Below are 48028 nucleotides of genomic sequence, written 5' to 3'. Positions count from 1 at the left end.
GGGGGGGGCCCCCCGCACCCCCCTCAACCCCGGTAGGGGGCGGCCCCCCGGCGGGGGGGACGGCCCGGCCGCGGTCCCCGGGGTTGGGCCCCCCACACCCGGGGGGGGGGCCCGACGCTCGGCGGCATGACGAGCGAGATCACCGGACAGCACCCCGAACCCGCCGACGGCACGGGCGAGTTCAACCGCAAGGTCACCGTCGAGGTCGGCGACGAGCGCTACCCGGCCGTGGCCGCCGCGGTCGACCCGGCCGAGCACGACGCGCTCTGGGCCCGGCAGGTCGCCGTCCAGCCCCAGTTCGGGGGCTACCGCACCGCCGCCCGGACCGTCCCGCTGGTGGCGCTCACCCGGGTCTGAACGACGCGACGGCCCCGGACTCCGTCGGGAGTCCGGGACCGTCGCGTACGGGTGTCCGTCAGATGTGCACGGCCGGGCCCGCGTCGGTGCTGCCGCGGCGGGCGAGCAGGCCGAGCACGGCGGCGCCGAACGCCACCACGGCGGCCACCGCGAAGGCGAGCGACATGCCGCTGACGAAGGACTGGTGCACGGCGCCGGCCATCGCGTCCACCGCCTGCTGCGGGGTGCCGGGCGGGGCCGGCGGGGCGATGCCGAGCTGGGCGGCCTGCTTGAGGCCCTCGGCCTGCGGGCCCTCGACCGGCGGCAGGCCGGCCTTGGCCCAGTTGCCGGGCAGTACGTCGCCGACCTTGGCGGCCATCAGCGCGCCCAGCACGGCGGTGCCGAGGCTGCCGCCGACCTGCATCGCGGACTGCTGCAGGCCGCCGGCCACGCCGGACAGCTCCAGCGGGGCGTTGCCGACGATGACCTCGGTGGCGCCGACCATGACCGGGCTGATGCCGAGGCCCATCAGGACGAACCAGAGCGACATCACGCCGGTGCCGGAGCCGGTGTCCAGGGTGGACATGCCGCACATCGCGGCGGTGGTGATCAGCATGCCCGCCACGATCGGGATCCGCGGGCCGAGCTTGCCGATCGCCAGGCCGGCCAGTGGCGATCCGATGATCATCATGCCGGTCATCGGCAGCAGGTGGACGCCGGCCTCTACAGGTTTTTGCTGGTGCACGTTCTGCAGGTAGAAGGTCACGAAGAAGATCGCGCCGAAGAACGCGAAGGCCATCAGCACCATCAGCAGCACGCCCGCCGACAGCGGCACCGAGCGGAACAGGCCGAGCGGGATCAGCGGTTCCTTCGCCCGGCCCTGCCAGAACGCGAAGAGCGCCATCAGCAGCACCGCGCCGCCCAGGAACAGCAGCGTCCTGGCGTCGCCCCAGCCCCACACGGGGGCCTTGATGATGCCGAAGACCAGCGCGAACATCCCGGCGGAGAGCAGCGCGATGCCGGGCACGTCGAAGGACTTGACGGCGTTCTCGGCCCGGACGTCCTTGAGGATCCACAGGCCCAGGCACAGCGTGATCAGGCCGACCGGGATGTTGATGAAGAAGACCGACTCCCAGCTGACGTGCTCGACCAGCAGGCCGCCGACGATCGGGCCGGCCGCGCTGGAGGCGCCGATCACTCCGCCCCAGATGCCGATCGCCATGTTGAGCTTCTCGGCCGGGAAGGCCCCGCGCAGCAGGCCGAGCGCGGCCGGCTGGAGCAGCGCGCCGAACAGGCCCTGCAGGACGCGGAAAGCGATCACGGTCTGGATGTTGCCGGCGAAGCCGATCGCGGCCGAGGTGGCGGCGAAGCCGACCCCGCCGACCAGGAACGTGGTCTTGTGGCCGAACCGGTCGCCGATCTTGCCGGCGGTGATCAGGAAGACCGCGAGCGCCAGCAGGTAGCCGCTGGTGACCCACTGGATCTCGGACGGCGCCGCGTTCAGCTTCTCCTGGATCACCGGGTTGGCGATCGCGACGATCGTGCCGTCCAGGGCAACCATCATCACGCCGACCGCGACGGTCAGCAGGGTCAGCCAGGGGTGCCCCTTGAGCCCTCCCCCGGTCGGCGGATTCGGCGGCGGTGCGTCCGCCTTGGAGTTCTTGACGACGGACTGGCTCATCTGGGCCCTCCGGGGGCGTGCCGAGATTCGGAACGTGGGAGTGGCGCCGCGACGACCCACCCGTCCCCACGAGTGCCCGGCCGACGAGCGCCATTGTCGGCAGATTATGACAGTCTCTGACATTCGGCAAACAATGACTTCTGACCTGCACTGACATTTGTCAGGAGGCTAAGGTTGTACTCCCACCCGCCACACCAGCGCCCCGGAAGGCCCCCGCCATGGCCGCTCACACCCCCCGCACCCTCGGCACCCCGGAGGGCCTCGGCCGGACGCCCGGACTGCGGGAGCGCAAGAAGCGGCAGACCCGGGACGCCCTGGTGCAGGCCGCCCACGTGCTCTTCCTCAGCCAGGGCTTCGCCCGCACCACCGTCGACGAGATCGCCTCCGCCGTGGACGTCTCCCAGCGCACCTTCTTCCGCTACTTCGCCAACAAGGACGAGGTCGCCCTCGCCGTGATGGCCGACGCCGAGGACTACTTCATCGAGTGCCTGCGCCACCGCCCGGCCGAGGAGACCCCGCTCCAGGCGCTGCGAGCCTCGATCGTCAAGGCCTGGCGCGACCTCGGGAAAGCCCAGACCCCCGGGCCCGGCTCGATCCGCAGCGCCCTGGAGCTGCTGCGGATCATCGAGGACACGCCCGCGCTGCTCGCCGCCCACCTGCGCCGGGTCACCGACCAGGAGCGGCTGGTGGCCCAGGTGCTCGCCGAGCGCGAAGGGCTGGACCCGGCCGAGGACCTGCGGCCGGTCGTGCTCGCCGCCGTCTTCGGCGGCCTGCTGCGCGCCGCCCACCTGTCCTGGACCGCCGAGCAGGAACCGGCCGAACCCGAGGGCATGGTCACGGTGATCGAACGCCACTTCGACCAGCTCGGTCCGGCCCTGGCCGGCCACTGGCGCCCCTGAGCGCTCGCGTCATACCCGAGTGCTACCCCGGATCCCGGACCCAGGTCGGACGCCGAGCGGCCACCGCGCCCCTAGTCTGGCCGGATGATCAACTCGTCCACCGGGTCCGGCCCCCGCGGCGCGGTGCGGGCCATGCTCACCACGCTCCTGCGACCGTCCGCCGACCACACCCCGCTGCTTGCCCGGTCCCCCCGGCCGTGGATCCGCCACCTCCCGTACGTCCTCGTCGTGGCCTCGATCGCCTCGCTGCTGCCCAGCGGGATCAATGTGATGGCCAATGACTACGGGCTCAACGGGGGGCTCGCCGGCGCCCTCGCGGTCGCGCAGACCGCCCCCCTGCTGCTCGCGGTGAGCCGACCGCTGGCCGCCTGGTGGATGATCGGCAGCACCGATCTGCTGGCCGCCCTGCTGGTCCTGACCACCGGGAGCGGGACCGGCGGCCCCTGGCCCTGGATCCCCACCAGCCTGGTCGGCTACCTGTTCCTGATGGTCCCGCTCTCCCTCCGCGAGCCGCGGCGCACCCTGGTCGCGGTCTGGCTGGTCACCGCCGGCGCCGGGACCGCCCTGTCGGTCGCCGGGATCGGCTCCCGCTACACCGGGGACAACACCGTCCTCGCGGTCGCCCTGACCGGCGCCGTCCTGGTGCTCGGCGGAGCCCTCCGGGAAAGCGCCGAGGCGCGCCGACTGCTCAAGCAACAGGAGCAGATCAGCGAGGTGGAACGCGAGCGGCGCACCCTGCTGGAGGAACGCGCCCGGATCGCCCGGGAGTTGCACGATGTGGTGGCCCACCACATGTCGGTGATCGCCGTCCAGGCCGCCAGCGCGCCGTACCGGATCGAGGGCGTACCGGCCGACGCCGCCGAGGAGTTCGGCACGATCGCCGACGCCGCCCGGGAGTCGCTGGCCGAGATGCGGCGACTGCTCGGCGTGCTGCGCAGCGAGGAGTCCACTGCGGAGAAGACCCCGCAGCCAGGGGTGGGCCAACTCGCCCAGCTGGTCGAGACGGTGGGGCGGGCCGGGGTGCCCGCCGAACTGACCGTGGACGAGGGGCTGGCCGAGCGGGTGCCGCAGGCCGTCGGCCTGTCCGTCTACCGGATCGTGCAGGAGGCACTGGCCAACGTGGTCCGGCACGCCCCCGGCGCGCGGACCTGGGTGTCGCTCTCGGCGGACGGCCCGGAACTGCGGCTGACCGTGGTCAACGCGCCCCCGCCGCAGCGCACCGAGTCGCTGGAGGCCTCGGTCGAGGGCACCGGGCAGGGTCTGGTCGGAATGCGCGAACGCGTCCGGCTGGTCGATGGCAGGCTGGACACCGGCCCGCTGCCGGACGGCGGCTTCAAGGTGGCCGCCGTCCTGCCGCTCGACCTTCCTCTGGAGACAACCGCATGACCATCCGCGTGATCATCGTCGACGACCAGGCCATGGTGCGGGCCGGCTTCGCCGCCCTGCTCAACGCCCAGAGCGACATCGACGTGGTGGGGGACGCGGCGGACGGCTCCCAGGCCCTGGAGGTCACCGGACGCACCCACCCCGACGTGGTGCTGATGGACGTCCGCATGCCCGTCATGGACGGCCTGGAGGCGGCCCGGCGGCTGCTCGACCCGGCCACCGGTAGTCGGGGAGGCGGCGGCGCGCACCGGCCCAAGGTGCTGATGCTGACCACCTTCGACGTGGACGACTACGTGTACGAGGCGCTGCGCGCCGGGGCCAGCGGCTTCCTGCTCAAGGACGCCCCGCCCGCCGACCTGATCGCCGCGGTCCGGGTGGTCGCGGCCGGCGAGGCGCTGCTCGCCCCCTCGGTGACCCGCCGGCTGATCGAGGACTTCGCCCACAGTCGCCCCGCCAAGCGCCGCGACCCCAAGCTGCGGCTCAACGGCCTGACCCCGCGCGAGACCGAGGTGCTGGAACTGATCGCCCGCGGCCTGTCCAACCAGGAGATCGCCGGGCAGCTGGTGCTCGCCGAACAGACCGTCAAGACCCACATCGGCCGCATCCTCGCCAAGCTCGACCTGCGCGACCGTGCCCAGGCCGTGGTGCTGGCCTACGAATCAGGTCTTGTGACACCTGGTCAGTAGCTGTTACTCGCCCGCTCGCCTCCGGGGCGCTCTGATCCGGTGCCGACGGTCGGCGCCCCCTCGCTCCTCCGTCGCTCCCTCGCTTCTCCCTTTCGACACCGGCGCGCCCCTTCGGCTCGGGGCGGTGCCACCCCTGATACCCGGGTAGCACCCCAGGGTTGGCCCCGCGGTATGACGCCCGCGGGGCCGTCGCATTCCTACCTTCCTCCCCGTCGACAGCCGAACCGGCTCGACGACCGGACCGGCTCGGCAGCCGAACGGACAAGGGAGAACAGGGACATGCGCACATTTCGGGCCAGGCGGGCGATCGCCGCCACCGCGGTGGCGCTGGCGGCGCTGCTCGGCGCGGGCGGCTGGGCCGCCGACACCCAGACCGCCGTGACCGGCCCGCCACCCGGCAGCGCCGCCTGGACCGCCGACACCGCGTCCGGCCTCCGGCCGCCCGACCCGGCCACCGCCACGCCCGTCCAAGTCGCCGCCTTCTTCGCCGGGTTGACCCCGGCGCAGCAGGACGCCCTGGCCGCCCGGCACCCGCTGGTGGTCGGCAACCTGGACGGCGCCCCGGTCCGACTCCGCTACCGGGCCAACACCCTGGCCCTCACCGCCGAGCGCGACCGGGAACTCGTCCGGGCCACCGACCCGGCACTCACCCCGCAGGACCACCAGGCCGCCCGCACCCGCGCCGAGCGCTACCGCACCCTGCTGGACGGCGGCCGGCAGATCCTCGCCTTCGACCCGCGCGGCCGCGGCCAGGTCGCCGAGGTGTACGGCGACCTCGCCGCCGCCCGCCGCTCCGCCGTGATCGTCCCCGGGTCGGACATCGACCTGCTGAGCTTCGACCGCGCCGGCGACCCGTACGGCAGCCCCGCCGGAATGGCCCGCGCCCTGTACGGCGCCACCGACGGGCAGAGCGCCGTGATCGCCTGGGCCGGCTACACCACCCCGGTCGGCCTCGGCCCGGACGCCGCCACCGAGGACCTCGCCCGGGCCGGCGCCACCCGGCTGACCCGGCTGCTGGACGGACTCGCCGTCAGCACCCGGCCGCAGGCCCCGCCCACGGTGTTCTGCCACAGCTACGGCTCGGTGGTCTGCGGCCTGGCCCGCCCGAACGCGGCCCAGGCCTCCGGTCTGGTGGTGCTGGGCTCGCCCGGCATGGGCGTCGACTCGGCCGCCGACCTCGACCCGCGCGTCCCGCTCTGGGCCACCACCCGCAACGGCTCGGACTGGATCGGCGACGTGCCCAACGTCCGGCTGTTCGGCCTCGGCCACGGCGCCGACCCGACCGGCCCCGGCTTCGGCGCCCGCCCGCTGCCCGCCACCGGATCCCACGGCCACTCCGGCTACTTCGCCCCCGGCACCGCCTCGCTCACCGCCTACGCCGCCATCGCCCTCGGGCGCGGCTGACCCCTCCGAGCCCAGCACTGGAAGGAGCACCGCCATGGCCCACCCGCTCACCGCCCTGCGCCGCGCCGCCGAGAAGGTCGACGCCCGGACGCCCGAGACCCGCGACCGCGCCCTGGACGGGCTGCGCGCCCTCGCCCTGCTCGCCGTGCCGATCGGGCACTGGATGCTCGGCGGCCTCACCCTCTCCCCCGACGGCGCCCTGCACAACGCCAGCCCGCTCTCCTCGCTCGGCTTCTTCGCCCCGGTCAGCTGGGTGCTGCAGATGCTCGGGGTGTTCTTCCTGGTCGGCGGCCACTCCTCGGTCCGCTCACTGGAGCGCGCCCGGGAGAAGGGCCTGACGTACGGAAGTTGGCTGCGGAGCCGAACGGTCCGGCTGTTGCGCCCGGTGCTGGGGGTGACGGCCGTCTGGGCGGTGCTGATCCCGCTGCTGCCCCGGCTCGGCGTCCCGGCGGACACCCTGCGCACCGGTGCCACGCTGGTGGTGCAGCCGCTCTGGTACATCGGGGTCTACCTGGGGCTGACCGCGCTCACCCCGCTCTGCGTGGCCGTCGCGCGGCGGCTGGGCGGCTGGTCGGCGGGCCTGCCGGCGGTCACGGTCGCTGCGGTCGACCTGCTGCGGTACGGGCCGTGGGCCGAGGCGGTGCCGTCCTGGGTCGGGCTGCTGAACATCCTGCCGGGCTGGCTGTTCGGCTACCAGCTCGGCGTGCTGTGGGCGCGGGGCCGGCTCGGCAGGCCGGCCGCCCGGGTGCTGCTGCTCGGCGGCGGAGCGCTGTTCGCCGCACTGCTGCTGGTGTTCCACTACCCGGCGAGCATGGTCGGCGTGCCCGGTGTCGAGCGCACCAACTCGCACCCGCCGTCCCTGCTGGTGCTCGCCCTGGCGGCGGTGCAGTGCGGCGCCGCGGTGCTGCTGCGGGACCGGCTGGGCCGGCTGCTGACCCGCCGTCCGCTGCTCTGGCTGCCGGTGGTGGTGGTCAACCTGTCGGCGATGACGATCTTCTGCTGGCACCAGAGCGCGATGCTCGCGGTGGCGGTGCCCGGCGCGGCCGGCCTGGGCGCCGTCCCGGGGCTGACCACCACGCCGGACTCGCTCGGCTGGCTGGCCGCCCGGCTGGCGCTGCTGCCGCTGTTCGGAGCCGCGCTGGTGGCGATCGGGTGGTTCACCCGGCGCTTCGACGGGCCCTGGACGGCGTTCTCCCGGGTCGGCAAGGCGGCGGCCGGGGCCGCGGCGGCGCTCTTCGCCGCGTACGCGCTGGGCGTGGTGTGATCCCGCCGTACCGGCGGTGACCTGCGCCGGAGGGCAGGGCATGGAGGGGGCATGGACCGACCGGTCCGCGCCCCTTCGGCCGTTCCGGTACACCCGGGGAACGGGACCGCCCCAAGGAGTGCATCCGCATACGAACCACCACGCACTGTGATGTTCTGTGACTGTCGGCGACCGCCGCTGGATCGCCCGCCCACGGCCCGTCCGCCCGTATTCGCCGCACCCCCGAACGCCCCGTCCCCGAAAGTCCCTTCCTGAGGAGACCCATGTCCCCGTCCCCACCCCGCCCGCAGCCCCGGCCCCGGGCCCGCCGTCGGCTGCCGGCCACCGCCGTGGTCCTCGCGGTCACCGCCGGCACCCTGCTGAGCGCCGTCGCGCCGGCCGTCGCCCACGGCGGGGACGACCTCGCCCCGCACGTCGACTCCCACCGGGTGGCCGAGGAGCTGCGACAGGACGAGGTCGCCACCCTCGGCCAGGAGCACGCCGAGGAGCACGCCCGGATGCGCGCGGCGGTGCGCGGCATCGGCGACTACCCGCCGACCACCCGCACCAACCGGTACAACGCCCTGACGGCGTCCCAGGCCGACCACAACAAGGCCTTCGCCCCGGACACCTGGGGGGCGTTCAAGGAGTACTTCCCCTCCCCGGACTTCGGCGACCACGTCGCCCTGCTGCCGACCGGCAAGGTGCTGCTGTTCTCCTTCGAACGGATCGAGACCAACCCGGAGAAGGAGCCCGCCCCCACCCAGACCACCGGCAAGGAGAACGCCGGCCGGGCCTTCCTCTGGGACCCCGCCAAGGGCACCGGGACGAGCGCGTTCAAGCAGGTCAACCCGCCGGTCTTCGACATGCCGGACGGCCTGGGCGAGCCCCGCCCGGTGCCGTTCTTCTGCTCCGGCCACTCCTTCCTGCCCAACGGCATGCTCGGCGTCTTCGGCGGCAACCTGGGCGGCAACGGCGGCACCGGCGCCAAACTCTCACTGCTCTTCGACCCGTGGACCGAGACCTGGACCCGCAACCCCGACATGTCGGTGGGCCGCTGGTACCCCTCGGTGGTGACCGGCGCCGACGGACGGCAGCTGATCATGTCCGGCCAGTCCGAACTGGGCTACGGCACCCCCACCCCGGTGGTCGAGCGCTTCCCCGCCAAGGCCTTCGCGGTGCCGCTGAAGAAGACCGACGTCCCCGAGGACACCCCGGTCGAGCGGTTCAAGGTGGACGCCCCGTTCACCACCGACTACCCGCACCTGTTCTCGCTCAACGACGGCAACGTCTACGGCTTCGGGCGCCAGGCCGCCGAGCAGTGGAAGTTCGACCCGGTCGCCGAGACCCGCGCCGACCTGACCGCCCGCCCGGACGGCCGCAAGCGCAACTACGGCTCCGCCGTGATGCTGCCCGCAGGCGCCAACGGCCCGGACTCCGCGCTGGTCCTCGGCGGCGACCGGGACAACCCGGGCACCCTGCGCTTCTCCAACGGCAGTTGGACCGCCGAGAAGTCGCGCGCCTTCGGCCGCACCCAGGACGACACCGTCCTGCTGCCCAACGGCCGGCTGATGACGGTCAACGGCGCCTACGACATCCGCGGGAGAGCGACGAGATCCAGGGCGACATCCTCGCCGGCTTCAAGAAGGACAACGTCAGCGTCCTCTTCCTCAAGTTCGAGGACGCCGCCCGGGCCCGCGACTGGCTGCGCAGACTGACCCCGCAGATCTCCACCACCCGTGAAGTCGCCGCGTTCAACGAGAGGTTCAGCGAGGCCAAGCAGGCCGCCGGTGGCGACGACCCCAAGTCGCTGACCGCCACCTGGCTGGGCGTGAGCTTCACGTACGAGGGCCTGCGGATGCTCTCCACCGCCGAGCCGCTCGCGACGCTCCCCTCGGGCGACAACGGCCTGAAGGCGTTCAAGGAGGGCTCGGCCAAGCGGGCCGGCGCGCTCGGCGACACCGGCGACAACTCCCCGGAGAACTGGCTGTTCGGCAACGGGAAGAACCAGCCGGTCCACGCCGTGCTGAAGATCTCCGCGGACACCGAGCGGGACCTTCAGTCGGCGATCGAGGCGCAGCGGATCGCCGCCGCCGAGTGCCGGGTCCTGATCGTCTACCAGCAGAACGCCCAGACCCTGCTGGGCAGCCGGCGCGGCAAGGAGCACTTCGGCTTCAAGGACGGCATCAGCGAGCCCGGTGTCCGGGGCTTCGACAAGCCCGACCCGACCAGGCCGGACGAGGTGGACGGCCACCCGGGCACCCGGCTGATCCCGGCCGGCGAGTTCGTCTGCGGCCTCGACAACGACCCGTTCAGCTTCGCCAAGGACCAGTACCCGGTCTGGACGCAGAACGGCTCCTTCCAGGTGATCCGCCGGCTCGCCCAGGACGTCCCCGGCTGGTGGTCGCAGGTCGCGGTCGAGTTGGGGGAGCTCAGGAGGGCCAAGGCCGTCCCGGACCACGCCACCACCGAGTGGCTGGCCGCCCGGATGGTCGGCCGCTGGCGCTCCGGCGCCCCGGTCTGCAAGCACCCGGACCGGGACGTGCCGAACAACCCGACCGCCGCCAAGGACAACGACTTCGCCTTCCGGGACGACCCGGAGGGCCTGACCACCCCGCTCTGGTCACACCTGCGCAAGACCGAACCGCCACGCGCCCCCGGTGCGCCACCACGCGCGCCGGGGGCGCGCCGTCGGTGCCCTGCTCTACCCTGCCGCCATGGTGACGTTCGACGAGTTCCGCGCGATGGCCCTGGCCCTGCCGGAGTCCGCCCAGGAGCCGACCTGGGACATCGAGACCCTGCGGGTCCGGCACAAGATCTTCGCGATGGGCGCGCCGGAGAGCGGGAGCGTCACCGTCAAGGCCTCCCCCGAGGACCAGGCCGAGCTGCTCGCCGCCGAGCCCACGGTGTTCTCCTTCGCCCCGTACGTCGGCCGGCACGGCTGGGTGCGGGTCCGGCTGGACCTGGTCGACCCGGAGGAGCTGGACGACCTGGTCACCGAGGCCTGGCGGCGGACGGCGCCCAAGCGGCTGGTGCGCGAATTCGACGCCCGGCACGCCGGTTAGCGGCGTCGGAACGGCCACATAGGGACGTCAGGAGGACACCCCCGGTTCATGTGATCCATCCCACAGTTTGGGCGTGTCCGTCACCCTCCTGTGACCTCTACGCTTGCGCAGGGAAGTCAGCAAATCCAATCGCACCCTCCGGGCACCGCCCGAGAAACGGTGACGGGCCCAAGGGAGTTGGTGCGGTGCGCAACCGTCGACGCTGGAAGCGCGTACTGATCGGGGCGTTCGCGGGTTGTGCCGTGCTCGCCGACGCCGGCGCCTCCGCAGCCGCGGCCGCAGTCTCCTCCGAGCAGCTGGCGATCTCCACGCCCCCGGCCGGCAGCGCCGCCTGGATCCAGGACCACACCTTCGGCCGCACCCTGCCCGACCCGGCCACCACCAGCCCGGCCGACGCCGCCGCCTTCTTCGCCTCGCTCGCCCCCACCGAGCTGGACCGGCTGATCAAGGACTACCCGCTGGTCGTCGGCAACTACGATGGCGCCCCGCTGGACCTGCGCTACCGCGCCAACCGGATCGCGCTGGCGAACGAGCGCGACGCCGCCCGGGTCCGCGCCCAGGACAAGAAGCTGGACGCCGACACCCGCGCGCTGGCCGTCTCCCGCGCCAACGACGTCGAGCACCTGCTCAGCCCCGGCCGGCAGATCCTGGCCTTCGACCCGCGCGGCCGCGGCCTGGTCACCGAGGTGTGGGGCGACCTCGCCGACGCCGAGCGGATCTCCGTGATCGTCCCCGGCTCGGACGCCGACCTCGGCCACTTCGACCAGAGCGCCGAACCGCTGCGCTCCCCGGCCGGCATGGCCCGCGCCCTGTACGGCGAGGAACAGCGCCAGGCCCCGGGCACCCGTACCGCCGTGATCGCCTGGACCGGTTACGTCACCCCCTCCGGCCTCGGCCCGGACGCCGCCACCTCCCGGCTCGCCGACGTCGGCGCGCCCCGGCTGGAGCGACTGCTGGCCGGCCTCAAGGAGACCACCCGCCCGGACGCGCCCCCGGCACTGCTCTGCCACTCGTACGGCTCGGTGGTCTGCGGCACCGCCGGCCCGAAGATCCCGCGCGCGGCCGCCTCGCCGTCCGACACCTCGGGCATCACCGACATGATGGTGTTCGGCAGCCCCGGCATGGGCGTGCAGGGCGCCGCCGAGCTGGGCACCGGCGTGCACGTGTGGGCCACCCGCAACCCCAGCGACTGGATCGGCAAGGTCCCGTTCCTGGAGGTCGGCAAGCTCGGCCACGGCGCCGACCCGACCGGCGACGGCTTCGGCGCGGAGCAGATCTCCTCGGCCCGGGCGTCCGGCCACAACGGCTACTTCAGCGACGGCACCGACAGCCTGCACAACTTCGCGGCGATCTCGCTCGGCGACTACCCGGACGTCGTCCGGACCACGCCCAACTCCTGAGCCGGCCGGGGCCCACGAGCCAGGGCCCGGGAGCCGGACCCTAGTCCTGGTACAGCCGCAAGGCCTCCGCCGCCGACCTGGCCAACTCGCGCCGGGCGGTCGGCGGGGCCAGCACCTCGACGTCCGCACCGAAGGCCAGCAGCGAGCGGACGGCCGCCGGGGACGAGAAGGCCATCGCCAGCTCGACCCACTCCTCGGCCGGCCCGGTCCCCGCCTCCGGGGGCAGCTCCGCGATCCGGCTGCCGTGGATGCGCAGGAACATGTCCAGCCGCCCGCGCCGGACCCGCACCCGCACCGGCAGCTCCTTGGGCACCCGCTCCACCTGCTCGCGCAGGACCGCCCATACCTCGCCGAGCCCCACCCCCGTGCGCCGCCGCACCGTCTCCTCGGTGGTCTCGGCGGCCAGCACCCGGTCGGCCCGGAACAGCCGCGGCTCGGCGTGCAGATCGGCCACCAGGTACCAGACCGAGGCCTTGCTGACCAGCCCGTACGGATCGACGGTGTAGTCCACCGGCGCGGGCGTGCCGCTGTGCCGGTAGCGCAGCCGCAGCCGCCGGTCGGCGAACACCGCGTACTGCAGCTCCCCCAGGTCCGGTCCGCTCCCGGCGCCGGGCTGGGCGCCCTGCATCCAGCGGGCCGGGTCGACCAGGATCCGCTCGCTGACCCGCTCGGCCGCCGGGCGGTGCGGGGCGGGCAGGGCCGCCATCACCTTGCGCAGCGCCGAGCCGAGCGCGCCGTCCAGCCCGAGGTCGCTGTGCGCGCCCTGGGCGGAGAGCACGAACAGTGCCCGGGCCTCGTCCGCCGTCAGCCCGGTGACATCGGTGCGGTATCCGGGCAGGAGGTTGATGCCGCCGTGCCGGCCGCGCTCGGTGAACACCGGCACCCCGGCCGCGGAGAGCGACTCCACGTCCCGGTAGATGGTGCGGACGGACACCTCCAGCCGTTCGGCGAGCTCGGTGGCGGGCACCCGGCCGCGGGTCTGGAGCAGCAGGAGGATCGAGAGCAGGCGGTCGGCCTTCATGGCACAAGAATCCCAGTAATCATGACGGCACTTGTCAGGTTTTACTGGGAGATTGCGTTCCGAGCCCGAGAGGCTCGAAAAACCGCACCGCACAAGGGAGCTGACCACCCGTGAACGTCGTCCAGGACGCCCGCCCGCAGTACCTGCTCGCCCTCGGCCAGCTGGAGAAGCTGTTCGCCGTGATCACCCCGGCCGAGCTCGACCGGCCCACCCCCTGCGAGGAGTTCACGCTGCGCCAGCTGCTGAACCACGTGGTCGGCGGCATCCACCGCTTCGCGTACATGGGCGAGGGCGGCCGCGCCGAGGACGTCCTGCCCGGCATCGTGGACCCGTCGGACGAGGGCTGGTCGGCCGCGCTCGCCCGGGCCGGCGCCCGCGCCACCGCCGCCTGGGCGGACGACGCCAAGCTGGGCCGCCCGACCTTCGCCCCCTGGGGCGAGGCGCCCGGCGGCATGGTGGTCGGCGGCTACGTGATGGAGGCGACGACCCACGCCTGGGACATCGCGAAGTCCCTGGACAACGGCTTCGTGCTGGACGACGGGCTGGCGCACACCGCGCTGGCCATCGCCGAGGTCGCCCTGCCGGCCGAGAGCCGGGTCGAGGGCGTCCCCTTCGCCAAGGTGCAGCCGGTCGCCGAGGACGCCGACGTCCACACCCGGCTGGCGGCCTGGATGGGCCGCACGGTCTGAGCCGGACCTCGCGGCAGCGCGGGCCCGGGGGGGGTGACGGCTCCCCGGGCCCGCGCTGCCGCCACTCCCGCGCTACTCCCGCCCGACGAAGGTGAAGTTCATGTCGGGGTAGCGGCCGCCGGCCACCTGCGCCGACACCGGCTCCAGCAGCGCCAGCTCCTCCGCGGTGAGCCGCAGGGTCGCCGCCGCGGTGTTCTCGGCCAGCCGGACGCGCTTGCGGGTGCCCGGGATCGGCACCACGGTCAGTCCGTGCACCTCGGACCGCTGCTGCACCCAGGCCAGCGCGACCTGGGCCATCGTCACCCCGCGGGCCGCCGCGATCTCCCGCAGCGGGGCGAGCAGTTCGCCGTTGGCGACGGCGTTCTCGCCGGTGAACCGCGGCTGGGTGCGCCGGGCGTCGTCCGTCGAGAGCTGCTCGGCGGCCCGGAACGAGCCGGCCAGGAAGCCGCGCCCGAGCGGCGAGTACGACACGAGGGCGACACCGAGCTCCGCCGCGGCCGGCACCACCGCCCGCTCGATGTCCCGGGCGAACACCGACCACTCCGACTGCAGCGCGGCGATCGGGTGGATCGCGTGCGCCTCGCGCAGTTCGGCCCCGGTCACCTCGGACAGGCCCAGGTGACGCACCTTGCCGGCCGCGACCAGCTCGGCCATCGCGCCGACCGACTCGGCCAGCGGCACGGCCGGGTCGCGGCGGTGCATGTAGTAGAGGTCGATCTCGTCCACGCCGAGGCGGCGCAGCGAGGCGTCCACGGCGGCCCGGACGTACGCCGGGTCGTTGCGGATGCCGCGGTGGGTCGGGTCGTCCTCCTTGCGCTCGATGGCGAACTTGGTGGCGAGCACCACCTTGTCCCGGTTGGCACGGACGAAGGGGCCGATGAACTCCTCGTTGCGGCCGTAGCCGTAGGCGTCGGCGGTGTCGAACAGGGTGACACCTGCCTCCAGCGCGGCGTCCAGGGTGGCGAGCGCCTCGTCGGAGTCGGTCGGGCCGTAGAAGTCGCTCATGCCCATGCAGCCGAGGCCCTGGATGCCCACCAGCGGGCCGGCGGTGCCGAGTTCGGCGGTGGGGAGGACGGGGTGAGTCATGCGCTCTGCTCTTCCTCTACTCGGTAGTACTGGCATTGGACGGGAGCACCGACGGTGTCGACGATCTTCCCGGCGTAGAGATCGATCTTGTAGTCGAGGACGGCGAGGGTGGCCTGGAGGTCCGCGATCTTCTGCCGGACCTCCTCGCGCTGTGCTTCCAGCAGCTGCCGCCGCTCCCCGTAGGTCTGTTCGCCGCGGCGGGCCATGTCGACGTACTTGAGCATGTCCGCCACCGACATCCCGGTCAGCCGCAGCCGGCCCAGGAAGGCCAGCCGGTGCAGGTCGCCGTCGCAGTAGCGGCGCTGGCCGCCGACCGCGCGGTCGACCGGGTCGAGCAGACCGATCCGCTCGTACCAGCGCAGGGTGTGGGCGGTCAGCCCGCTGGCCGCGGCGACCTCGCTGATGGTGTGCCGCGGGGTCCGGTCCGGATCGCCGACCGGGCGGTTGAACACCTCGGAGCAACTGCGCAGCCGGCCCTCGACGAGCGCGGGTGTGGCCATTGATCGTTCCCCCTGTCCTGTGCGACGGCGATGACGCTACCGAGTTGGAGTGCACTCCAAGCAAGCCTGTCAGCCTGGTGCCCCCGCCACCCGGTTTCCGCTCGCACTAGAGTCAACAGCATGGAGAGCTTGCGGATGATCGAGAACTGGCCCGTGCCCCACGCCGCCGCGGCGGTGGTCCGGGGTTCGGACGGCGCGGTGCTGGGCGCGCACGGACCGCAGCAGCACCTCTTCCCGCTGGCCTCGGTGACCAAGCTGCTCACCTCGTACGCGGCGCTGATCGCGATCGAGGAGGGCGTGTTCGAGCTGGACGACCCGGCCGGCCCGCCCGGTTCGACCGTGCGCCACCTGCTCGCCCACACCTCCGGCCTCGGCTTCGACGAGGACCGGGTCTTCGCCGAGCCCGGAAACCGCCGGCTCTACTCCAACGCCGGTTTCGACGCGCTCTCCCGCGCTCTGTCCGAGGCCGCCGGGATCGAGTTCCACCGCTACGTCGCCGAGGCGGTGTTCGAGCCGCTGGGCATGCACGACACCCTGCTCAACACCGCGCACAAGTCCCCGGCCGGCGCCGGCGGCCTGTCCACGGTGGCCGACCTGACCCGCTTCGCCGCCGAGCTGCAGTCGCCCAAGCTGCTGGACCCGTCCACCGTCCGGCAGGCCACCCGCGAGGTCGCCTTCCCCGGCACCAGCGGCGTGCTGCCCGGCTACGGTCACCGCCGCCCGAACGACTGGGGCCTCGGCTTCGAGATCCGCGACGGCAAGAGCCCGCACTGGACCGGCACCGCCAACTCCCCCGGGACCTTCGGCCACTTCGGCCAGTCCGGCACCTTCCTGTGGGTCGACCCGCAGGCCGGCGTGGCCTGCATCGCGCTCACCGACCAGGACTTCGGGCCCTGGGCCGTCGAGGTCTGGCCGGCCCTGTCCGACGCGGTGCTCGCCGAGCTGAACGGCTAACCGTACGAGACCGGCGAGTGCATCTCCCAGAGCAGGAGTTCGGCGCCGGTCTCGCCCGCCGTCGGGTCGGCGAAGGCCTCGCCGGTGATCCGCACGCTGTCGCCCGGGACCATCGACCGCCCGCCGCCCTTGGGCCCCGGGATCGTCCGGTAGCCCAGCGAGCCGGCCGTCAGGTGCGCGTACCGCCAGGGCGCCTCGGGCAGTCGCGGCAGCGGCTGCCACGGCCCGGCGACGGCCAGCCAGAGCGCGGCGTCGCTCCGGCGCAGCCGAAGGGCCTGCGTCCCGGCGTCGCGCTCCAGCCCGGAGGCAAGCAGCGTCAACCCGCCGTCCGCCGGTTCCACCTTGTGCAGCCCGTACGCCGGGGCGGCGTCGAACTCGTCCGGCTGCAGCCACATCTGGACGAAGCGCACCGGCCCGGTGGCGCCGCCGACGTTGCGCTCGGTGTGGGTCACGCCGGAGCCCGCGCTCAGGTGCTGGATCATGCCCGGACGCACCACCCCGCTGTGGCCGTGCGAGTCCCGGTGGGCGAGCGCGCCCTCCAGTACCCAGGTGAGGATCTCGGTGTCCCGGTGCTTGTGCTCATCGAACCCGGCGCCGGGGGCGAGGAGTTCCTCGTTGCACGCGAGCAGCGCGCCGAAGTGGGTGTTCTTCGGGTCGTAGTGGCCGGAGAAGGAGAACGCGTGTCGGGTCTCGACACCCTCGGCGGGGGCGGAGCGGTAGCGCTCGGCGGTGCGGCGCAGGTCGGCGCGGGGGCGTTCAGGAGCGTCGGTCACGCGCTCCACCGTAGCCTGCTCGTCGGCTCGCTCCGGGCGCTCCGGACCCGGTGCCGACGTTCCACGCTCCGGCGCTCCTTCGTCGCTGGTCGCTCCTCGCTTTCGGCACCGGCGCGCCCTCCGACTCGCGGTTGTGACTCTTGCCACCGCACCTGAGCGCCGGGGGTTGTGCACGAGCAGTCACTCACGTGAGGCAGTCTTGTCCTTGTGCCAGCCGTTTCCGCGAACTCCCAGAGCGAACCCAGTCCCGCCGTACCCGAACCGACCGGCAAGAGCCCGGCCGCCCGGGCCGGCCGCGACCGCCCCGGCCGGGCGGCGCCCCGCCTGACGGCCCAGGAGCGCAGAAACGCCGCCGAGCGGGCCGAGCGCCGGGCGGCGACGCTCAAGCGGCTGGAGAAGTCCTCCGGCAAGCTGGCCAGCGCCGCGATCGCGCGGATGGACGACCAGCTCGGCTGGTACCGGCGGATGCCGCCGGAGCACCGCTCCTGGATCGGCCTGGTCGCCCAGGCCGGTATCGCCGCCTTCACCGAGTGGTACCGCCACCCCGACGCCGCCCAGGCGATCTCGACCGACGTCTTCGGCACCGCCCCGCGCGAGCTGACCCGGGCGATCACCCTGCGTCAGACCGTCGAGCTGATCCGCACCACGATCGAGGTGATGGAGGAGGCCATCGAGGAGGTGGCCGCCCCCGGCGACGAGGCGGACATGCGCGAGTCCGTGCTGGTCTACGCCCGCGAGATCGCCTTCGCCACCGCCCAGGTGTACGCCCAGGCCGCCGAGGCGCGCGGCGCCTGGGACGCCCGGCTGGAGGCGCTGGTGGTCAACTCGCTGCTGTCCGGCGACGCCGACGAGGGCGTGCTCTCCCGCGCCGCGGCACTGGGCTGGGGGCAGCCCAGCCAGGTCCGGGTGGTGATGGGCAGCGCTCCGGACGGTGACAGCGAGCTGGTGGTCGAGGCGATCCGCCGGGCCGCCCGGTACGCCAAGCTGAACGTGCTGACCGGGGTGCTGGGCAAGCGCCTGGTGGTCGTGGTCGGCGGTGACAAGGAGCCGGTGCACGCCGCCCGGGCGCTGATCGGCCAGTTCGCGCCGGGCCCGGTGGTGATCGGCCCGACCGTGCCGGACCTGCTCTCGGCGACCCGCTCGGCGCACGCCGCCGCGGCCGGCCTGCGCGCCTGCGCCGCCTGGCCGGACGCCCCCCGCCCGGTGCTGGCCGACGACCTGTTGCCCGAGCGGGCGCTGGCCGGGGACCAGGCCGCCCGGCAGCAGTTGGTGGAGGAGATCTACACACCGCTGGACGAGGCCGGCTCCGCGCTGCTGGAGACGCTGAGTGTCTACCTGGAGCAGGCGTCCTCCCTGGAGGGTGCGGCCCGGATGCTCTTCGTCCACCCCAACACGGTGCGCTATCGGCTACGACGCGTGACCGACGTCACGGGCTACGCCCCCTCCGACGTGCGTTCGGCGTTCACTCTGCGGATCGCACTGGCCCTCGGCCGGCTGACCGCAGCCGGGGAGCCCAGCTGAGCCGGGGTGTAGGGACCATACAATCCCGGATGGTTTTCTTCGTTACCGTCGCCTACCCGCCCCTGGGCGCCTGGCGAGAGAGGGTTGAACCGTGCTCGTAATCGTCGCCCCTGGACAGGGTGCCCAGTCCCCCGGATTCCTCAGCCCCTGGCTGGAGCTCGACGGTGTCGCCGACCGCCTGCGCGGCTGGTCGGAGGTCGCCGGGCTCGACCTGGTGCACGCCGGTACCGAGGCGTCCGCCGAGGAGATCAAGGACACCGCCGTCGCCCAGCCGCTGCTGGTCGCGGCCGGTCTGGTGACCGCCCGTGAGCTGTTCCCGGACGAGGACGTCGCCCGCAAGCTGGTCGGCGCCGTCGCGGGCCACAGCGTCGGCGAGATCACCGCCGCGGCCGGTGCCGGGGTGCTGAGCGCCCGGGACGCGCTGACCTTCGTCGGCGAGCGCGGCCGGGCCATGGCCGAGGCCGCCGCCGTCACCGAGACCGGCATGATCGCCGTGCTCGGCGGCGACCCCGAGGTCGTCGCGGCGAAGCTGGCCGAGCACGGCCTGACCGCGGCCAACAACAACGGCGGCGGCCAGATCGTCGCGGCCGGCACGCTGGCCCAGCTGGAGGCCCTGAAGGCGGACCCGCCGGCCGGCGCCAAACTGGTCGCGCTGAAGGTGGCCGGTGCCTTCCACACCGAGCACATGGCCCCCGGCGTCGAGCGGCTGGCCAAGCTGGCCCCGACCCTGACCGTGGCCGACCCGCAGGTCCGCTACGTCTCCAACAAGGACGGCGAGGTCGTCGGCTCCGGTGCCGAGGTCCTCGATCGCCTGGTGTCGCAGGTCTCCAACCCGGTCCGCTGGGACCTCTGCATGGAGACCCTCGGCCGGCTGGGCGCGACCGCCGTGATCGAGCTGTCCCCCGCCGGCACCCTCACCGCTCTGCTCAAGCGCAACCTCAAGGGTGTGGCCACGCTCGCCCTGAAGACCCCCGCCGATCTGGACAAGGCCCGCGAGTTCGTCGCGGAGCACGGCGGTCAGGACCAGCCGGACCAGGAGGACCAGGCATGACGAAGCCGCAGATCCGTCCCGCCAGCGGCGCGCAGTACTCCCGCATCCACGGTGTCGGCGGCTACCGGCCGGTCCGGGTCATCCCCAACTCCGAGGTGCTGGAGTGGATCGACTCCTCGGACGAGTGGATCCGCACCCGCAGCGGGATCGCCGAGCGCCGCTGGGCCGGCCCGGAGGAGTCCGTCTCCGAGATGTCGGTACAGGCCGCCGGCAAGGCCATCGCGCAGGCCGGGATCGCCCCCGAGCAGATCGGCGGCGTGATCGTCGCGACCGTCTCGCACCTCAAGCAGACCCCCGCGATCGCCACCGAGATCGCCGAGCGGCTCGGCTGCGGCACCGCCCCGGCCTTCGACATCTCGGCCGCCTGCGCCGGCTTCGGCTACGGCCTGGGCCTGGCCGACGGCATGATCCGCGGCGGCAACGCCGAGTACGTGCTGGTGATCGGCGTCGAGCGGCTCAGCGACCTGACCGACAAGTCCGACCGCTCGACCGCGTTCATCTTCGGCGACGGCGCCGGCGCCGCGATCGTCGGCCCCTCCGACACGCCGGGCATCGGCAAGCTGATCTGGGGCTCGGACGGCTCGCAGGCCGACGTCATCAGCCAGACCCAGGCCTGGGACACCGCCTTCGCCAAGCCCGACGCCGTCAACGGCCAGGGTGAGGAGCAGAAGTGGCCGGCCCTGCGGATGGACGGCCAGCCGGTCTTCCGCTGGGCGGTCTGGGAGATGGCCAAGGTGGCCCAGCAGGCGCTGGACGCCGCCGGGATCACCGCCGACCAGCTCGGTGCCTTCATCCCGCACCAGGCCAACATGCGGATCACCGACGCCATGATCAAGGCGCTCAAGCTGCCGGAGTCGGTGCCGGTCGCCCGCGACATCGCCGAGACCGGCAACACCTCCGCCGCCTCCATCCCGCTGGCGATGGAGCGCATGCTGGAGAGCGGCGAGGCCCACAGCGGGGACCTCGCCCTGATCATCGGGTTCGGGGCGGGTCTCGTGTACGCCGCGGCAGTCGTTACGCTCCCCTAGGCGCGTTTCGCCCCACCCATCCACAAGCCTGTGTTCGGCCGCCGGTCGGACACGCTCAACACCCGAAGAGGAGCAGCCAGTATGGCTACCAAGGACGAGGTCCTGGAAGGTCTCGCCGAGATCGTCAACGAGATCGCCGGCATCCCGACCGAGGACGTCCAGCTCGACAAGTCCTTCACCGACGACCTGGACGTCGACTCGCTGTCCATGGTCGAGGTCGTCGTGGCCGCTGAGGAGCGCTTCGACGTCAAGATCCCGGACGACGAGGTCAAGAACCTGAAGACCGTCGGCGACGCGGTCGACTACATCATCGCCAACGCCTGAGCGATCGACTCGTTCGAGTCGTCCAGCCCGTCCGGCGCGAGCAACGCCTCGGACGGCTGACCCGTCGGCCCGGCTCCCCGAGCCAGGCCGACCCGCCGGCCGGGACGCCCCACCGGGCGCCCGGCCGGGCCCTTCCCCGGCTCGCCGCCGACCCCCCGCACGAAACGTGAAAGAAGAGAAACCAGTGACCGCTGAAAACCGTACCGTGGTCGTCACGGGTATCGGCGCCTTCACGCCGCTGGGCGGCGACGCCGCCACCACCTGGGAGAACCTGGTCGCCGGGCGCTCCGGAGTGGCGGCCCTGACCGAGGAGTGGGCCCAGGACCTGCCGGTCCGGATCGCCGCGCGCACCGCGGTCGAGCCGGGCGAGATCCTGCCCCGCCCGCTGGCCCGCAAGCTGGACCGTTCCGCGCAGTTCGCGCTGATCGCCGCCCGCGAGGCCTGGGCCGACGCCGGCTACGAGACCCCGGCCACCGACGAGTCCTCCAAGCTCGCCCCCGAGCGCCTGGGCGCGGTCATCGCCTCCGGCATCGGCGGCGTGACCACCCTGCTCGACCAGTACGACGTGCTGCGCGAGAAGGGCGCCCGCAAGGTCTCCCCGCACACCGTCCCGATGCTGATGCCCAACTCCCCGGCGGCCAACGTCGGTCTGGAGGTCGGCGCCCGCGCCGGCGTGCACACCCCCGTCTCCGCCTGCGCCTCCGGCGCCGAGGCGATCGGCTACGCGATCGAGATGATCCGCACCGGCCGCGCCGACGTCGTGGTGGCCGGCGGCACCGAGGCGGCGATCCACCCGCTGCCGATCGCCGCGTTCGCCAACATGATGGCGATGTCCAAGAACAACGACGACCCCGAGCGCGCCTCGCGTCCGTACGACAAGGCCCGCGACGGCTTCGTCCTGGGCGAGGGCGCCGGCGTCGTCGTGCTGGAGACGCTGGAGCACGCCGAGGCGCGCGGTGCCCGGATCTACTGCGAGGCCGTGGGTCAGGGCCTGTCCTCGGACGCCCACCACATCGCCCAGCCCGAGCCCACCGGCGCCGGCGTGGCCCGCGCGCTGGCCGACCTGTTCGAGCGCAACGAGCTGGACAAGGCCGAGATCGTGCACGTCAACGCGCACGCCACCTCGACCCCGCAGGGCGACACCGCCGAGCTGAAGGCGCTGCGCAAGGAGCTGGGCGAGGACCTCGACCACATCTACGTCTCGGCCACCAAGTCGATGACCGGTCACCTGCTGGGCGGCGCCGGCGGCATCGAGACCGTCGCCACCGTACAGGCCCTGTACCACCGGGTCGCCCCGCCGACCATCAACGTCGACGAGCTGGACGACGAGGTGGACGCGAAGATCGTGCGCGAGGCCACCCCGCTGCCCGAGGGCCGGATCGCGGCGCTGAACAACTCGTTCGGCTTCGGCGGCCACAACGTGGTGCTGGCCTTCCGCACCCGCTGACCGCACAAGTCAACAGGGGCCGGCGCTCTCCGCGAGCGCCGGCCCCTGCGTCGTTCCTCCGGGCTCAGACCACCTGGTGCAGCCAGCGCACCGGCGCGCCCTCGCCCGCGTAGCGGAAGGGTTCCAACTCGTCGTCCCAGGGCTTGCCCAGCAGCCGGGCGATCTCGGCCTCCAGGTCGGCCCCCTCGCTGCGGGCCCGCAGCAGCACCGCGCGCAGCCGGTCCTCGGGGATCAGGATGTCGCCGTGGATGCCCGTGACGGCGTGGAAGATGCCGAGCGAGGGCGTGCTGCTGTACCGCTCCCCCTCCGCCGTGGCGCAGGGCTCGCTGGTCACCTCGTACCGCATGAGCTGCCAACCGCGCAGCGCCGAGGCGAGCTTCGAGGCCGTACCGGGCTCCCCCTGCCAGGAGAGCTCGGCACGCCAATGCCCGGGTGCGGCCGGCTGGCGGATCCAGTCCAGGCTCACCCGCACACCGAGCACCCCCGCGACGGCCCACTCGACGTGCGGGCACAGCGCGCGGGGCGCGGTGTGGATGTAGAGAACTCCACGTGTCGTCACCGGGACCTCCAGGCTGTGGACGAGGGTCGCCTTCCCCAGCTGCCTCGTGCCTGCAGTTGATCCGCAGTTACCCACGTTAGCCGACATTAAGCTACTAAATTGAGCAAAACGGACAGGCTTTCGCTCAATGCTAGTCGAATCCTCAACGAGGTCTACCCTTCGGCCGGATCTCTCCCCCGAACGGCCCCATCGCCAGGCGGAACCACCGTACCGCGCAGCGCCGCAGGATGGATGACGCACTTTCGGATCCGACCGGAATGCGGTAGTGCGGCCGGATCCCCTGCGCCGTGCACGCGAACCGCCCCGCGCGCCCGGCGGGGGCGGCGGGGCGGTCAGCCATCCTGACGGAGAATCAGCCCTCCAGGCGGACAACCATCTTGCCGGTGTTGACGCCGCGCAGCAGGTCGATGAAGGCCTCGGCGGCGTTCTCGAAGCCGTCCACCACGGTCTCCTCGGTGCGCAGCTCGCCGGACTTCAGCCAGCCGGCCACCTCGGTGACGAACTGCGGCTGCAGGGCGGCGTGGTCGCGCACCAGCATGCCCTCCAGGCGCAGCCGCTTGCCGATCGCCATCGCGAGGTTGCGCGGGGCGGCGGGCGCGGTGGTCTCGTTGTACTGGGCGATCGCGCCGCAGAGCACCGCGCGGCCGTGCACGCCGAGCGCGCCGATGGCGGCCTCCAGGTGGTCACCGCCGACGTTGTCGAAGTAGAGGTCGATGCCCTCCGGGGCGGCCTTCGCGAGCTGCTCGGCGACCGGGGCGTCCTTGTAGTTGAAGGCGGCGTCGAAGCCGTACTCGTCCACCAGCTTGGCGACCTTCTCCGCGGAGCCGGCCGAACCGACCACCAGCGAGGCGCCCTTGAGCCGGGCGATCTGGCCGACCAGCGAGCCGACCGCGCCGGCCGCGCCGGAGACGAAGACCTTGTCGCCCTCCTTGAGGGCGCCGACGGCGAGCAGGCCGGCGTAGGCGGTCAGACCGGGCATGCCGAGCACGCCGAGGTAGGCGGAGAGCGGGGCGGCGTCCGGGTCGACCTTCACGGCGTTCCCGGCGTCCAGGGTGGCGTACTCGCGCCAGCCGAGCCCGTGCAGCACCGCGTCGCCCGGGGCGAAGCCCTCGGCCTCGGAGGCGACGACGTAGCCGACCGCGCCGCCGTCCATGGCCGCGCCGAGCTGGAACGGGGGCACGTACGACTTCACGTCGTTCATCCGGCCGCGCATGTACGGGTCCACCGAGAGGTGGGTGTTGCGGACCAGGATCTCGCCCGGGCCGGGAGTCCGGACCGGGGCCTCGACCAGGGCGAAGTCGGTGGGCGCCGGCCAGCCCTGCGGGCGGGCGGCGAGGTGCCATTCACGGGCGGTGGCGGGGACGGCCTGCTCTGCCATGGAGGTGCTCCTCGGAGGGGGGTTTCGGCAGGTGAAAGGTTGAGCAACTGAAGTAACGATGGACATGAAAGGTTCACCTTGTCAACTTTTCAGGTAGACTCTGGGGCATGGACACCCAGTCGACCCAGGTCGCCACGCCGCAGTCCGACGAGATCACCCGCGAGGTCGTCGATCTGATGGCCAACCTGGTCGCGCTCTTCCACCGCGAGTACGAGGAGGCCGCGGCCGCCCGCTCGCTCACCGGTGCCCAGGCCAAGGTGCTCGCCCTGCTGCGGCGCGGCCCGCTGCCGATGCGGCAGATCGCCCAGACGCTCAGCTGCGAGCCGTCCAACATCACCGGCATCGTCGACCGGCTGGAGGCCCGCGGCTTCGTCACCCGGGAGGCCGACCGGCAGGACCGCCGGGTCAAGCTGGTCGCCGCCACCGACACCGGCGCGGCCGCCTCCGAGGAGCTGCGCGAGTCGCTCAACTTCGCCCGCGAGCCGCTCGCCGCACTCGGTCAGGAGGAACGCACAGTGCTGCGCGACCTGCTCCGCCGGATGCTCACCGGCGCCTCCGGCCCCGGGGCGTGACCAGCATCACAGCCCCGCGGGCCGATTGCCCCACCCCCCGGGGGTAACCGAACGGCCTTCCGGAACGTCTAACGTTCGAACACCGAACGCGAGATACCTGAAGACGGGGGGCACGGAGGATGAGCAGCAGCACGCGCCGGCGCCGCTACCTGCGGACCGCCATCGGCCTGGCCGCCGTTCTGGTGCTGTCGGTCGTGGGGGCCGGAGCCTGGTTCTACCACAGGCTGGACAGCAACATCACCACCTTCGACGCGGGCGGCGTCGCCACCGAGCGCCCGCCCGCCCCCGTCCCGGTCTCCCCCGGCGCCCAGGTGCCGGTCAACGTGCTGCTGCTGGGCTCGGACACCCGGGACGACGGCAACAGCGCGCTGGGCGGCGGCGAAGAGGGCGTCGGCAACTCGGACACCGCGATCCTGGTGCACGTCTACGCCGACCACAAGCACGCCGTCGGCGTCTCGATCCCCCGCGACACCCTGGTCACCATCCCGTCCTGCAAGCTGGCGGACGGCACCTGGAGCAAGCCGCGCAACGACCAGATGTTCAACTCGGCGTTCAGCGTCGGCCTGCTCCCCAAGGGCAACCCGGCCTGCACCCAGAACACCGTGGAGGCGCTCACCGGGCTGCGGATCGACCACACCGTCGTGGTCGACTTCAAGGGCGCCGCCGCGATGGCCGACGCCCTCGGCGGCGTGGAGGCCTGTGTGCCCAACGACGTCAACGAGTACGGCATCCGCCTCAAGAAGGGGCTTCAGAAGCTCTCCGGGCAGTCCGCGGTGGACTACCTGCGGGCCCGCCACGGCATCGGCGACAACTCCGACATAGGCCGGATGAAGCGCCAGCAGGCCTTCCTCTCCTCGATGATCAAGAAGGTGCAGGACCAGGGCTTCTCGCTGCCCACCCTGCTCCCGCTGGCCGACGCCGCCACCAAGTCGCTCACCGTGGACGAGGGACTCGGCACCGCGATGAAGCTGGTGGACTTCGCCCGCTCGGTGGAGGACGTCAAGCTCTCCGACGTCACCTTCGTGACCGCCCCCTGGCGCTTCGCCGGGGAGCGGGTGCGGCTGGTCCAGCCGGACGCCGACACCCTGTGGAAGCTGCTGCGGGAGGACCGCACCCTGGACGGGCAGGTCACCGCCGGCACCGGCGCGGCCGCCTCCCCCACCCCGACCGCGAGCCCCACCGCCGCCGCCGCGCCGCTCACCCCCGAGCAGGCCGCCGCCCCGATCACCGTGGTCAACGGGGTCGGCACCGCCGGGCTGGCCGGCTCCGGCGCGCAGACGCTCAAGGGGCGCGGCTTCCAGAACGTCGTGCTCGGCGCCAACAACCCCGGCAAGCAGCAGACCGAGATCGGTTACGACCCGGCACAGAAGGCCGTCGCCGACCAGGTCGCGGCGCTCTTCCCCGGGGCCCGTACGGTCGAGGAGCCCGGCGCGGACTCCGTCACCGTCACCCTCGGCGCCGACTACCAGCCGGCCGGCGCCACCCAGCCGAACTCGGCGTCCTCGCCCTCGGCGGCGCCCACCACCGCGCCCAGCGGCACCACGCCCAGCGGCATCCCGACCGGCATAGCCGAGAACACCCGGGGCGCCGACACCGATCCGTGCGCCAACCTGACCTTCGGGTCCTGAGCCACTACTCCGGGTCCCGCAGGCCGGTGACCACGGCGGTCAGGCGGGTGCCACGCGGGAAGGCGCCCGCCCCGGCCAGGTCGGCCAGCGCGGCGAGCAGCTTGGCGACGTAGCGGCGCTCCACCGGGATGCCGTGGCGGCGCTCGAAATCCTCGGCGAAGAGGTCCAGTTCGGGCTGGACCTTGCCGTACCCGCCGCCGTGGTGGGCATGGTCGATCCGCCAGTTGTCGAACTCGCGCCCGTACCCGGCCCGGTGCAGCCGGGCGACCTCCGCCTCCAGGTAGCCCCCGCCGCCGCGCAGCACGGCCACCCCGAGCGCCCGCGCGCCCGGCGGCAGGCCCGCCGCGATGCCGGCCAGGGTGCCGCCGGTGCCGACCGGGCAGCAGACCACGTCGCGTTCGCCCAGGTCGGGCAGTTCGGCCGGGATCTCGGCCGCGCCGATTACGGCCAGCGCGTTGGAGCCGCCCTCCGGGAGCACCAGGCAGGGGCCCCAGCGGTGCTGCGGGGCCTGCGGACCGTACTCCCCCGCGGCCCGGCCGGTGGCCTCCCGGTAGGCGGCCCGGGTGAGGAACTCCAGTCGCATCCCGGACTGTTCGGCGGCCCGCAGCGACCAGTTGCGCGGCCGGTCGGCCAGTTCCTCGCCGCGCACCAGCCCGACGCTCTCCAGCCCGAGCGCGGCGGCGGCGGCGGCGACCGCCCGCAGGTGGGTCGAGTAGGCCCCGCCGAAGGTCAGCAGCCGGGTGTGGCCCCGCTCGACGGCGGCGGCCAGGTTGGGCGCGAGCTTGCGCCACTTGTTGCCGGGGACGGTCGGGTGCAGCAGGTCGTCCCGCTTGAGCCGCAGCTCCACCCCGGCCCGGGCGAAGGCCTCGTCGGTGCAGTCCACCAGCGGGGTCGGCAGCAGGGCTGAATCGAGCACCCGGCCAGCTTACGGGCCCCGGACGGCAGGCGGCCCGGCCGCCGTGGGGCAGCCGGGCCGGGGGCAACGTTCCCGGGCGGTCAGACCGCCCCACCGTCCGCGTGCCGCGCGGTGATGGCGCGGCGCAGGGCGCGCGGAACGGGGCCGGCCGCGGGTGCCAGCTTGTCGATCCGGGCCCGGCGCTCGCGCCGCCGACGCCAGGTCAGGACCGAGCCCAGCCGGGCCGCGTCGACCAGGGCCACCAGTGCGGCGTCCGCCGGGTCGACCCGGCTGAACGGGCCGCTCAGCGCCGACTCGATGCCCGCCGTCAGCGCCTTGCGCACCCGGGGCTCCGGAAGGGTGACCCGGGCGACCGGGAAGAGCCCGAGCAGCCGGTGCTCCTCGACCCGGATCCGGCCGGCGGCCGCGAGCCCGTCGCGGACCACCCGCACCGATCCCCGCTGGCGCCCGATCCAGCTCTTCCAGGTGCGCCGCCGCCCCTGGCGGATCTGCTCCAGCAGCGCGGCGGAGAGCGGGTCGAGCCCGTCGGTCGCGCCGTCGACGGGGGCCGGGTGCCGGCCGTCGTCACGGATCAGCCTGCGGCGGAGGAGCTCGGTGAGCGCCGCCGCCCGCAGGGCCAGATCGAGGTCGGTCGCGCGGGTGGGCCGCCCGCGCTCGGGGTCGTAGGCCAGCAGGTAGAGCTTCTCGGGCAGATTGACGGGCAGGTCCATCTCGGTCTCTCCGAAAGGTCTGTGGCGCCCGGCCCCTGCGGTCGGTCCTCGTCAGCCCTCGACGGGACCGCCGCTCTCCGGGCTCTCCTTGGGCGGTCGGCCGCGCCGGGGAAGCCGGGCCGCGCCGCTGGGCATCCGGCCGGCCTCGGTGAGGGCACGGCGGAGCACGAACTCGATCTGTGCGTTGGTGCTGCGCAGTTCGTCCGCAGCCCACCTGGCCAGCGCGTCGTGAACTGAAGGGTCCAGTCGCAACAGGATCTTCTTCCGTTCCGTCGCCAACGCCGCGCCCTTACTGGTAGAGGGAGCCCGTGTTCACGACGGGCTGGGTGCCCCGGTCGCCGCAGAGCACCACCAGGAGGTTGCTCACCATGGCGGCCTTGCGCTCCTCGTCCAACTCCACCACGTCGCGCTCGGCGAGCCGGTCCAGCGCCTCCTCGACCATACCGACGGCGCCCTCGACGATCAGCCGCCGGGCGGCCACCACGGCCCCGGCCTGCTGGCGCTGGAGCATCACCTGGGCGACCTCGGGCGCGTAGGCGAGCCGGGTGATCCGGGACTCGACGACCCGCACACCGGCCGATGCGACCCGGGCGGAGATCTCGGCGGACAGCTTGCGGGCGACCTCGTCCGCGCCGTCGCGCAGCGACAACTGCCCCTCGTGGTGGGCGTCGTACGGGTAGCTGGTGGCGATGTGCCGGACGGCCGTCTCGGTCTGGACGGCGACGAAGTCGGCGTAGTCGTCCACCTCGAACACGGCCATCGCGGTGTCCTCGACGTGCCAGACCACCACGGCGGCGATCTCGATCGGGTTGCCGTCCGCGTCGTTGACCTTGGTGGTCTCGGTCTCGTGGTTGCGGATCCGCAGGGAGATGTGCCGACGGCTGGTGAACGGGTTCAGCCAGCTCAGCCCCTCGGCCCGGATGGTGCCCCGGTAGTTGCCGAGCAGCTGGACCACCCGGGCCGAGCCGGGCGAGACCACCGTCAGCCCGCACAGCAGCAGCAGCGAGGCCAGCACCAGCACGGGCCCGGCGACCACCAGGGCGATGCCCAGGCCCTTGTTCCCGTCGGACACCTGGAACCCTCCGGTGATGACGGAGGCGAACCCGGCGACCAGGCCGAGCAGGGCGCCCCCGAGCACCGGCAACCCGGCTGCCCCGGTGATGATCCGTTCGGTGACCCTCGGGGCCGGAAGGTCGACGGCAGGGCCGTCCTCGACGGCGAAACGCGGTGTGGTCATGGGACCGACTCCCCCCTGTGCGATGTCCGCTGCGCGGGTGCCCGCTTCAGCTGTCAAAGTGATATCACTTTTTACGTGCAGCACGCCAGAGCCGGTACGAAAGCCGGACAGGAGTGGCCACTGGGGCGACGGAGGGCCGCCGGGGGCTCCGGGGCCGATGCCCACGGGAGGGTGAACTACGGCGCGCCCCCGCGCACGGCGCTGGCGGCCGGCAAGGCGTTCGCTGCCGGGGTGAAGGCGGTGCCGCAGACGGTGATCACGGTGCTGATCACCGCCGCCCTCGGGGGCGCGATGAACTGGAACCTGCTCCGATTGCCGGGGGTGGTGGTCGCGGCGGCGGTACTGCTCGGCTCGGCACTCTTCTCCTGCCCGCCGATGGCCATCGCCGGGATCGCGCTCACCCGCGACCGACTGATGGGCATCGGCCACCACGTGCTCTCCGCGCTCGACGTCCTGGTCAAGGGGATCAACAGCATCAACGAGGGGCTGCACGCCCACGCCGACAACCACACCGGCGCCGACAACAAGGCCAAGAAGGACATGTCGGCATGACCGGCGCCCAGTCCCGGTCGGGGGCGACGGATGGGTGAGTCCACGACGGCGAAGGCCGTCCGCAAGCTCACCGGCATGTGGTGGCCGGACGCCGATCCGGACAAGCTGCGCAAGGTCGCGGACGCGTGGGAGGCGATGGCCACCGCCATCGACAACGTCACCGTGCCCACCAACCAGGCCGCCGCGGCGATCGTCGCGAACAACCACGGTCCGGCCATCGACGCCTTCGGCAAGTTCTGGGGCCAGTACTACGGCGGCAAGGACAGCGCTGGCAAGGGCAAGGGCTGGCTCCCCGAAACCGCCGACGCCTGCCGCAGCCTGGCCAAGGCCCTGCGGGACTTCGCCACCGAGGTCGACAAGGCCATCAAGAAACTCGAAGAGGAAGCCGCGATCGTCGGCGCCACCCTCGTCGCCGGCACCGCGCTCGCCTTCTTCACCGCCGGCATCTCCGAGGGCATCGCCACGGGCGCCGCCGCCACCATCGTCGCCACCGCCACGGGCCTGGGCGTGACCGTCTCCTCGACCATCGCCACCATCGCCGCCACCGTCCTGGTCGGCGCCGCGTTCGGCGCCGTCGAGGCCATCACCGTCGACCTCGCCGTCGCCCAGCCGATCCGGGTCGAGTTCTTCGACGACGGCGGCTACAGCTTCAACGAGGCCCTCGACTCCGCCGAGACCGGCGGCGTCATGGGCGGCGCCGGCGGCGGCCTCGGCGCCGGCGGACGCGCCGTCGCCAACGCCGCCGAACGCGCCGAGAGCGCCTCGGTGGCCCTCGCCGGCCTCGCCAAGGTCGCGAACGCCGCCGACTCCCTCCCCGGCCGCATGGTCACCGGCGCAGGCCTCAGCTACGGCTACGACGCCGAGTTCAAGACCGGCCCCGTCGCGCCCCTCGACGTCGTCGTCGGCGCTGCCGGTGGCGCGACAGGACCAAGCGGACGTCCCGGCGACAACGCTCCACGCGGCCCGAGGCATGCCAAACCTGCTGAGCTACCGATGCCCGGCAAGGTACCGCTTGAGTACATTGAAGATCACCCGAGTATCGCGAAGGTGAAAACGGAGCTGGCACGCGTGCCGGCCGAGATCTTCAAAAAGGTCTGGGACCATCTGAAAGAGGTGCCAGGCGGCGGGGTCAGCGTCGGCCCCAGGCCCATCACGCAGCTTCCGGGCGGCTACCACCTCACCGGCGTCAACCCGGTAGGAGGCACTTCACCGGCAGAATTCATACCTGGTATGTACGTACCCGGCCAGCGTTGACTCCTGGTCAATTCAATTGCCGAGACGCCCAGTAGTGTTGCTGTCCATGAGTTCGGGCACGCGGTCGATGAAGTCTATGGCAATTTGAGCCGCCAGCCGGAGTGGCTGCATGTGCGACAGCAGGTCCTGGACCGGATCGGCGACAATCCACGTTTGGATGCGTACACCCGCCAGCCGCACGAGTACTTCGCCGAGGCGTTCAATCACTGGACTGCCAGGACGCTGAACAAATTCACCTACGGCGACCGCGAGGCGGCGCAGATTCTGGAGGAGTATTTTGAGCGAGCATTCTGAGCCGTACGAGGTCACCGATGAGCCCTACCACGTCACCGGGAACCCGACGCTCGACGCCAATGGCGTCACCATCTGGCAGCGGTACGGCGGAAGGGCCCCAGAGGGGTTCTTCTACGACGGGTGGCACAAGTTCGAGCCGGGGGACCCTCGCTACGACGAGCTGCTCCCGGCGGCACGGCAGAATCCGCAAGATGTCGAAGAGAGCACGGCCCCGGTCTACCCCGAGACCTTGGCCATCCTGAACGAGATGCAGCGCAAGACGCGGGAGCGGAACGCAGGGCAGTAGCAGAACCGTCGGCGCGCGGGGCCCGGGTGGCGGGCCGGGCTCCGCGCGGGAGGGCTCACGGGGCGGCGGGGGTCTGGGCGGTGAGGCCGGTGACGTCGACGCCCAGGCCGGCTCCGTACTCGACAACGGCGTTCTTGAAGCTGGTGTCGACCCGGCTCCTGGAGATGCCGGGGTAGGCCTTCTCGGCCTGGTTGAGGAGGCGTATTCCCAGGGCGTTCCCGGACCGGCTCGCGGCGATCACGGTCACGGTCGCGGCCTTCTTTTACGCGGGCGAGTCCGGTGAGATCGCAGTTCAGCCGGACGAGGATTCCCTTGTCGCTCCACGCGGCACGGTAGGCGTAGACGGTGCCCTGGTTGCGGAAGCCGTTCGGGAGGTATTTCCAGGGGATTCCGGTGCGGTTGACGAAGAGGATGGTATTGAAGACGTCGCGCAGGTCGACTTTCGCCGGCTGACCGGTAGGCCTGCGGTCGAGAGGTAGTACGTCCCTATGGCGCCCTTGGATCCTGGGCCAAGCTTGTGGATTACGGCAAACTCAACGCCGTGCTTGACTGTCAGGTTTTCGAGCTCCTGCACCGAAGGCCGTTCGGGGAGTGTCATGCACACCTGCACCGGCCCCGGCCTCACCGAGGGCCGCCATGGTGTGCACCGCGGACCTCGGTGCGGCCCGCCTGGGCCGAGGCGACCCAAGGGATTGCGCCGACTGGCCCACGGGGCGGAGCCGATCGACCCGCAAACGTGCTGCTCAGCCCCGCCGAACGTCAGCGTAACGTTCACATAACGTTCCCATGCGGGTGAACATCGGCGCGTGGCCACCGTCATCCGACGGTCATTCGCCTACAGTTCTCGCAGGCGGTTTCGACATTTCCGCAGGTCAGTGGCCTGCATAGCCCGACGGGGCATCAGATCGGGAGTGGGGCGGGTGGGACTCGAACCCACGACCAAGGGATTATGAGTCCCCTGCTCTAACCGGCTGAGCTACCGCCCCGGTTCGCCGCGCGCGCCGGTCGTCGGCCACGGCAGCAGCAGACGGCCCCGCGAGGCCGTCCCGGGCAGCATAGCCGGTCGATCACCCGTGGTGCGCGCCGGGGGCGTACCTGGGTGCGCGACGCGACGCTCCCCTGTGGGCGGCGCAGCCCGGCTGGCGCCGGGGGCCCGGTCCAGGGCAGCCTGGGCTGGTGACGATGCGTGGGACGGGAGCCGTGGCCGGGGCCCTGCTGCTGGTGCTCGCGGCGGCGGGCTGCACCACCGCGGCGCGGCCGGGCGGGCTCGCCCCGACCGTCACCTCGGCGCCGCCCTCCGCCTCGGCCTCCGGCTCCGTGGACACCCACGGCTGGAGCAGCAAGCGGCTCAAGGGCGCGGCCGGCAAGCACACCGGGGTCACCCGCACCGCCAAGCCCACCGTGCTCAACGGCCTGGTCGGGGCGGTGTTCACCCGCAACGCGGACGGCGACCACTTCTGCACCGCCAGCGTGGTGGACAGCGCTGGGCTCAACCTCATCGTCACCGCCGCCCACTGTGTCTGGGACCCGAAGCTCGGCCAGCGCAGCGACCTGGTCTTCGTCCCCGGCTACCGCAGCGGCGACACCCCCAGCGGCGTCTGGCCGCTGCTGGCGGTCACCGTGGACGACGGCTGGAAGAGCGGCGCCGACCCGGACGTGGACGTCGCCTTCGCGGTCGTCCAGGCCCAGAACGGGCAGCAGGTGCAGCAGGTGCTCGGCGCCAACAAGCTGGGCGTCAACCGCGGCTACCAGGTCCCGGTGCGGGTCACCGGCTACCCGGGCAGCAGCGACGTCCCGATCACCTGCTCCAACACCACCACCGAGCAGAGCCCCACCCAGCTGCGGATCGACTGCCCCGACTACACCGGCGGCACCAGCGGCAGCCCCTGGGTGACCGACTTCGACCCGAACACCAGGACCGGCACCGTGGTCGGCGTGATCGGCGGCTACCAGGAGGGCGGCGACAGCCCGGACACCTCGTACAGCAGCTACTTCGGCGACCGGGTCCAGGCCCTCTACGACCGGGCCACCGGCTGAACCGGACCGGAATCGAACACCCGGCAGTGGCGCCCACGGGCACGGCCTGGTAGATCTTCCTCACGAACGGCGGAACGCACGGCCCGGGTGCCCGCCCCGAGGAACGAGACGGAGCCCCGGATGGCGCCCCGCCCGGTACCGCCCGCGCGTACGGCCAAGGCGACCGCGCTGGCCGCCCTGCTGCTGGCCGCCGGCACCGCGTGCGGCGGGCCGGACAAGCCGCTGAACGCGGAGGTCGCCCAGCCGAACCCGGCCCGCGACCGGATCGGCACCCTGTCCATCCACACCGCGCAGGGCCCCCGGGCGTGCACCGCGAGCGTGGTGCACAGCCCCGGGCGCAATCTGCTGGTCACCGCGGCGCATTGCGTGCAGAACCAGCGGGTCGGCCTGCTCGACGGTCTGGTGTTCACCCCCGGCTACCGCAACGGGTACACCCCGTACGGGACTTGGTCGGTGCAGTCGATCACCGTCGACCCGCGCTGGGCGCAGGACGACGACCCGGACTACGACGTGGCCTTCATCACCGTCCGCAGGGCCGACGGCCGGCAGATCGAGGACGCGGTCGGCGGCAACCCGCTCGGGACGGGCCAGGGTGTCGGGCTGGCGGTCTCGGTGACCGGCTACCCGAACGAGAGCGACGAGCCGATCACCTGCTCGGTGAAGACCCGCTCGCAGAGCTCCACCCAGGAGCGCTTCGACTGCGGCGGCTACACCGACGGCACCAGCGGCAGCCCGTGGGTCACCGAGAGCGGCACGGTGGTCGGCGTGATCGGCGGCTACCAGGAGGGCGGCGACAGCCCGGACACCTCGTACAGCGTCACCTTCGACCAGCGCGTCGCCGACCTCTACCGGAAGGCGACCACCTGAGCCGGAGGCCCCCGGCCGACCGAACGGGCGCCCGGCCGGGACGACAGCGGCCGGCGACGACGGTGGCCGGGGTGACGGACGCAACAGGGCCGCGACAACACGAAGGCCCCCCGGTCGTCCGAGGGGCCTTCGCTCTGAGCAGTCACCGGGCGGACCCGGTGCAGCTCCCGCAATTGGACTCGAACCAATAACCTGCCGATTAACAGTCGGCTGCTCTGCCAATTGAGCTATGCGGGATCGCGATACTCAACTTCCGTACCACGTACAGGAGGTGGGCTCCTGAGGAGCCTTCTCCTGAGCTCCCCCAATTGGACTCGAACCAATAACCTGCCGATTAACAGTCGGCTGCTCTGCCAATTGAGCTATGGGGGATCGGCTTCCGCTTCGGCTCCCGTTCCCCGGGCTCCTCGGCGCTCGCTGCGGGACATACATTAGCGCACTCGGGGGGGTGGTCCGCCAATCGCTTTCCCCGGCCGCCCCGGACCGCCGTCCCGGCGCGCCCCGCGCGCGCCCGCGACGGCCCCCGGGGATGCTGGGGACGCGGACGGTTCGCCGTCCCGACCAACGGGTAGGGCAATGCGGCAGAAGGCCGCCAGGAGAGGGTGGGTCCGATCATGTGGAAGCTGTCGTTGGCCGTGGGTTTCGCGGCCGGCTACGTCCTGGGCTCGCGGGCCGGGCGCCAGCGCTACGAACAGATCGCCAAGGTCACCCGGCAGATCACCCAGAGCCCCGCGGTGCAGGGGGCGACGGACCGGGCCCGGCACCAGGCCGGCGCGGTCGCCGGGAAGGCGGCCGGCGCGGTCGCGGACCGGGTCGGGGGCCGACTGCCGAACGCGGTCACCGACCGGGTGCCGTACCTCAACCGCACCCGGGCCGAGGACGACAGCTGGGGCACCTTCCGCCCGTGACCGGGCGGTGATGCCGGGGCCCGGGGTCGGGCCCCGGCAAAGGAACCCCCAACCGGGCGTTCCGAACCGGCAACGGCTCACCCGGCCCGGACGCGTCCAGGGCCGGGCTGGGGCATGATCTCGACATGGCCATCGTCGCGGGGATAGACAGCTCGACCAACCGCACCCGGATCGTCGCGTGCGACACCGACACCGGCGCCGTACTGCGCTCCGGGAAGGCCCCCCATCCCGTCCCCGAGGACCAGGACCTCCGCGCGGGCGAGGCCGACCCGCAGATGTGGCTGCACTCACTCGGCGACGCCGCGACCGGCGGCCTGCTGGAGAGCGTCCGGGCGATCGGCGTCAGCGCGCAGCAGCACGGCATGATCGGCCTGGACGCGGGCGGGGTGCTGGTCCGGCCCGCGATCCTGTGGCACGACCCGCGCTCCAGCGGCGCCGCCGCCAAGCTGCTGGACGCCCTCGGCGGCCCGGCCGCCTGGACCTCCGCGATCGGCGCGGTGCCCGGCCCCACCTACACCATCGCCAAGCTGCGCTGGCTGGCCGAGTTCGAGCCGGCCAACGCCCGCCGGGTCGCCGAGGTGCTGCTGCCGCACGACTGGCTGGTCTGGCAGCTGCTCGGCCACCCCAAGCGCCGCACCACCGACCGGGGCGACGCCTCCGGCACCGGCTACTGGTCCCCGATCACCGGCGGGTACCGGCAGGACCTGGTCGAGCTGGCGCTCGGCCACGAGCTCAAGCTGCCCGAGGTGCTCGGCCCCGCCGAACCCGCCGGACACACCCCCGAGGGCCTGCTGATCTCGGCCGGCACCGGCGACAACATGGCCGCCGCGCTGGGCCTGGGCCTCGGCCCGGGCGACGCGGTGGTCTCGCTCGGCAGCACCGGGACGATCTTCGCGGTGCACGAGAAGGCCGTGGTGGACGCCTCCGGCCTGGTCTCCTCCTTCGCCGACGCGAGCGGGCACCACCTGCCGATGGTCGCCACCCTGAACGCCGCCCAGGTGCTGCGCTCCACCGCCGCCATGCTCGGTCTGGACCTGGACGGGCTGAGCGACCTCGCCCTGCACTCCTCCCCCGGCGCCTACGGCCTGGTGCTGCTGCCGTACCTGGACGGCGAGCGCACCCCCGCGCTGCCGCACGCGGCCGGCACCCTGACCGGTCTGCGGGCCGGTGCGATGGCCCCTCAGCACCTGGCCCGGGCCGCCGTCGAGGGCATGCTCTGCAACATCGCCGACGCGCTGGATGTGCTGCGCGCCCAGGGCGTGGGGATCAAGCGGGTCTTCCTGCTCGGCACGGCCGGCCGGCTGCCCGCCGTCCGGCACGTCGCCCCGATGCTGTTCGGCGTCCCGGTCGTGGTGCCGGCGCCGGGCGCGCACGCCGCCCGCGGCGCCGCCCGGCAGGCGGCCTGGGCGCTGGCGGGCACCCCGGAGCCGCCGCAGTGGGAGCTGCCGGACGCCGAGACGGTCGAGCCGGAGGGCGAGCAGGACCTCGCGATCGGCGCGGCGGTGCGCCAGCAGTACTGGGCCGCCCGCCACCAGATCCACCCGGAGGCGGCCTCGGGCCCGTCGGCCTGAGGCCGCCCGGGAGCCCTCAAACCGCCGGGGGCAGCGTTGGCTGGAGTCCGTCGCTGAAGATGCGTCACCCGGCGACCGGTGGCAGCGTGGGTCGGGACACGGCCACCGACGTGAAGGGCGACAGCATCCCATGGCCTTGCACAAGGGGGCCGGCAACGGCCGCCGGCTGAGCGTCAGTCCGTTCCTGGGCATCACCGACCCGCTGGGCTCGATGCAGCTCGCCCCGCCCGTCCACCGGCTCGGCGACGGCCCGGTCGCGGCCGAAACCGCGTACCAGCTGATCCACGACGAGCTGATGCTGGACGGCAGCGCCAAGCTCAACCTGGCGACCTTCGTCACCACCTCGATGGAGGTGCAGGCCACCCGGCTGATGACCGAGTGCCTGGACAAGAACATGATCGACAAGGACGAGTACCCGCAGACCGCCGAACTGGAGCGGCGCTGCGTGGCCATCCTCGCCGACCTCTGGCACGCCCCCGACCCGGACCTCGCGGTCGGCTGCTCCACCACCGGCTCCAGCGAGGCCTGCATGCTCGCCGGGATGGCGCTCAAGCGCCGCTGGATGCGCCGCAACCCCGAGCGCTACGCGGCCGGCGCCCGACCCAACCTGGTGATGGGCGTCAACGTCCAGGTGTGCTGGGAGAAGTTCTGCACCTTCTGGGAGGTCGAGGCCCGCACCGCGCCGATGGAGGGCGAGCGCTTCCACCTCGGCGCCGAGCAGGCGGTCGCCCTGTGCGACGAGAACACCATCGGCGTGGTCGGCGTCCTCGGCTCCACCTTCGACGGGTCGTACGAGCCGATCGCGGAGATCTGCGCGGCCCTGGACGAGCTCCGGGAGCGCACCGGCCTGGACATCCCGGTGCATGTGGACGGCGCCTCCGGCGGCATGGTGGCGCCATTCCTCGACCCGGAGCTGGTCTGGGACTTCCGGCTGCCCCGGGTGGCCTCGATCAACACCTCCGGGCACAAGTACGGCCTGGTCTACCCGGGCGTCGGCTGGGCGCTGTGGCGCGACCAGGAGTCGCTGCCGGAGGAGCTGGTCTTCCGGGTCAACTACCTGGGCGGCGAGATGCCGACCTTCGCACTCAACTTCTCCCGGCCCGGCGCACAGGTCGCGGCGCAGTACTACATCCTCCTCCGACTCGGCCGGGAGGGCTTCAAGGCCGTCCAGGGCGCCTGCCGGGAGGTCGCCACCTATCTGGCCGGGGAGATCGGGAAGCTGGGCTGCTTCCGGCTGCTGACCCACGGCGACCAGCTACCGGTGTTCGCCTTCACCACCACCGAGGACGTGCCCTTCGACGTCTTCGACGTCTCGCGGCGGCTGCGCGAGCGCGGCTGGCAGGTGCCCGCGTACACCTTCCCGGCGGACCGGGAGGACCTCTCGGTGCTCCGGGTGGTCTGCCGCAACGGCTTCTCCCGGGACCTCGCCGATCTGCTGCTGGCCGACCTCAACCGGCTGCTGCCGGAGCTGCGGCGCCAGCCCGTCCCACTCAAGGAGCTCGGGATGCCGGTCCGCGAGGGCTTCCACCACTAACGGCGGCGACGCCACCCGGAGGGGCCGGTGGGAGGGCGCGGGAAGCACCCTCCCACCGGGGGTCCCGGCGTTCGGGGCAGCCTCCCCCCGCGAGGCTGCCCCGAACGGTGGGGGTATCCGGGACTCGGTGTCGGGCCACCGCGGCCGACCGGCCGAGGCCCGAACGAAGCGGCCGGAGCGGCGAAACGCACCGGCCAGAGAACTGTGCACCACGAACACGTGCTTGTTCGAGCGTTCCGGGGGGTTGTGAGACACTTCCGTCCGTCTCAACGCCATGACCTGGAGTTTGAGACGCCAGGCCGCTGAGGTTGGAGAAGGGCAGACACCGAACGGCCCGGGCCGGGCGTGCACTTCCTGCCCTGTCCCCCGTGACCCGTCTCGCGACCTTGGAGGGCCGCATTGGCTTCCACCTGGAAAGAACTGCCCGAGGAACTCTCCCGACCCGCCCGGCGACTGGCGGAGGAACTCCGGGCCATCAAGGACACCGCCGGGCTCTCACTGGCCGAACTGGCCACCCGGACCCACTACAGCCGGGCCTCCTGGGAGCGCTGGCTGAACGGCAAGCGGGTGGTGACCGAGCAGGCGTTGGAGGCGCTGGTCGGGGCGGTGGAGTGCGACGCGGCGGAGCTCCGGCGGCTGTGGCGGCTGGCGGTGGAGCCCGCCGCCGAGGAGTCGACCGCCGCCGAGGAGCCGGCCGCTGACGCGCCTTCCGTCGAGGAGCCGGGCGAGGCCCCTGTGGCTGTTCCGGCCGTCACCGCTGCCACCGCCGCTACGGGCGAGGAGTCGGCGGCCGAGGAACTGCTGACCGGTGGACCCGCCGCCGAGGAGGCCGACCGCCCCGCCGTCGCCTGGTGGCGACGCCCGGCGGTGCTGCTCTCGGGCGCGGCGGTGCTGGCGCTGCTGCTGGTGCTGGTCGGCCTGCGGATCACCCGGCACCACGACCAGGCCTCCGCGGCCGACGCCCCGACCCCGCCCGCCGTCCCCAGCGCGATGCCCGTCCCGTCCGACCCCGTCTGCCAGGCCGTCGGCTGCGCGCACAAGGACCCCAAGGCCACCGGCTGCGGCAAGGACGCCCGAACGCTGCAGACCCAGGTCATCAGCAAGGTGGTCGTCTACCTCCGCTACAGCCAGACCTGTCAGGCCGCCTGGGCCGCGATCACCGAGGGCGAGCCCAAGGACTACGCGGTGATCACCGACAGCACCGGGGAGAGTGAGACGGCCCTGATCCACTGGGGCTACGACAACTACTCGCTGATGCTGAACGCCGCGGACCCGGGGGTCGGCTTCCAGGTCTGCGGCTTCCAGCCGGCCGGGCACAACTGCACCACGACCGTCGTCAACCTGGCCTCGGTGGTGGCCGCCACCCCGATCCCGATCGGCCCCGCCTCACCGCCCCCGGGCGCCGGGGCCCCGACGACGCCCGGCGACTCGGCGAGCCCGGCCCAGGCCGCGCCGAGCCCGTCCGGGTCTCCGTCCGCCTCCCCGTCCACCTCCCCGTCCCCGTCTCCGTCCACGCCCTAGGGACCGGCCTAGTCGAGGTAGCCGCGCAGCTGCTCGGTGTAGGCGTGGTCGCGGAGCTTGACCAGCGTCTTGGACTCGATCTGGCGGATCCGCTCCCGCGTCACGCCGAACACCGCGCCGATCTCCTCCAGCGTGCGCGGGCGGCCGTCGTCCAGCCCGTAACGGAGCTGGACGACCTGGCGCTCCCGCTCGCCGAGGGTGGCCAGCACCGCGTCCAGGTGCTGGCGCAGCAGCAGGAAGGTCGCGGACTCGGCGGGCGAGGCGGCGTCGGCGTCCTCGATCAGGTCCCCGAGCGCGACGTCGTCCTCCTCGCCGACCGGCGTGTGCAGCGAGATCGGCTCCTGGGCCAGCCGGAGCAGCTCGCGCACCCGTTCCTCGGTGAGCTCCAGGGCCGTGCCGATGTCGGCCGCGGTCGGTTCCAGGCCGCGTTCCTGCAACAGCGCGCGCTGGACCCGGACGACCCGGTTGATCAGCTCGACCACGTGCACCGGCACCCGGATCGTCCGGGCCTGGTCCGCCAGCGCCCGGCTCATCGCCTGCCGGATCCACCAGGTCGCGTATGTGGAGAACTTGAAGCCGCGGGCGTAGTCGAACTTCTCCACCGCCCGGATCAGGCCGAGGTTGCCCTCCTGGATCAGGTCCAGCAGGGTCAGCCCGCGGCCGACGTAGCGTTTGGCGACGGACACCACCAGGCGCAGGTTCGCCTCGATCAGACGGCGCTTGGCGATCCGGCCGAGGACCACCAGGGTGTCCAGCTCGCCGGCCAGCGGGTCGGGCGGCGGCGGGTCGCCGTTCAGGTGCTCCTCGGCGAACAGCCCGGCCTCGATCCGGCGGGCCAGTTCGACTTCCTCAGGCCCGGTGAGGAGCCGGATCCGGCCGATTTCGCGCAGGTACTGGCGCAGCAGGTCGGCAGCCGGGCCGCCGCCCTCGGCGGGTTCGGGGGGCTCGGGGGGTTCCGGGGGCTCGTCCTCGTCGGCGGATTCGTCGGCGGACTCGATGTCGGCGTCCGGGCTGTCGGGGTGCCCCTCCGGCAGGCCCTGGGCGGGGACCCGGGCGCCGTCCGGGGGCGCCGCCCCGGCCCGGCCGTGGTCCGTCTCCTGCTCCCCGGCCGGTTCGGCGGGTTCCGCTGGTTCGGTTCGTCTACTGGCGGTGGTCGCTGCGGCAAGGCCTTGGTCCACGGGCATCCCCTCGGGGCGGGCGCGACTCTGGCGGACCCGCGCTGTACGGAGGTGGGACGCCCTCCAGTGTGCGGTACGCCACGCTCCGTGGCCGAGACTCGTGCGCCGACTTTCTGCGCGACGGGCTGATGGAACAGCGGCGCCTACAGCGCCGCCGCGCCCCGGCTGCGGAGCTGCTGCCCGTACTGCTGGAGCTGCCACAGCTCGGTCTGCACCGCGTGCAGCTGCTCGGCGTCGGCCCGGTGGCCGAGCCGCTGGAGGTAGGCGCGGACCTCGTTGACCCGCCGGTCCACCGCGAGCAGACGCAGCTTGACCAGGAACTCACCCGCGTAGACCGCGTCCGCCTTGCGGCGCGAACGCACCGGCTCGACGGTCAGCTCGGTCACCAGCGAGCGCACCCGGTCGTCCGGGGAGGCCTCGCGCACCGCACCGGTGAAGTCGGGCAGGGTCGCCCCGTACGCGGCGCCGCCGGCCTTGGCGATGGCCTGCCGGACGGCGGTGTACGGCGGGGTCGGGAACTCGTCGTCGCCGTAGTGGTCGAAGGCCGGGCTGACCAGGTCCGGGTGCTGGAGCGCCAGCTTGAGCAGCTCGCGCTCGACGAACTGGGCCGGGTCGCGCGGATTGAGCCGGAAGGCGGGCTGCGCGGGACGCTGCGGCTGGACCGGCTCGGGGCGGCGGGCGCCCGCGCCGCGCGGGTTCTGCTGGCGCTCGCGGTCCCAGCGGGCCAGCTGCGAGACCCGGCGGACCACGAAGGGCTCGTCCAGGATGCCGAGCATGCCGGCCAGGCGGACGGCGTACTCGTGCTGGATCGAGCGGTCCTTGATTTTGGCGACGATCGGGGCCGCCTCCTCCAGCGCCGCCGAACGCCCCTCCGGGGTGTCCACCCGGTGCCGGGCCACCACCGAGTTCAGCGCGAACTCGAACAGCGGGACCGGGTTGTCGATCAGCTGCTTGACCGCCTCGTCGCCCTGGGCCAGGCGCAGCTCACAGGGGTCCATGCCGCCCGGGCTGACCGCGATGGAGGTCTTGGCGGCGAACTTCTGGTCGTCCTCGAAGGCCCGCAGGGCGGCCTTCTGGCCGGCCGCGTCGCCGTCGAAGGTGAAGACCGTCTCACCCCGGTACTGCGAGGTGTCCATCAACAGCCGGCGGATGATCTTGATGTGGTCCTCGGCGAAGGCGGTACCGCAGGTGGCCACCGCCGAGGTCACCCCGGCCAGGTGGCAGGCCATCACGTCGGTGTAGCCCTCGACCACCACCGCGCGGCCCGACTTGGCGATCTCCTTCTTCGCCAGGTCGATGCCGTACAGCACGTGGGACTTCTTGTAGATCGGCGTCTCGGGGGTGTTCAGGTACTTCGGGCCGTTGTCGTCCTCGCGCAGCCGGCGGGCGCCGAAACCGACCACCTCGCCCGCGATGTCCCGGATCGGCCAGACCAGCCGGCCCCGGAAGCGATCGATCAGGCCGCCGCGCTGGCCCTGCGAGGCCAGGCCGCCGAGCAGGATCTCCTTGTCGGTGAAGCCCTTGCCGCGCAGGAAACGGACCAGGTGCTCCCACCCCACGGGGGCGTAGCCGACGCCGAAGGCCTTCGCGGCCTCCTCGTCGAAACCGCGCTCGGCCAGGAAGCGGCGGCCGATCTCCGCCTCCGACGAGGCCAACTGCTCCTGGTAGTAGGCGGCGGCCACCTTGTGCGCCTCGACCAGCCGGGTCCGCTCGCCCTGCTGGTGGCGGGGGCTGTAGCCGCCCTCCTCGTAGCGCAGGGTGATGCCGGCCTGGGCGGCCATCCGCTCGACGGCCTCGGCGAAGGTGAAGTGCTCGATCTTCATCAGGAAGGCGATGGTGTCGCCGTTCTCCTGGCAGCCGAAGCAGTGGAAGACACCCTTGGCGGGGTTCACGTAGAAGGAGGCGGACTTCTCGTCGTGGAAGGGGCAAACGCCCTTGTACTCGCCGCCGCCACCGTTGGTCAGCTGTACGTAGTCGCCGACCACCGCGTCGATCGGCAGTGCGCTGCGCACCGCCTGTACGTCTTCGTCCCTGATCCGCCCGGCCACCCCGGAAGTCTACTGGGGTGGCCGGGGTTTCGAGCCGTGGTACGGGCCGGTGCCCGTTCCGCGCTCACGACCAGGCGGCGCCGACGAGTCTGGCGTGCAGGGCGAGGGCCGAGGCGTCCGTCAGGGTGGCGATCTGGTCGACGACCGTGCGCAGCGCGGCGCGGTCGTCCTCGGCCTCGCGGTACATCGCGGCGAAGACCGGGTCCAGCCCCTCGGGGGCCCGCTGGGTGAGCACGTACGCCAGCTCGGCGATCACGATCCGCTGACGGGCCCGCAGCTGGGCCTGCTCGTCGCGCTGCATGACGAAGCGGACGGCGACCGCCTTGAGCACCGCGCACTCCAGCCGGACGCCCCTGGGCACCACCAGCTCGGCGGTGTAGCGGGTGAGCCGGCCCGGGCCGTAGCGGGCGCGGGTGGCCTGCTCGGCGGCCAGGCAGAAACGGCCGATCAGCTGGCTGGTGAGGTCCTTGAGCCCGGCCCGGGCGCGCGCGGTGCCGTCGTAGCTGCGCGGCCACCAGTCCTGGGCGAGCAGCCGGTCCAGGGCGGCGGCCAGTTCCTCCGGCTCGGCGTCCGGGGCGTAGCGCTCGGCGACCTTGAACAGCTCGGCGCGCTCGCTCGGGGCGCGCAGCGCGGCCGGGTCGATGTGGCCGGCCTGGAGGCCGTCCTCGACGTCGTGGGTGGAGTAGGCCACATCGTCGGACCAGTCCATCACGGTGGCCTCGAAGCACTTGCGCCCGGCCGGGGAGCCGGCCCGCAGCCAGCGGAAGACCGGCAGGTCGTCGGCGTAGACGCCGTACTTGGGCGAGGCCGGGTCGGTGGGGTGGGCGCCCTTGGTCCACGGGTACTTGGTGGCGGCGTCCAGGGCGGCCCGGGTCAGGTTGAGGCCGACGCTGCGGCCGGGCCAGGGGGCGAGCCGGGCGGCGGGCTGCTCCTCCTGGGGCGCGAAGCGCTTGGGTTCGAGCCGGGTGAGGATGCGCAGCGACTGGGCGTTGCCCTCGAATCCGCCGCAGGCCTCGGCGGCCTGGTCGAGGGCCTCCTCGCCGGTGTGGCCGAAGGGCGGGTGGCCGATGTCGTGGGCCAGGCAGCCGGTCTCCACCAGGTCCGGGTCGCAGCCCAGGGCCGCGCCCAACTCCCGGCCGACCTGGGCGCATTCGAGCGAGTGGGTGAGCCGGGTGCGCGGGAAGTCACTGCGCATCGGGGCGACCACCTGGGTGGTGCCGGCCAGCCGGCGCAGCGCCGCCGAGTGCAGCACCCGGGCGCGGTCGCGCTGGAACGCCGTACGGCCGGGGCGTTTGTCCGGTTCGGGGACCCAGCGGGCCTCGGCGGCGTGGTCGTACGGGAGCGGGGCGGCGAGGCGGTGCGTGGTGTCATCCATATGCATGTCACGGTACGCCGCGCCTCCGACACGCGGGGTGTGCCGCGCGCGAAGGGGCGCGGGCCAGGGCGTGAATGGTGGGCGGCGCGCCGGTGTCCCTCCCCGCTGACCGCTCGCACCCGGACGGCCCGGTCCCCGCGCCGCTCCCCGGGGCGCGCTCAGCCCCGGACGGCCTTCAGCACCGCGGCGGCCGCCGCCTCCTGCCCCTTGGCGTTGGGGTGCACCGGCGCCAGTCCCCGGGCCGGGAAGGGCGGCTCGATCCAGCGGGCGTCCTCCCCCGCGCACATGTCGTGCCCGGCCGAGGGGCCCGCGATGTCCACGAAGACCGCCCCGGCGGCCTCCGCGCGCTTCCTGAGCATCCCGTTGAGCTGCTGCTCCTTCTCCGCCAGGAAGCCCAGGTCCGCCGGCGCGACCGTCCTGCCGAGCACCGGCAAGCAGCTCGTCGGGTCGGCCGGGAACAGCGCCGGGTAGCCGACCACGTAGACCCGGGCCTGCGGGGAGCGCCGCCGGATCTCCTGGAGGATCTGGGAGACCTGCTCGCCGGTCGCGTCCACCCGGGCCTGCAGCTGGTCGCCGCCGCCGGTGGAGTAGTGCTCCCGGCAGGGCGCGTCCGCCCGGTCGTCGCTGACCAGGCCCTTCACCGCGCCCACCAGGTTGTCCTTGGCGCACTCGGTGACGACCTGCATGAAGCCCGCGTCGTTGCCGCCGATCCCGACGGTGACCAGCCGGGTGGCCGGGGTCAGCGCATCCAGCTGGGCCGGGTTGGGCCCGCCGTCGGTCGTCTGCGGGGCCCGCAGGTCCCCGGTGCGGGCGCCGCTGCAGCTGACGTCCCGGAACTGCGCGGGCGGCAGGTCGAGCGCCTTCGCCACCAGGGCGGGGTAGTTGGCCCCGGAGCGGGAGCACCCGCTGGGCTCGCCGACCTGCGGGGCGATCTTCATGCCCGCCGTGTACGAGTCGCCGAGCGCCACGTACGGGCCGGTGGGTGTCGGGGTGGGGGTCGGCGTGGGTGTCGGGGTCGCCTCGGCGGCCGGCCGGCCGGGCAGCGCGCCCGCGAAGCCCGGCGTCGAAGCGTCCGAACCGCCCCCGCCGCCGCACCCGGCCAGCAGCAGGGCGGCCACCCCAGCCGTCACGGCGACGGTCGGGCGTGTGGTCCTCGGCATGGCGTCCCTCCGGGGGTACGAGTGGCGGGCGGCTCCGTACGGCGGCCCGTCCCCCGGGCACCCCGGGCACCCCGGGCACCCCGGGCACCCCGGGCACCCCGGGCACCCCGGGGTCCAACGTACGGGCCCGCCGGATGACTCCCGGCAGGCCCGAACCGCGCCGCGCCGGTTACCCCGCGCCGCCTACTCCGCGCCGCGCTCGTGCTCGGCGAGGAACTCCTCGAAGCGCCGACCCAGCTCGTCCGCCGAGGGCAGGTCGACCGGCTCGGCGAGCAGGCTCTCCCGGCCCTCCGCGCCCGCGACCGCGTCGTACTGGCCCTCCATGCCGCGGATCGCCGAGCGCAACTCGCCGTCCCCCTGGGACAGCTGCTCCTCGATGTCGGCGTAGACCTCGCCGACCCGCTCGCGCAGCAGCTTGCCGGGCAGCACCAGGCCGGTGGCGGACTGCACCGCCTCCAGGATCAGCACGGCGGCGGCCGGGTAGGCCGAGCGGGCCACGTAGTGCGGGACGTGCACCGCGAAGCCCAGCACGTCGTGCCCGGCCTCGGCGAGGCGGTACTCCAGCAGGGCCTGGGCGCTGCCCGGGACCTGCGCCTGCTCGAACCACTGCGGGTAGCCCGCCGCGAGGTCGAGCCGGTTGCCGTGCGGGGTCAGGCCGACCGGGCGGGTGTGCGGCACGCCCATCGGGATGCCGTGGAAGTCCAGGACCAGGCGGACCTCGAAGCGTTCCACCAGCTCGCGGACGGCGCGCGTGAAGCTCTCCCACTCGACGTCCGGCTCGGGGCCGCTGAGCAGCAGGAACGGCGCGCCGGCGGCGTCGCGGACCAGCTGGAGCAGGATCTCCGGCGGGTCGTAGGACGCCCACTGGTCGCGGTCGAAGACCATCGCGGGGCGGCGGGCCCGGTAGTCGACCAGGCGGTCGTGGTCGAAGCGGGCCACCACCTGGGGCGAGCCCGTCTCCAGCAGGTGGGCCACCACCTGGCCGCCGGCCTCCCCGGCGTCCATGAAGCCCTCGAAGTGGTGGAGCAGCACCAGGCCGGCTCCGGTGTCGCGCAGCTCCGCGGTGGCCGCGGCCACCGCAGCCACGCCCTGCTGATCCAGCTCGTACAGCGCCTGGAAGTCACGCACCGCGCACCCATCCCCGTTCTCTGCTCGTCCCGATCCGACCGGCTCTCATCCCCTCCAGCGTGCCGGGCGGCGCCGGAATTCCCGCTGCGGCGAACGGTCCGTCGGACGACCCGGCCGAGAACCCGGCCGACGACCTGGCGGGCGGCTCGCTCGAGGGCCGTTGCCGACCACTCCGGACCATGATCGCACCCGAAGGGAAAGCCCCTGGTCACGGGTGTTCAGCAGGCCGATCCGGGGCGCGCCGCGGCGGCCCGCGCCGCCATTCGCGTGCCGCGAAGTGACGCACCGCCTTCTGGCGGGTATCGTCCTCTCGCTGCCTCGCATCGTCGCGTCGTCGTCACGTCGTCCGTAACGCCGTCGATCACGACCCGGATCGGTGCTCCGGCAGCCACCCACGACGCATCTTGCCTTCACCTGGCCGCCTGCTTCCCTTCGCGCACTCGTTTCCTTCTCGGCCATTCGCGGACGCACACTGTCCCCTCGCACTTCCCGCCGGACCGGTCCGAGGTCCCGTGTCCGTTCCGGCACCCCGCGCCGCCCGTTCCGGGCCGCCGCCCCCCGCCCCGCCCGACCGGAATCCTCCGGCGTACACGGGTACCCGGAGGGCGGAAACCGGAGCGGGGCGAAGTCAGTCCACCGCACCCCGTGCCGCACCCCGGCGCGGGAGGCACCCTACGACCGATGAAGGACCGAAGGTTCCGTGCCCGTACCTGTCATCCTCACCGGCCGCACCGTGCGGCTGGAGCCCCTCGCCGCGCACCATGCCGAGGCCATCGCCACGGCCGGCGCCGAGGACCGTACGACCTACGCCTTCACCCCCG

44 protein-coding genes, 3 tRNA genes and 3 pseudogenes (1 of these 50 only partly in view) are annotated in these 48028 nt (G+C 73.1%); 30 read left to right on the top strand and 20 right to left on the bottom strand.

Annotation, left to right across the window (positions count from 1 at the left end):
- Nucleotides 1–126 precede the first annotated feature (126 nt).
- Nucleotides 127–357 (top strand): hypothetical protein, encoded by a 231-nt coding sequence (locus tag ACIRYZ_RS21430; protein WP_402946320.1) that lies wholly within the window; start codon nt 127–129, stop codon nt 355–357.
- Between the two features lie 58 nt (nt 358–415).
- Here ACIRYZ_RS21430 and ACIRYZ_RS21425 read toward each other — a convergent pair whose 3' ends face one another.
- Nucleotides 416–2017: an MFS transporter gene (locus tag ACIRYZ_RS21425; protein ID WP_402946318.1), complete on the bottom strand. Its 1602-nt coding sequence runs from the start codon at nt 2015–2017 to the stop codon at nt 416–418.
- A 218-nt stretch (nt 2018–2235) separates the two neighbouring features.
- Here ACIRYZ_RS21425 and ACIRYZ_RS21420 point away from each other — a divergent pair, with 218 nt between their 5' ends.
- The 9 genes and pseudogenes from ACIRYZ_RS21420 to ACIRYZ_RS21380 all read left to right on the top strand — a co-directional run bounded on the left by ACIRYZ_RS21420 (nt 2236) and on the right by ACIRYZ_RS21380 (nt 12100).
- Nucleotides 2236–2916: a TetR/AcrR family transcriptional regulator gene (locus tag ACIRYZ_RS21420; RefSeq protein WP_402946316.1), complete on the top strand. Its 681-nt coding sequence runs from the start codon at nt 2236–2238 to the stop codon at nt 2914–2916.
- An 84-nt stretch (nt 2917–3000) separates the two neighbouring features.
- Entirely contained in the window at nt 3001–4302 is a 1302-nt protein-coding gene (locus ACIRYZ_RS21415; RefSeq protein WP_402946315.1) for a sensor histidine kinase, read from the top strand.
- Entirely contained in the window at nt 4299–4988 is a 690-nt protein-coding gene (locus tag ACIRYZ_RS21410; protein WP_402946314.1) for a response regulator, read from the top strand. Before ACIRYZ_RS21415 ends, ACIRYZ_RS21410 begins: the two co-directional genes overlap by 4 nt.
- 279 nt (nt 4989–5267) lie before the next feature.
- Complete coding sequence (locus ACIRYZ_RS21405) at nt 5268–6392, top strand: alpha/beta hydrolase (RefSeq protein WP_402946312.1); 1125 nt, start codon at nt 5268–5270, stop codon at nt 6390–6392.
- Nucleotides 6393–6426: 34 nt separating this feature from the next.
- Entirely contained in the window at nt 6427–7656 is a 1230-nt protein-coding gene (locus tag ACIRYZ_RS21400) for an acyltransferase (RefSeq protein WP_402946310.1), read from the top strand.
- A gap of 263 nt (nt 7657–7919) precedes the next feature.
- Nucleotides 7920–9353 (top strand): hypothetical protein, encoded by a 1434-nt coding sequence (locus ACIRYZ_RS21395; protein WP_402946309.1) that lies wholly within the window; start codon nt 7920–7922, stop codon nt 9351–9353.
- Nucleotides 9251–9649: pseudogene (locus ACIRYZ_RS21390) on the top strand (peroxidase); the annotation flags it as partial. The gene ACIRYZ_RS21395 and the pseudogene ACIRYZ_RS21390, both read left to right, overlap by 103 nt.
- Before the next feature lie 703 nt (nt 9650–10352).
- A complete protein-coding gene (locus ACIRYZ_RS21385) occupies nt 10353–10700 on the top strand; it encodes an MmcQ/YjbR family DNA-binding protein (protein ID WP_402946448.1) in 348 nt (115 codons plus the stop codon).
- Between the two features lie 185 nt (nt 10701–10885).
- Entirely contained in the window at nt 10886–12100 is a 1215-nt protein-coding gene (locus ACIRYZ_RS21380; RefSeq protein ID WP_393032365.1) for an alpha/beta hydrolase, read from the top strand.
- A 40-nt stretch (nt 12101–12140) separates the two neighbouring features.
- On the opposite strand, the gene ACIRYZ_RS21375 is transcribed toward ACIRYZ_RS21380, so the two are convergent.
- Nucleotides 12141–13121 (bottom strand): helix-turn-helix transcriptional regulator, encoded by a 981-nt coding sequence (locus ACIRYZ_RS21375; protein WP_402946307.1) that lies wholly within the window; start codon nt 13119–13121, stop codon nt 12141–12143.
- A 110-nt stretch (nt 13122–13231) separates the two neighbouring features.
- Here ACIRYZ_RS21375 and ACIRYZ_RS21370 point away from each other — a divergent pair, with 110 nt between their 5' ends.
- Nucleotides 13232–13810 carry a TIGR03086 family metal-binding protein gene (locus ACIRYZ_RS21370; protein ID WP_402946305.1) on the top strand — a complete coding sequence of 193 codons (579 nt, stop codon included), beginning with the start codon at nt 13232–13234 and terminating at the stop codon, nt 13808–13810.
- A 72-nt stretch (nt 13811–13882) separates the two neighbouring features.
- On the opposite strand, the gene ACIRYZ_RS21365 is transcribed toward ACIRYZ_RS21370, so the two are convergent.
- Both ACIRYZ_RS21365 and ACIRYZ_RS21360 read right to left on the bottom strand, forming a co-directional pair.
- Complete coding sequence (locus ACIRYZ_RS21365; RefSeq protein WP_402946303.1) at nt 13883–14896, bottom strand: aldo/keto reductase; 1014 nt, start codon at nt 14894–14896, stop codon at nt 13883–13885.
- Nucleotides 14893–15396: a MerR family transcriptional regulator gene (locus ACIRYZ_RS21360; protein WP_393032353.1), complete on the bottom strand. Its 504-nt coding sequence runs from the start codon at nt 15394–15396 to the stop codon at nt 14893–14895. Before ACIRYZ_RS21360 ends, ACIRYZ_RS21365 begins: the two co-directional genes overlap by 4 nt.
- Nucleotides 15397–15516: 120 nt before the next feature.
- Between ACIRYZ_RS21360 and ACIRYZ_RS21355 the strand changes: the two genes are divergently transcribed.
- A complete protein-coding gene (locus tag ACIRYZ_RS21355) occupies nt 15517–16350 on the top strand; it encodes a serine hydrolase domain-containing protein (protein WP_402946300.1) in 834 nt (277 codons plus the stop codon).
- Here the strand turns inward: ACIRYZ_RS21355 and ACIRYZ_RS21350 are convergent.
- Nucleotides 16347–17123 carry a pirin family protein gene (locus ACIRYZ_RS21350; RefSeq protein ID WP_402946298.1) on the bottom strand — a complete coding sequence of 259 codons (777 nt, stop codon included), beginning with the start codon at nt 17121–17123 and terminating at the stop codon, nt 16347–16349. The genes ACIRYZ_RS21355 and ACIRYZ_RS21350 overlap by 4 nt on opposite strands.
- 324 nt (nt 17124–17447) lie before the next feature.
- Here ACIRYZ_RS21350 and ACIRYZ_RS21345 point away from each other — a divergent pair, with 324 nt between their 5' ends.
- The 5 genes from ACIRYZ_RS21345 (at nt 17448) to fabF (ending at nt 22494) form a co-directional block, all read left to right on the top strand.
- Nucleotides 17448–18644: a PucR family transcriptional regulator gene (locus ACIRYZ_RS21345; protein WP_387619686.1), complete on the top strand. Its 1197-nt coding sequence runs from the start codon at nt 17448–17450 to the stop codon at nt 18642–18644.
- A 91-nt stretch (nt 18645–18735) separates the two neighbouring features.
- Nucleotides 18736–19695, top strand: coding sequence for an ACP S-malonyltransferase (locus tag ACIRYZ_RS21340; protein WP_402946296.1), 960 nt, complete (start codon nt 18736–18738; stop codon nt 19693–19695).
- Complete coding sequence (locus tag ACIRYZ_RS21335) at nt 19692–20723, top strand: beta-ketoacyl-ACP synthase III (protein ID WP_393032341.1); 1032 nt, start codon at nt 19692–19694, stop codon at nt 20721–20723. Before ACIRYZ_RS21340 ends, ACIRYZ_RS21335 begins: the two co-directional genes overlap by 4 nt.
- An 81-nt stretch (nt 20724–20804) precedes the next feature.
- On the top strand, nt 20805–21047 hold the full coding sequence (locus tag ACIRYZ_RS21330) for an acyl carrier protein (protein WP_402946294.1): 243 nt from the start codon (nt 20805–20807) through the stop codon (nt 21045–21047).
- A 184-nt stretch (nt 21048–21231) separates the two neighbouring features.
- The gene (gene fabF, locus ACIRYZ_RS21325; protein WP_402946292.1) at nt 21232–22494 is read left to right on the top strand and encodes a beta-ketoacyl-ACP synthase II; all 1263 of its coding nucleotides are present in this window, start codon (nt 21232–21234) and stop codon (nt 22492–22494) included.
- Between the two features lie 64 nt (nt 22495–22558).
- Here fabF and ACIRYZ_RS21320 read toward each other — a convergent pair whose 3' ends face one another.
- Both ACIRYZ_RS21320 and ACIRYZ_RS21315 read right to left on the bottom strand, forming a co-directional pair.
- Nucleotides 22559–23053, bottom strand: coding sequence for a DUF3145 domain-containing protein (locus ACIRYZ_RS21320; RefSeq protein WP_359913089.1), 495 nt, complete (start codon nt 23051–23053; stop codon nt 22559–22561).
- Between the two features lie 352 nt (nt 23054–23405).
- Nucleotides 23406–24431, bottom strand: a complete 1026-nt coding sequence (locus tag ACIRYZ_RS21315; RefSeq protein ID WP_402946289.1) for an NADP-dependent oxidoreductase — start codon at nt 24429–24431, stop codon at nt 23406–23408.
- A gap of 107 nt (nt 24432–24538) precedes the next feature.
- Here ACIRYZ_RS21315 and ACIRYZ_RS21310 point away from each other — a divergent pair, with 107 nt between their 5' ends.
- Complete coding sequence (locus ACIRYZ_RS21310; RefSeq protein ID WP_387619569.1) at nt 24539–25003, top strand: MarR family winged helix-turn-helix transcriptional regulator; 465 nt, start codon at nt 24539–24541, stop codon at nt 25001–25003.
- 119 nt (nt 25004–25122) lie between these two features.
- Nucleotides 25123–26631 (top strand): LCP family protein, encoded by a 1509-nt coding sequence (locus tag ACIRYZ_RS21305; protein ID WP_402946287.1) that lies wholly within the window; start codon nt 25123–25125, stop codon nt 26629–26631.
- Between the two features lie 4 nt (nt 26632–26635).
- Here the strand turns inward: ACIRYZ_RS21305 and ACIRYZ_RS21300 are convergent, their stop codons facing one another.
- From ACIRYZ_RS21300 to ACIRYZ_RS21285, 4 genes are all read right to left on the bottom strand, one after another.
- Nucleotides 26636–27547 (bottom strand): 1-aminocyclopropane-1-carboxylate deaminase/D-cysteine desulfhydrase, encoded by a 912-nt coding sequence (locus ACIRYZ_RS21300; RefSeq protein ID WP_402946285.1) that lies wholly within the window; start codon nt 27545–27547, stop codon nt 26636–26638.
- 80 nt (nt 27548–27627) lie between these two features.
- Nucleotides 27628–28257 (bottom strand): GPP34 family phosphoprotein, encoded by a 630-nt coding sequence (locus ACIRYZ_RS21295; RefSeq protein WP_402946283.1) that lies wholly within the window; start codon nt 28255–28257, stop codon nt 27628–27630.
- A 51-nt stretch (nt 28258–28308) separates the two neighbouring features.
- Nucleotides 28309–28536, bottom strand: a complete 228-nt coding sequence (locus ACIRYZ_RS21290) for a hypothetical protein (protein WP_402946281.1) — start codon at nt 28534–28536, stop codon at nt 28309–28311.
- 10 nt (nt 28537–28546) lie between these two features.
- Entirely contained in the window at nt 28547–29494 is a 948-nt protein-coding gene (locus ACIRYZ_RS21285) for an SPFH domain-containing protein (RefSeq protein ID WP_402946279.1), read from the bottom strand.
- Nucleotides 29495–29683: 189 nt separating this feature from the next.
- On the opposite strand from ACIRYZ_RS21285, the pseudogene ACIRYZ_RS21280 reads away from it, so the two are divergent.
- The 4 genes and pseudogenes from ACIRYZ_RS21280 to ACIRYZ_RS21265 form a co-directional block, all read left to right on the top strand.
- Nucleotides 29684–29941: pseudogene (locus ACIRYZ_RS21280) on the top strand (multidrug ABC transporter permease); the annotation flags it as partial.
- A gap of 135 nt (nt 29942–30076) precedes the next feature.
- The gene (locus ACIRYZ_RS21275) at nt 30077–31300 is read left to right on the top strand and encodes a hypothetical protein (protein WP_402946277.1); all 1224 of its coding nucleotides are present in this window, start codon (nt 30077–30079) and stop codon (nt 31298–31300) included.
- Nucleotides 31301–31384: 84 nt separating this feature from the next.
- A complete protein-coding gene (locus tag ACIRYZ_RS21270) occupies nt 31385–31594 on the top strand; it encodes a hypothetical protein (RefSeq protein ID WP_402946275.1) in 210 nt (69 codons plus the stop codon).
- Nucleotides 31578–31880 carry a hypothetical protein gene (locus tag ACIRYZ_RS21265; RefSeq protein WP_402946273.1) on the top strand — a complete coding sequence of 101 codons (303 nt, stop codon included), beginning with the start codon at nt 31578–31580 and terminating at the stop codon, nt 31878–31880. The genes ACIRYZ_RS21270 and ACIRYZ_RS21265 overlap by 17 nt, the downstream gene beginning before the upstream one ends.
- A gap of 91 nt (nt 31881–31971) precedes the next feature.
- On the opposite strand, the pseudogene ACIRYZ_RS21260 reads toward ACIRYZ_RS21265, so the two are convergent.
- Nucleotides 31972–32353 (bottom strand): annotated as a pseudogene (locus ACIRYZ_RS21260) (transposase); the annotation flags it as partial.
- A gap of 439 nt (nt 32354–32792) precedes the next feature.
- Nucleotides 32793–32866: transfer RNA gene (locus tag ACIRYZ_RS21255), tRNA-Ile, on the bottom strand.
- A 196-nt stretch (nt 32867–33062) separates the two neighbouring features.
- Between ACIRYZ_RS21255 and ACIRYZ_RS21250 the strand changes: the two genes are divergently transcribed.
- Both ACIRYZ_RS21250 and ACIRYZ_RS21245 read left to right on the top strand, forming a co-directional pair.
- The gene (locus tag ACIRYZ_RS21250; RefSeq protein WP_402946445.1) at nt 33063–33917 is read left to right on the top strand and encodes a trypsin-like serine peptidase; all 855 of its coding nucleotides are present in this window, start codon (nt 33063–33065) and stop codon (nt 33915–33917) included.
- A gap of 120 nt (nt 33918–34037) precedes the next feature.
- Nucleotides 34038–34784 (top strand): trypsin-like serine peptidase, encoded by a 747-nt coding sequence (locus tag ACIRYZ_RS21245; protein WP_402946272.1) that lies wholly within the window; start codon nt 34038–34040, stop codon nt 34782–34784.
- Between the two features lie 164 nt (nt 34785–34948).
- On the opposite strand, the gene ACIRYZ_RS21240 is transcribed toward ACIRYZ_RS21245, so the two are convergent.
- Nucleotides 34949–35021 (bottom strand) — tRNA-Asn (locus ACIRYZ_RS21240).
- A 62-nt stretch (nt 35022–35083) separates the two neighbouring features.
- Nucleotides 35084–35156, bottom strand: a tRNA-Asn gene (locus tag ACIRYZ_RS21235).
- Nucleotides 35157–35398: 242 nt separating this feature from the next.
- Between ACIRYZ_RS21235 and ACIRYZ_RS21230 the strand changes: the two genes are divergently transcribed.
- The 4 genes from ACIRYZ_RS21230 (at nt 35399) to ACIRYZ_RS21215 (ending at nt 40318) form a co-directional block, all read left to right on the top strand.
- A complete protein-coding gene (locus ACIRYZ_RS21230; RefSeq protein ID WP_402946270.1) occupies nt 35399–35692 on the top strand; it encodes a hypothetical protein in 294 nt (97 codons plus the stop codon).
- Nucleotides 35693–35817: 125 nt separating this feature from the next.
- Nucleotides 35818–37263, top strand: coding sequence for an FGGY family carbohydrate kinase (locus tag ACIRYZ_RS21225; RefSeq protein ID WP_402946268.1), 1446 nt, complete (start codon nt 35818–35820; stop codon nt 37261–37263).
- A 130-nt stretch (nt 37264–37393) separates the two neighbouring features.
- Nucleotides 37394–38797 carry a glutamate decarboxylase gene (locus tag ACIRYZ_RS21220; RefSeq protein ID WP_402946266.1) on the top strand — a complete coding sequence of 468 codons (1404 nt, stop codon included), beginning with the start codon at nt 37394–37396 and terminating at the stop codon, nt 38795–38797.
- 399 nt (nt 38798–39196) lie between these two features.
- On the top strand, nt 39197–40318 hold the full coding sequence (locus ACIRYZ_RS21215; RefSeq protein WP_402946264.1) for a DUF2690 domain-containing protein: 1122 nt from the start codon (nt 39197–39199) through the stop codon (nt 40316–40318).
- Between the two features lie 8 nt (nt 40319–40326).
- Here the strand turns inward: ACIRYZ_RS21215 and ACIRYZ_RS21210 are convergent, their stop codons facing one another.
- The 5 genes from ACIRYZ_RS21210 to ACIRYZ_RS21190 all read right to left on the bottom strand — a co-directional run bounded on the left by ACIRYZ_RS21210 (nt 40327) and on the right by ACIRYZ_RS21190 (nt 47207).
- Nucleotides 40327–41502: an RNA polymerase sigma factor gene (locus tag ACIRYZ_RS21210; protein ID WP_402946262.1), complete on the bottom strand. Its 1176-nt coding sequence runs from the start codon at nt 41500–41502 to the stop codon at nt 40327–40329.
- A gap of 137 nt (nt 41503–41639) precedes the next feature.
- Nucleotides 41640–43544 (bottom strand): DNA primase, encoded by a 1905-nt coding sequence (gene dnaG / locus ACIRYZ_RS21205; RefSeq protein WP_402946260.1) that lies wholly within the window; start codon nt 43542–43544, stop codon nt 41640–41642.
- A 64-nt stretch (nt 43545–43608) separates the two neighbouring features.
- Complete coding sequence (locus tag ACIRYZ_RS21200; protein ID WP_402946258.1) at nt 43609–44919, bottom strand: deoxyguanosinetriphosphate triphosphohydrolase; 1311 nt, start codon at nt 44917–44919, stop codon at nt 43609–43611.
- A 158-nt stretch (nt 44920–45077) separates the two neighbouring features.
- Nucleotides 45078–46079: an SGNH/GDSL hydrolase family protein gene (locus ACIRYZ_RS21195; protein WP_402946256.1), complete on the bottom strand. Its 1002-nt coding sequence runs from the start codon at nt 46077–46079 to the stop codon at nt 45078–45080.
- A gap of 183 nt (nt 46080–46262) precedes the next feature.
- Nucleotides 46263–47207: a PAC2 family protein gene (locus ACIRYZ_RS21190; protein ID WP_402946254.1), complete on the bottom strand. Its 945-nt coding sequence runs from the start codon at nt 47205–47207 to the stop codon at nt 46263–46265.
- A 700-nt stretch (nt 47208–47907) separates the two neighbouring features.
- Between ACIRYZ_RS21190 and ACIRYZ_RS21185 the strand changes: the two genes are divergently transcribed.
- Nucleotides 47908–48028 carry the beginning of a GNAT family protein gene (locus ACIRYZ_RS21185; RefSeq protein WP_355669436.1) on the top strand. It continues 614 nt past the right edge of the window, so the window shows 121 of its 735 coding nt (coding positions 1–121); it begins with the start codon at nt 47908–47910; its stop codon lies off the right edge, out of view.

The sequence above is a fragment of the Kitasatospora sp. NPDC101155 genome, assembly GCF_044768305.1.
Classification (GTDB): domain Bacteria; phylum Actinomycetota; class Actinomycetes; order Streptomycetales; family Streptomycetaceae; genus Kitasatospora.
Note: the sequence above shows the minus strand (reverse complement) of the source record. Positions and strands in the feature narration are given on the sequence as shown.

Coding starts and splice junctions, on each gene's coding strand:
- ACIRYZ_RS21430 (WP_402946320.1), top strand. CDS start 127: ATGACGAGCGAGATCACCGGACAGCACCCCGAACCCGCCGACGGCACG.
- ACIRYZ_RS21425 (WP_402946318.1), bottom strand. CDS start 2,017: ATGAGCCAGTCCGTCGTCAAGAACTCCAAGGCGGACGCACCGCCGCCG.
- ACIRYZ_RS21420 (WP_402946316.1), top strand. CDS start 2,236: ATGGCCGCTCACACCCCCCGCACCCTCGGCACCCCGGAGGGCCTCGGC.
- ACIRYZ_RS21415 (WP_402946315.1), top strand. CDS start 3,001: ATGATCAACTCGTCCACCGGGTCCGGCCCCCGCGGCGCGGTGCGGGCC.
- ACIRYZ_RS21410 (WP_402946314.1), top strand. CDS start 4,299: ATGACCATCCGCGTGATCATCGTCGACGACCAGGCCATGGTGCGGGCC.
- ACIRYZ_RS21405 (WP_402946312.1), top strand. CDS start 5,268: ATGCGCACATTTCGGGCCAGGCGGGCGATCGCCGCCACCGCGGTGGCG.
- ACIRYZ_RS21400 (WP_402946310.1), top strand. CDS start 6,427: ATGGCCCACCCGCTCACCGCCCTGCGCCGCGCCGCCGAGAAGGTCGAC.
- ACIRYZ_RS21395 (WP_402946309.1), top strand. CDS start 7,920: ATGTCCCCGTCCCCACCCCGCCCGCAGCCCCGGCCCCGGGCCCGCCGT.
- ACIRYZ_RS21385 (WP_402946448.1), top strand. CDS start 10,353: ATGGTGACGTTCGACGAGTTCCGCGCGATGGCCCTGGCCCTGCCGGAG.
- ACIRYZ_RS21375 (WP_402946307.1), bottom strand. CDS start 13,121: ATGAAGGCCGACCGCCTGCTCTCGATCCTCCTGCTGCTCCAGACCCGC.
- ACIRYZ_RS21365 (WP_402946303.1), bottom strand. CDS start 14,896: ATGACTCACCCCGTCCTCCCCACCGCCGAACTCGGCACCGCCGGCCCG.
- ACIRYZ_RS21360 (WP_393032353.1), bottom strand. CDS start 15,396: ATGGCCACACCCGCGCTCGTCGAGGGCCGGCTGCGCAGTTGCTCCGAG.
- ACIRYZ_RS21355 (WP_402946300.1), top strand. CDS start 15,517: ATGGAGAGCTTGCGGATGATCGAGAACTGGCCCGTGCCCCACGCCGCC.
- ACIRYZ_RS21335 (WP_393032341.1), top strand. CDS start 19,692: ATGACGAAGCCGCAGATCCGTCCCGCCAGCGGCGCGCAGTACTCCCGC.
- ACIRYZ_RS21330 (WP_402946294.1), top strand. CDS start 20,805: ATGGCTACCAAGGACGAGGTCCTGGAAGGTCTCGCCGAGATCGTCAAC.
- ACIRYZ_RS21315 (WP_402946289.1), bottom strand. CDS start 24,431: ATGGCAGAGCAGGCCGTCCCCGCCACCGCCCGTGAATGGCACCTCGCC.
- ACIRYZ_RS21310 (WP_387619569.1), top strand. CDS start 24,539: ATGGACACCCAGTCGACCCAGGTCGCCACGCCGCAGTCCGACGAGATC.
- ACIRYZ_RS21305 (WP_402946287.1), top strand. CDS start 25,123: ATGAGCAGCAGCACGCGCCGGCGCCGCTACCTGCGGACCGCCATCGGC.
- ACIRYZ_RS21295 (WP_402946283.1), bottom strand. CDS start 28,257: ATGGACCTGCCCGTCAATCTGCCCGAGAAGCTCTACCTGCTGGCCTAC.
- ACIRYZ_RS21285 (WP_402946279.1), bottom strand. CDS start 29,494: ATGACCACACCGCGTTTCGCCGTCGAGGACGGCCCTGCCGTCGACCTT.
- ACIRYZ_RS21275 (WP_402946277.1), top strand. CDS start 30,077: ATGGGTGAGTCCACGACGGCGAAGGCCGTCCGCAAGCTCACCGGCATG.
- ACIRYZ_RS21250 (WP_402946445.1), top strand. CDS start 33,063: ATGCGTGGGACGGGAGCCGTGGCCGGGGCCCTGCTGCTGGTGCTCGCG.
- ACIRYZ_RS21245 (WP_402946272.1), top strand. CDS start 34,038: ATGGCGCCCCGCCCGGTACCGCCCGCGCGTACGGCCAAGGCGACCGCG.
- ACIRYZ_RS21230 (WP_402946270.1), top strand. CDS start 35,399: ATGTGGAAGCTGTCGTTGGCCGTGGGTTTCGCGGCCGGCTACGTCCTG.
- ACIRYZ_RS21225 (WP_402946268.1), top strand. CDS start 35,818: ATGGCCATCGTCGCGGGGATAGACAGCTCGACCAACCGCACCCGGATC.
- ACIRYZ_RS21220 (WP_402946266.1), top strand. CDS start 37,394: ATGGCCTTGCACAAGGGGGCCGGCAACGGCCGCCGGCTGAGCGTCAGT.
- ACIRYZ_RS21210 (WP_402946262.1), bottom strand. CDS start 41,502: ATGCCCGTGGACCAAGGCCTTGCCGCAGCGACCACCGCCAGTAGACGA.
- ACIRYZ_RS21200 (WP_402946258.1), bottom strand. CDS start 44,919: ATGGATGACACCACGCACCGCCTCGCCGCCCCGCTCCCGTACGACCAC.
- ACIRYZ_RS21195 (WP_402946256.1), bottom strand. CDS start 46,079: ATGCCGAGGACCACACGCCCGACCGTCGCCGTGACGGCTGGGGTGGCC.